This window comes from Enterobacter sp. EC_50 (assembly GCF_019584525.1).
Taxonomy (GTDB): Bacteria; Pseudomonadota; Gammaproteobacteria; order Enterobacterales; family Enterobacteriaceae; genus Enterobacter; species Enterobacter roggenkampii.
The window spans coordinates 1-55,617 of record NZ_VDAF01000030.1 but is presented as its reverse complement, the minus strand read 5'-3'; the positions used below and the strand labels follow the sequence as shown (position 1 = coordinate 55,617).

At 56.5% G+C, this 55,617-nt stretch carries 47 protein-coding genes and 1 riboswitch; of the genes, 22 read left to right on the top strand and 25 right to left on the bottom strand.

Features of this window, described 5'->3' with window-relative positions; all coding sequences use genetic code 11:
* Window positions 1-319: 319 nt before the first annotated feature.
* Together murI and btuB are read right to left on the bottom strand one after the other, a co-directional pair.
* The gene (gene murI, locus FHC48_RS20395; RefSeq protein ID WP_023293583.1) at window positions 320-1,171 is read right to left on the bottom strand and encodes a glutamate racemase; all 852 of its coding nucleotides are present in this window, start codon (window positions 1,169-1,171) and stop codon (window positions 320-322) included.
* Window positions 1,116-2,963, bottom strand: a complete 1,848-nt coding sequence (btuB, locus tag FHC48_RS20390) for a TonB-dependent vitamin B12 receptor BtuB (RefSeq protein WP_059364498.1) — start codon at window positions 2,961-2,963, stop codon at window positions 1,116-1,118. The genes murI and btuB overlap by 56 nt, the downstream gene beginning before the upstream one ends.
* A gap of 65 nt (window positions 2,964-3,028) precedes the next feature.
* Window positions 3,029-3,205, bottom strand: a riboswitch (cobalamin riboswitch).
* 104 nt (window positions 3,206-3,309) lie between these two features.
* On the opposite strand from btuB, the gene trmA reads away from it, so the two are divergent.
* A complete protein-coding gene (trmA, locus tag FHC48_RS20385) occupies window positions 3,310-4,410 on the top strand; it encodes a tRNA (uridine(54)-C5)-methyltransferase TrmA (RefSeq protein ID WP_059364500.1) in 1,101 nt (366 codons plus the stop codon).
* 86 nt (window positions 4,411-4,496) lie between these two features.
* Here the strand turns inward: trmA and FHC48_RS20380 are convergent, their stop codons facing one another.
* On the bottom strand, window positions 4,497-4,856 hold the full coding sequence (locus FHC48_RS20380) for a YijD family membrane protein (RefSeq protein ID WP_220420577.1): 360 nt from the start codon (window positions 4,854-4,856) through the stop codon (window positions 4,497-4,499).
* 9 nt (window positions 4,857-4,865) lie between these two features.
* Entirely contained in the window at window positions 4,866-5,504 is a 639-nt protein-coding gene (gene fabR / locus FHC48_RS20375; RefSeq protein WP_008501784.1) for an HTH-type transcriptional repressor FabR, read from the bottom strand.
* Between the two features lie 196 nt (window positions 5,505-5,700).
* On the opposite strand from fabR, the gene sthA reads away from it, so the two are divergent.
* Window positions 5,701-7,101, top strand: coding sequence for a Si-specific NAD(P)(+) transhydrogenase (gene sthA / locus FHC48_RS20370; protein WP_008501785.1), 1,401 nt, complete (start codon window positions 5,701-5,703; stop codon window positions 7,099-7,101).
* Here the strand turns inward: sthA and oxyR are convergent.
* The 4 genes from oxyR to argC all read right to left on the bottom strand — a co-directional run bounded on the left by oxyR (window position 7,075) and on the right by argC (window position 11,563).
* Window positions 7,075-8,001 (bottom strand): DNA-binding transcriptional regulator OxyR, encoded by a 927-nt coding sequence (gene oxyR / locus FHC48_RS20365; protein WP_044597477.1) that lies wholly within the window; start codon window positions 7,999-8,001, stop codon window positions 7,075-7,077. The two genes, sthA and oxyR, sit on opposite strands and share 27 nt — an antisense overlap.
* Window positions 8,002-8,296: 295 nt before the next feature.
* Window positions 8,297-9,670 carry an argininosuccinate lyase gene (gene argH / locus FHC48_RS20360; RefSeq protein WP_032664787.1) on the bottom strand — a complete coding sequence of 458 codons (1,374 nt, stop codon included), beginning with the start codon at window positions 9,668-9,670 and terminating at the stop codon, window positions 8,297-8,299.
* A gap of 105 nt (window positions 9,671-9,775) precedes the next feature.
* Entirely contained in the window at window positions 9,776-10,552 is a 777-nt protein-coding gene (gene argB, locus FHC48_RS20355) for an acetylglutamate kinase (protein ID WP_086374972.1), read from the bottom strand.
* Between the two features lie 6 nt (window positions 10,553-10,558).
* On the bottom strand, window positions 10,559-11,563 hold the full coding sequence (argC, locus tag FHC48_RS20350) for an N-acetyl-gamma-glutamyl-phosphate reductase (protein ID WP_023293589.1): 1,005 nt from the start codon (window positions 11,561-11,563) through the stop codon (window positions 10,559-10,561).
* Window positions 11,564-11,651: 88 nt separating this feature from the next.
* Between argC and argE the strand changes: the two genes are divergently transcribed.
* From argE to FHC48_RS20335, 3 genes are all read left to right on the top strand, one after another.
* The gene (gene argE / locus FHC48_RS20345) at window positions 11,652-12,803 is read left to right on the top strand and encodes an acetylornithine deacetylase (RefSeq protein WP_008501790.1); all 1,152 of its coding nucleotides are present in this window, start codon (window positions 11,652-11,654) and stop codon (window positions 12,801-12,803) included.
* Window positions 12,804-13,049: 246 nt separating this feature from the next.
* Window positions 13,050-15,701, top strand: coding sequence for a phosphoenolpyruvate carboxylase (ppc, locus tag FHC48_RS20340; protein WP_023345106.1), 2,652 nt, complete (start codon window positions 13,050-13,052; stop codon window positions 15,699-15,701).
* A 95-nt stretch (window positions 15,702-15,796) separates the two neighbouring features.
* Window positions 15,797-16,645 (top strand): AraC family transcriptional regulator, encoded by an 849-nt coding sequence (locus FHC48_RS20335; RefSeq protein WP_059364501.1) that lies wholly within the window; start codon window positions 15,797-15,799, stop codon window positions 16,643-16,645.
* Here the strand turns inward: FHC48_RS20335 and FHC48_RS20330 are convergent.
* From FHC48_RS20330 to FHC48_RS20310, 5 genes are read right to left on the bottom strand one after another with little or no spacing between them, the layout of a single operon-like run.
* Window positions 16,632-16,988 carry a PTS fructose-like transporter subunit IIB gene (locus FHC48_RS20330; protein WP_023326308.1) on the bottom strand — a complete coding sequence of 119 codons (357 nt, stop codon included), beginning with the start codon at window positions 16,986-16,988 and terminating at the stop codon, window positions 16,632-16,634. The two genes, FHC48_RS20335 and FHC48_RS20330, sit on opposite strands and share 14 nt — an antisense overlap.
* Before the next feature lie 2 nt (window positions 16,989-16,990).
* The gene (locus tag FHC48_RS20325; RefSeq protein WP_032654083.1) at window positions 16,991-17,866 is read right to left on the bottom strand and encodes a [formate-C-acetyltransferase]-activating enzyme; all 876 of its coding nucleotides are present in this window, start codon (window positions 17,864-17,866) and stop codon (window positions 16,991-16,993) included.
* Window positions 17,832-20,129: a formate C-acetyltransferase gene (locus tag FHC48_RS20320; RefSeq protein ID WP_059364503.1), complete on the bottom strand. Its 2,298-nt coding sequence runs from the start codon at window positions 20,127-20,129 to the stop codon at window positions 17,832-17,834. The genes FHC48_RS20325 and FHC48_RS20320 overlap by 35 nt, the downstream gene beginning before the upstream one ends.
* A gap of 51 nt (window positions 20,130-20,180) precedes the next feature.
* Window positions 20,181-20,501 (bottom strand): PTS fructose-like transporter subunit IIB, encoded by a 321-nt coding sequence (locus FHC48_RS20315; protein ID WP_023326311.1) that lies wholly within the window; start codon window positions 20,499-20,501, stop codon window positions 20,181-20,183.
* A 14-nt stretch (window positions 20,502-20,515) separates the two neighbouring features.
* Window positions 20,516-21,595, bottom strand: a complete 1,080-nt coding sequence (locus FHC48_RS20310) for a PTS fructose transporter subunit EIIC (RefSeq protein ID WP_023326312.1) — start codon at window positions 21,593-21,595, stop codon at window positions 20,516-20,518.
* A 305-nt stretch (window positions 21,596-21,900) separates the two neighbouring features.
* Between FHC48_RS20310 and ptsP the strand changes: the two genes are divergently transcribed.
* The 3 genes from ptsP to FHC48_RS20295 are packed head-to-tail and all read left to right on the top strand — an operon-like array spanning window position 21,901 to window position 26,195.
* The gene (ptsP, locus tag FHC48_RS20305) at window positions 21,901-24,402 is read left to right on the top strand and encodes a phosphoenolpyruvate--protein phosphotransferase (RefSeq protein ID WP_059364506.1); all 2,502 of its coding nucleotides are present in this window, start codon (window positions 21,901-21,903) and stop codon (window positions 24,400-24,402) included.
* Between the two features lie 14 nt (window positions 24,403-24,416).
* Window positions 24,417-25,079, top strand: coding sequence for a fructose-6-phosphate aldolase (gene fsa, locus FHC48_RS20300; RefSeq protein WP_047073656.1), 663 nt, complete (start codon window positions 24,417-24,419; stop codon window positions 25,077-25,079).
* A 12-nt stretch (window positions 25,080-25,091) separates the two neighbouring features.
* Window positions 25,092-26,195, top strand: coding sequence for a glycerol dehydrogenase (locus tag FHC48_RS20295; protein ID WP_045352989.1), 1,104 nt, complete (start codon window positions 25,092-25,094; stop codon window positions 26,193-26,195).
* Window positions 26,196-26,286: 91 nt separating this feature from the next.
* Here the strand turns inward: FHC48_RS20295 and katG are convergent, their stop codons facing one another.
* The 4 genes from katG to metB all read right to left on the bottom strand — a co-directional run bounded on the left by katG (window position 26,287) and on the right by metB (window position 33,324).
* Window positions 26,287-28,467: a catalase/peroxidase HPI gene (gene katG / locus FHC48_RS20290; RefSeq protein ID WP_023293593.1), complete on the bottom strand. Its 2,181-nt coding sequence runs from the start codon at window positions 28,465-28,467 to the stop codon at window positions 26,287-26,289.
* A 147-nt stretch (window positions 28,468-28,614) separates the two neighbouring features.
* Window positions 28,615-29,502 carry a methylenetetrahydrofolate reductase gene (gene metF / locus FHC48_RS20285; protein ID WP_008501796.1) on the bottom strand — a complete coding sequence of 296 codons (888 nt, stop codon included), beginning with the start codon at window positions 29,500-29,502 and terminating at the stop codon, window positions 28,615-28,617.
* 226 nt (window positions 29,503-29,728) lie between these two features.
* Window positions 29,729-32,161, bottom strand: coding sequence for a bifunctional aspartate kinase/homoserine dehydrogenase II (locus FHC48_RS20280; RefSeq protein WP_023293594.1), 2,433 nt, complete (start codon window positions 32,159-32,161; stop codon window positions 29,729-29,731).
* Between the two features lie 2 nt (window positions 32,162-32,163).
* Window positions 32,164-33,324: a cystathionine gamma-synthase gene (gene metB / locus FHC48_RS20275; protein WP_021242813.1), complete on the bottom strand. Its 1,161-nt coding sequence runs from the start codon at window positions 33,322-33,324 to the stop codon at window positions 32,164-32,166.
* A gap of 276 nt (window positions 33,325-33,600) precedes the next feature.
* Between metB and metJ the strand changes: the two genes are divergently transcribed.
* Window positions 33,601-33,918: a met regulon transcriptional regulator MetJ gene (gene metJ / locus FHC48_RS20270; RefSeq protein WP_003862042.1), complete on the top strand. Its 318-nt coding sequence runs from the start codon at window positions 33,601-33,603 to the stop codon at window positions 33,916-33,918.
* A 48-nt stretch (window positions 33,919-33,966) separates the two neighbouring features.
* Here the strand turns inward: metJ and rpmE are convergent, their stop codons facing one another.
* On the bottom strand, window positions 33,967-34,179 hold the full coding sequence (gene rpmE / locus FHC48_RS20265) for a 50S ribosomal protein L31 (RefSeq protein WP_003862040.1): 213 nt from the start codon (window positions 34,177-34,179) through the stop codon (window positions 33,967-33,969).
* A 200-nt stretch (window positions 34,180-34,379) separates the two neighbouring features.
* Between rpmE and priA the strand changes: the two genes are divergently transcribed.
* The 7 genes from priA (at window position 34,380) to rraA (ending at window position 42,339) form a co-directional block, all read left to right on the top strand.
* Window positions 34,380-36,575 carry a primosomal protein N' gene (gene priA / locus FHC48_RS20260; protein WP_059365132.1) on the top strand — a complete coding sequence of 732 codons (2,196 nt, stop codon included), beginning with the start codon at window positions 34,380-34,382 and terminating at the stop codon, window positions 36,573-36,575.
* Window positions 36,576-36,694: 119 nt separating this feature from the next.
* Window positions 36,695-37,720, top strand: coding sequence for a DNA-binding transcriptional regulator CytR (gene cytR / locus FHC48_RS20255; RefSeq protein ID WP_021242811.1), 1,026 nt, complete (start codon window positions 36,695-36,697; stop codon window positions 37,718-37,720).
* Window positions 37,721-37,813: 93 nt separating this feature from the next.
* On the top strand, window positions 37,814-38,803 hold the full coding sequence (gene ftsN, locus FHC48_RS20250) for a cell division protein FtsN (RefSeq protein WP_032635441.1): 990 nt from the start codon (window positions 37,814-37,816) through the stop codon (window positions 38,801-38,803).
* Window positions 38,804-38,897: 94 nt separating this feature from the next.
* On the top strand, window positions 38,898-39,428 hold the full coding sequence (gene hslV, locus FHC48_RS20245; protein WP_008501802.1) for an ATP-dependent protease subunit HslV: 531 nt from the start codon (window positions 38,898-38,900) through the stop codon (window positions 39,426-39,428).
* Window positions 39,429-39,437: 9 nt separating this feature from the next.
* Complete coding sequence (gene hslU / locus FHC48_RS20240) at window positions 39,438-40,772, top strand: HslU--HslV peptidase ATPase subunit (RefSeq protein WP_220420576.1); 1,335 nt, start codon at window positions 39,438-39,440, stop codon at window positions 40,770-40,772.
* A gap of 68 nt (window positions 40,773-40,840) precedes the next feature.
* Window positions 40,841-41,761 (top strand): 1,4-dihydroxy-2-naphthoate polyprenyltransferase, encoded by a 921-nt coding sequence (gene menA / locus FHC48_RS20235; protein WP_008501804.1) that lies wholly within the window; start codon window positions 40,841-40,843, stop codon window positions 41,759-41,761.
* A 92-nt stretch (window positions 41,762-41,853) separates the two neighbouring features.
* Window positions 41,854-42,339: a ribonuclease E activity regulator RraA gene (gene rraA, locus FHC48_RS20230; RefSeq protein ID WP_008501805.1), complete on the top strand. Its 486-nt coding sequence runs from the start codon at window positions 41,854-41,856 to the stop codon at window positions 42,337-42,339.
* Between the two features lie 585 nt (window positions 42,340-42,924).
* Here rraA and zapB read toward each other — a convergent pair.
* A complete protein-coding gene (gene zapB / locus FHC48_RS20225; RefSeq protein ID WP_008501806.1) occupies window positions 42,925-43,164 on the bottom strand; it encodes a septal ring assembly protein ZapB in 240 nt (79 codons plus the stop codon).
* A 410-nt stretch (window positions 43,165-43,574) separates the two neighbouring features.
* Between zapB and FHC48_RS20220 the strand changes: the two genes are divergently transcribed.
* The 4 genes from FHC48_RS20220 to fpr all read left to right on the top strand — a co-directional run bounded on the left by FHC48_RS20220 (window position 43,575) and on the right by fpr (window position 47,922).
* On the top strand, window positions 43,575-44,420 hold the full coding sequence (locus FHC48_RS20220; RefSeq protein WP_014885705.1) for an MIP/aquaporin family protein: 846 nt from the start codon (window positions 43,575-43,577) through the stop codon (window positions 44,418-44,420).
* Window positions 44,421-44,441: 21 nt separating this feature from the next.
* A complete protein-coding gene (glpK, locus tag FHC48_RS20215) occupies window positions 44,442-45,950 on the top strand; it encodes a glycerol kinase GlpK (RefSeq protein WP_008501808.1) in 1,509 nt (502 codons plus the stop codon).
* A gap of 118 nt (window positions 45,951-46,068) precedes the next feature.
* On the top strand, window positions 46,069-47,079 hold the full coding sequence (gene glpX / locus FHC48_RS20210) for a class II fructose-bisphosphatase (protein ID WP_059363245.1): 1,011 nt from the start codon (window positions 46,069-46,071) through the stop codon (window positions 47,077-47,079).
* 96 nt (window positions 47,080-47,175) lie between these two features.
* Entirely contained in the window at window positions 47,176-47,922 is a 747-nt protein-coding gene (fpr, locus tag FHC48_RS20205) for a ferredoxin--NADP(+) reductase (RefSeq protein ID WP_008501810.1), read from the top strand.
* On the opposite strand, the gene FHC48_RS20200 is transcribed toward fpr, so the two are convergent.
* Window positions 47,923-48,342, bottom strand: a complete 420-nt coding sequence (locus FHC48_RS20200; protein ID WP_023293600.1) for a DUF805 domain-containing protein — start codon at window positions 48,340-48,342, stop codon at window positions 47,923-47,925.
* A 112-nt stretch (window positions 48,343-48,454) separates the two neighbouring features.
* Here FHC48_RS20200 and FHC48_RS20195 point away from each other — a divergent pair, with 112 nt between their 5' ends.
* Window positions 48,455-49,051, top strand: coding sequence for a DUF1454 family protein (locus FHC48_RS20195; RefSeq protein ID WP_008501812.1), 597 nt, complete (start codon window positions 48,455-48,457; stop codon window positions 49,049-49,051).
* Window positions 49,052-49,162: 111 nt separating this feature from the next.
* Entirely contained in the window at window positions 49,163-49,930 is a 768-nt protein-coding gene (tpiA, locus tag FHC48_RS20190; protein WP_003862019.1) for a triose-phosphate isomerase, read from the top strand.
* Window positions 49,931-50,011: 81 nt separating this feature from the next.
* On the opposite strand, the gene FHC48_RS20185 is transcribed toward tpiA, so the two are convergent.
* From FHC48_RS20185 to fieF, 5 genes are all read right to left on the bottom strand, one after another.
* Complete coding sequence (locus FHC48_RS20185) at window positions 50,012-51,316, bottom strand: SLC13 family permease (protein WP_059363242.1); 1,305 nt, start codon at window positions 51,314-51,316, stop codon at window positions 50,012-50,014.
* Between the two features lie 73 nt (window positions 51,317-51,389).
* Window positions 51,390-52,133, bottom strand: a complete 744-nt coding sequence (locus FHC48_RS20180; RefSeq protein ID WP_025912303.1) for a CDP-diacylglycerol diphosphatase — start codon at window positions 52,131-52,133, stop codon at window positions 51,390-51,392.
* 107 nt (window positions 52,134-52,240) lie between these two features.
* Window positions 52,241-53,230: a sulfate ABC transporter substrate-binding protein gene (locus FHC48_RS20175; protein ID WP_021242803.1), complete on the bottom strand. Its 990-nt coding sequence runs from the start codon at window positions 53,228-53,230 to the stop codon at window positions 52,241-52,243.
* Window positions 53,231-53,448: 218 nt separating this feature from the next.
* The gene (gene pfkA / locus FHC48_RS20170; RefSeq protein WP_008501816.1) at window positions 53,449-54,411 is read right to left on the bottom strand and encodes a 6-phosphofructokinase; all 963 of its coding nucleotides are present in this window, start codon (window positions 54,409-54,411) and stop codon (window positions 53,449-53,451) included.
* Window positions 54,412-54,585: 174 nt separating this feature from the next.
* Window positions 54,586-55,479, bottom strand: a complete 894-nt coding sequence (gene fieF / locus FHC48_RS20165; RefSeq protein WP_059363292.1) for a CDF family cation-efflux transporter FieF — start codon at window positions 55,477-55,479, stop codon at window positions 54,586-54,588.
* Window positions 55,480-55,617 lie beyond the last annotated feature (138 nt).

Genomic DNA, 55,617 nt, shown 5'->3' with positions numbered 1-55,617 from the left:
ATTCATTTTTCGTCCGAGGACGTTAAGAATCCATGTCACTTTGAGTGCCCACACAGATTGTCTGATAAATTGTTAAAGAGCAGTGCAACGCGGCTTTCGCTCACCGTTGCGAGGTCCCGTATATTACGTTTTCCTCATTCAGAGTCAAGTGATTATTTTCGCTTTTCTCTGTTGGCGTTCATCTCTGAACCCCGCTAACCCGGCGGCCTGTAAGCCGTTGTTCCGTGTCAGTGGAGGCGCATTATAGGGAGTTCTCAGACGTTGACAACCCCTCTTTTAAAAAAAACTTTCAACCGTCTCTTTTTTGCTCAAAACCGTGCTACAGCGCCAGTTTTTCGAGCGTTTCAAAGCCATAACGGCGTAAAACGGGTAAAAGTTGTTCAGTTTCTTTTGTTAACGCCATACAAAACGCGATATTCGCATCCGTAGATTTCGCATCCGGGGCCTCATGCTCCAGCAACCAGGCCGTACGACGGGCGATAGCCGCACCGGAATCCACCAGGCGTGTCCCCTCCGGCAGCACCTCTAATAGCTCTTCCTGGAGTAGCGGGAAGTGGGTACAGCCCAACACAACGGTATCCGGGGGTTCAGGCATCCGCAGCCACGGACGAAGAATACGACGCAGCTCGTCGAGTGATACCGCCTTGCCATGCAGCTTCGCTTCCGCCATCTCTACCAGCTCAGCCGAACCGAGCATCGCAATCTGGCATTCGTTGGCGAAACGGTCGATCAGCTCGCGGGTATAAGGACGCTTTACCGTACCTCGCGTGGCCAGCAGGCCCACAATGCCGTTCGCCGTCAGACGCGCGGCAGGCTTGATTGCCGGGACGACGCCCACAACCGGGAACTGGAATTTTTCACGCAGGGCGGGAAGAGAAACGGTGCTCGCCGTATTACACGCGATAACGGCCAGCGCAAGGGGATAACGCTGTTGTACCGCAGTGACGATTTCCACCACGCGCTCGACAATAAAATCTTCGCTCTTTTCCCCATACGGGAAAGCGACGTTATCGAAGGCGTAGATGTAATGGAGATCCGGCAGGAGATGCCGAATCTCATCATAGACCGAAAGCCCACCGACGCCGGAATCAAACACCAGCACGGTAGGGCGCGGATTAGAAGGTGTAGCTGCCAGACAAGGTGTATTCCCGTCCTGCAGTTTGGTAGCCATAAACTGTCTCGTAATCTTTATCGAACAGGTTGGCTATTTTACCACGAACTGTAAGGTGTGAGGTGACAGGATACGAAACTGCGACATCCCACAGGCTTACACCGCCCATTTTTACTTTCTCAGACGGGTAAGTACCAAAGTCAGTGTCGTAACGCGTACCGAGATAGTGATAAGTCAGGCTCCAGTCGAAATCATAGATCTGCGTGTCGAGCTGATATTTCACCTGCTGCTTAGCACGACGATCCAGAAGTTCGTTGGTTGCGGCATTTCGGGCATCCACGTAGTCATAGCCAACAGTATGCGTCAACGGACCCGTATCAAACGATGCTGTCGCTTCCACACCTTTAATGCGCGCTTTACCGACGTTGTAATATTGCTGAAGGTTATTATCGAAGTCGATGAGATTATCAACGTCATTACGGTAGCCGGATACGCGCCAGCTCACGCCCGCCGTCAGGCCTTCAAACGCACCTTCCCACTGCTTGCTCTCTTCTGGATCAAGATGGTCATTGCCATAGAAACCGTAGAGTTGACCCAGATTCGGTGCCTTATAGGCCGTACCATAAGAAGCAACGAAACGGTAACCCTCCACGAACTCCCAGGCCGCACTGCTTTGCCAGGTGCCATGACGACCGAACTGAGAGTTGTCATCGCTGCGAACCGCCCCTTCCAGGGTGAAGTCACCAAACTGCTGCAGCCCGGTCAGGTAGACGCCGGTGTTACGCAGGTCGTAGCCGTTGGTCACGTAGTTTGTACCCGGCTCGGTGCTCTGCTTCTGCCAGTCAACGCCCGCGCCAATGTTCCCATGGCCAACATCAACGGAGTTAAGCCACTGGACGTTGTACTGTTTGATTTCATCCAGCGTGGCTGTCGAATCGTAGCGGCCTAAATTTGGGTCGTAGTTATAGTCCTTGCTGTGGCTATAGCTGGTGAGCAGCTGCGAATGGAAGATGTCATCGTTGAAGCGCAATCCTGCATCCCAGGTCTGGCTATAGAGCTGGCGGGTATCGACCAGTACGTCAGGGGTAAAGGAGCTGTAGTAGCCGTCGTAGGCCGTACGGTTGCTGTAGCCAAAGCCGCGAACAAAACCGCTCCACTGGTCTGAGAATGCGTGATCCAGTGCGCCGTAGAGCGTTTTATTCATAAAACCGTCGCGATCGGTCTGGGCAAGGCCACCATTGTTGCCGTCCGCAACCACATCAAACCCTTTGGTATAGGTGTAATCACCCGCAAGCGTGACGCGCGTGCTGTTGCCCAGTGTTTGCTGAGTACTGCCGCCATAATTCTGGTAGCCGTGCGAGCCTACGCCAGCATTCAGCGTGGTACCGTCCTTCGCACGAGTAGTAATAATGTTTACGACACCACCAATCGCGTCTGAGCCGTATACCGCCGAACGCGGTCCACGAACATATTCGATTCGCTGTACCAGGGAGATTGGGAACTGGCTGAGATCGGACGACCCCGTGACGCCCGCCTGGTTAAGACGGATCCCATCAACAAGGATCAGGACGTGGCTGGAGTTGGTGCCACGGATAAAGAGAGAGGAGAGTTGCCCCATCCCACCACTTTGCGCCGTATCCACGCCGGGCAGGCGACGCATAACGTCCAGCACCGAGGTCGACTGCCAACGGTCAATATCGGCACGCGTCACAACCGAGGTTGCAGCCAGAATAGTTTTTTCAGGTTGTTCGAAACGATTTGCCGTCACCACCAACGAGTCTGCGCTATCCTGCGCCCAGCCCGAAAATGCCGTGACGGACAACGCCGTCAGCAGCGATACTTTTTTAATCATTGTTAAAGCATCCACAATATAAGAAGGATGCCGCAGGCCTCATCGATAGCACGCGATGATGAAACCAAATGCGACGTGATCCCGGCAGGTCTTCGGGCTAGGTGGCTATATAAGGATGAAGACTTCCCATTTTCACAGTGTCTACAACGCTCATCCCGCCAGTCTTTACCGCTGCGCGTCAGCTCCAGATTTACACTGGATTCCCTTTTCACTCTCAGGAGACCGGAAACAGAATGCTACAATTAGACACGTATGGATGTCCAGACAGCTATTGGCCATTAACTCTGGACATCCCCTGAACAATGCCTACAATCGCCGCGTAATTCTTTATCACTCAGGACGCATCATGACCCCAGAACACCTCCCGACAGAACAGTACGACGCGCAGCTGGCAGAGAAAGTCGTCCGCCTGCAAAGTATGATGACGCCTTTCAACGCGCCCGTTCCCGAGGTGTTCCGCTCTCCTGTCAGCCACTACCGCATGCGTGCAGAGTTCCGCATCTGGCACGACGGTGACGACCTGTACCACATCATTTTCGATCAGCAGACGAAATCCCGCATTCGCGTGGACAGCTTCCCGGCAGCGAGCGAGCTTATCAATCAGCTGATGACGCTGATCGTTGAAGGCGTGCGTAACAACCCGGTGCTGCGCCACAAGCTGTTCCAGATTGACTACCTGACCACGCAAAGCAATCAGGCCATTGTCTCACTGCTGTACCACAAAGCCCTGAACGACGAGTGGCGCGAGCAGGCCGAAGCCCTGCGTGATGCGCTGCGTGCGCAGAACATCAACGTTCACCTGATTGGCCGTGCGACAAAAACCAAAATCATGCTGGATCAGGACTACGTCGACGAGCGCCTGCCGGTGGCGGGTAAAGAGATGGTCTATCGTCAGGTGGAGAACAGTTTTACCCAGCCGAACGCCGCGATGAACGTGCAGATGCTGGAGTGGGCGCTGAAGGCGACGGAAGGGTCTAAGGGCGATCTGCTTGAACTCTACTGCGGTAACGGCAACTTCTCGCTGGCACTGGCGCGTAACTTCGATCGCGTTCTGGCAACCGAAATCGCCAAACCGTCGGTGGCCGCCGCGCAGTACAACATTGCCGCCAACCATATCGACAACGTGCAGATCGTTCGTATGGCCGCAGAAGAGTTCACGCAGGCCATGAACGGCGTACGCCAGTTTAACCGTCTGGAAGGAATCGATCTGAAGAGCTACCAGTGTGAGACGATTTTTGTCGACCCGCCGCGTAGTGGCCTGGACAGCGAAACCGAGAAGATGGTGCAGGCGTACCCGCGTATTTTGTACATCTCCTGTAACCCGGAGACGCTGTGCAAAAACCTGGAAACGTTAAGCCAGACGCACAAGGTTGAACGTCTGGCGCTGTTCGATCAATTCCCGTATACGCACCATATGGAGTGCGGCGTTTTACTCACGGCGAAGTAATGAAGACCTTGTAGGGCAGGTAAGCGAAGCGCCACCTGCCAAAAAGCCGGATGGCGCTTCGCTTATCCGGCCTACAAAACCCTTATCTACTCCGGTAACTGGCTCTTACGGCTACGCATGCGCGAGCCAATCCAGAACACCAGCGCAACAGACAGTACCGCAGGGAAGAAGTTAGAGCCGATATCCGGATACTCCGCGCGCACCACCGTGCTGTACAGCAATACGCCCAGAATAAAGCAGGCGGCGGCCAGCCTCGGTAACCCCACCGGCATGGTGCGGTTCAGGTAGCGTTGATGCAGGCAGTACACCGTCAGCACCAGCGCAATCAGCGGGAAAATCGAAAACGGCACGATGGAGCTAAAAATAGCGGCGAACGTACCATTAATGGATAAGCCAGCGATCAATGCCAGCAACAGCGTCCCTTTATCCTGACCTGACTGTTTCATTACTCACCTTCACTCTTCGGTTTGATGTGCCAGTTTCTCTTGTTCACGGCGATACCAGTAGTACGCGCCTTTGGAGATCATCCTGAGCTGCAATACCAGTCGCTCTTCAAGCTGCTTGCGTTGTTCAATGCTGACGTCCAGCGCTTCGGCACCTGCGCTGAAAACAATCGTCACCATCGCCTCGGCCTGTGCTTCGGTAAACGCACGCGGCATATGGTTTTCGAGTTCAAGATAGTCGGCAAGTTCCGCGATGAAGTGCTGAATTTCACGCGCGACGGCGGCACGAAACGCCGCCGACGTGCCCGAACGCTCGCGCAGAAGCAAACGAAACGCGTTGGGGTTGTTGCCGATAAATTCCATAAAGGTCGATACGGAGGTACGGATCACGCTGCCACCTTTGGCGATACGCTGACGCGCCTGGCGCATCAGCTGGCGCAGCATCAAACCGCTCTCGTCGACCATGGTCAGGCCCAGTTCATCCACATCACGGAAGTGACGATAGAAGGACGTTGGCGCAATCCCGGCCTCGCGTGCGACTTCGCGCAGGCTCAAACTGGCAAAACTTCGCTCAGCACTCAGTTGACTGAATGCGGCTTCCACCAGCGAACGCCGGGTTTTCTCTTTTTGTTGTGCTCTTACGCCCATCACGATAGTTGAATCCTTCCAAAGGCCTGATGGCACTATACCAGAGAATAAAATTAATCTGTTTACCTGGCTTTGTGAATGATTGTTTACGTGCGGTTTGTGCTCCACTGCCGGAAAAAAGCACAACGATAATTGGGTTACTCTGGCAATGATGTTATGATTCTGTTGCTTTTATGTATAAGAACAGGTAAGCCTTACCATGCCACATTCCTACGATTACGACGCAATAGTTATTGGTTCCGGCCCCGGCGGCGAAGGCGCTGCTATGGGTCTGGTGAAACAGGGAGCCAGAGTAGCGGTCATTGAGCGCTACCATAATGTCGGCGGCGGTTGCACCCACTGGGGCACCATCCCTTCGAAAGCCCTCCGCCACGCCGTTAGCCGCATTATCGAATTTAACCAGAATCCTCTTTACAGCGACCACTCCCGACTTCTTCGTTCCTCTTTTGCCGACATCCTGAATCACGCGGATACCGTCATTAACCAGCAGACGCGCATGCGTCAGGGGTTTTATGAGCGTAACCACTGTGAAATTTTGCAGGGCAACGCGCATTTTGTGGATGAACACACCCTGGCACTCGAATGCCACGACGGGTCGGTTGAAACCATCACCGCTGAAAAATTTGTGATTGCCTGCGGTTCACGCCCGTACCATCCGGCCGACGTGGACTTCTCGCACCCGCGCGTCTACGACAGCGACTCGATTCTGAGCCTGCACCATGAACCCCGCCACGTCATTATTTATGGCGCAGGGGTCATTGGTTGCGAATATGCGTCGATCTTCCGCGGAATGGACGTCAAAGTTGACCTGATCAATACTCGCGACCGCCTGCTGGCCTTCCTCGATCAGGAGATGTCGGACTCCCTCTCCTACCACTTCTGGAACAGCGGCGTGGTGATTCGCCACAACGAAGAGTACGAGAAGATCGAAGGCTGCGACGACGGGGTGATCATGCACCTCAAGTCAGGCAAGAAGCTGAAAGCGGACTGCCTCCTGTACGCCAACGGCCGTACCGGCAACACCGATTCCCTGCAGCTGGAAAATATCGGGCTTGAAACCGACAGCCGCGGTCAGCTGAAGGTCAACAGCATGTATCAGACCGCCCTGCCGCACGTTTACGCGGTCGGCGACGTGATTGGCTACCCAAGCCTGGCCTCCGCCGCTTACGACCAGGGACGCATTGCGGCTCAGGCGCTGGTGAAAGGCGAAGCGACGGCGCATCTGATCGAAGATATCCCGACGGGTATCTACACCATCCCGGAAATCAGCTCAGTCGGCAAAACCGAGCAGCAGCTGACGTCAATGAAGGTGCCTTACGAGGTGGGTCGTGCGCAGTTTAAACATCTGGCGCGGGCGCAAATCGTGGGGATGAGCGTGGGAACGCTGAAGATCCTGTTCCATCGCGAAACGAAAGAGATCCTCGGGATTCACTGCTTTGGTGAACGCGCCGCGGAAATCATTCATATCGGCCAGGCGATCATGGAGCAGAAAGGTGGTGGTAACACCATTGAGTACTTCGTCAACACCACCTTTAACTACCCGACCATGGCGGAAGCCTACCGGGTAGCGGCACTAAACGGCCTGAACCGCCTGTTTTAACGCGCTGTCGAAATGGCCATCCATCGCACCGCGGATGGCCTCTGCCAGCTGCTCATAGCGGCTGCGCAGCGGTGAACCCGGGCGATAAACCAGGCCAATCGTACGACGCGGCTCTGGCTTAATGCACGGCAAGTAGACCACGCCATCACGTTTACGCTCGTGCGGCACCGCCAGCGCAGGCAGCAGCGTAATACCGCTTCCCGCCGCAACCATATTTCGCAGGGTTTCCAGGCTGGTTGCGCGGAAGTGGGTATCTTCATCAGCACCCGCTTCGAAACAGAAGCCCATCGCCTGGTCGCGCAGGCAGTGGCCATCTTCCAGCATCAGCAGCTTTTCACCCGCCAGATCGGCCATCGGCACGCGATCGCGGTTCGCCCACGGGTGATCTTCATAGATCGCCAGCATCATCGGCTCATCGAACAGCGGCACTTCAATAAAGGCTTCACTCTCTTTTACCAGTGCCAGAATGGCGCAGTCGAGCTTGCCGCTGTCCAGCTGCGCCAGCAGCTGATGCGTCTGCGCTTCATGCAGGTACATTTCGAGTTTCGGGAACGTCTGGTGCAGCATCGGAATGATGTGCGGTAACAGGTACGGGCCAACGGTTGGGATCAGGCCAATATGCAGCGGGCCGGACATGGCCTCCCCCTGCTGGCTTGCCATTTCCTTGAGCACTTTGACCTCGCGCAGCACGGTACGCGCCTGATCCACCAGCAGAAGACCTGCCTGTGTGAACAGAACCTTACGACTGGTGCGCTCCAGCAGCATCACGCCCAGCTCGTCTTCAAGCTTGCGGATCTGGCCGCTCAGCGTGGGCTGGCTGACGTGGCAGGAATCTGCCGCGCGGCGAAAGTGACGATGCTCGGCTAACGCAACCAGGTATTCAAGATCACGAATATTCATTATTCATCCTCCGTCGCCACGATAGTTCATGGCGATAGATAGCATAGCAACGAACGATTATCCCTATCAAGCATTCTGTTGAATAATACACCACATAGACGAGGCGGCACGTGTTTGACCCTTGACGTCCCCACACCGTCAGCGAGTTTCTCTCAAAACTCGAACAACTAAAGCCAACGTGAACTTTTGCGGACCCCGTGGTCCGCTTTTTTTTTGCGTAAAAAAGCCCAACTCAGGGTTGGGCTGGGGTTTTGTAGATCGGGTAAGGCGAAGCCGCCACCCGACGTTTCAGGCATCAAATCAGGCGGTTTTTCGCCTCCGCAATTGCCTGCGCCACCTGCTTAGGCGACACGCCGCCTTTCGCCGCACGCTTGTCGAGGCAGGACTGCAGCGCCAGTATCGGATAGACGTCATCCCCGATAACCGCACTGAATTTTTGCAGGTCGGCCAGCGCCAGATCTTCCAGCGGTTTACCCTGACGAATGGCTTCCACTACCGCTTCACCGACAATATGGTGCGCTTCACGGAACGGTACGCCCTTCGCCACCAGATAATCCGCCAGCTCGGTAGAGTTCGCATAGCCCTGCTGCGCCGCTTCCTGACAGCGCGGACGCTTCACCTGAATGCCGTCCAGCACCAGCGCGCCCATATGCAGACAGTCGAGCCAGGTGTCGAGCGCGTCGAACAGCCCTTCTTTGTCTTCCTGCATATCTTTGTTGTACGCCAGCGGCAGCCCTTTCAGGGTCATCATCATGCCGGTCAGCGCGCCCTGCACGCGGCCACATTTCCCGCGGATCAGCTCCAGCGCGTCCGGGTTTTTCTTCTGCGGCATCAGGGATGAGCCTGACGTCACGCGGTCGGACAGCTCAACGAAGCCCGCTTCACCGGAGTTAAAGAAGATCAGATCTTCGGCAAAGCGCGACAGGTGCACCATGCCGATAGAGGCATTGGAGAGCAGCTCCAGCACGTGATCGCGGTCAGAGACGCTGTCCAGGCTGTTACGGGTGGCGGAGGCAAAGCCCAGCCAGCCTGCCAGCTGTTCACGGTCGATTTCGTAAGCGGTACCCGCCAGCGCGCCGCTGCCCAGCGGGCTGACGTCCAGACGCTTCAGGGTATCCTGCAGACGGCTTTCGTCACGCGCCAGCATCTCAACGTAGGCCAGACACCAGTGCGCAAAAGTCACCGGCTGCGCGCGCTGCAGGTGGGTATAACCCGGCATCACCGCGTCCTGATTGTTCTGTGCGGTCTCCACCAGCGCGGTCTGCAGCTGACGGTTAGCCGCCAGCAGCTCCGCGACGGTATCTTTACACCACAGCTTCAGGTCGGTGGCGACCTGGTCGTTACGGCTACGCCCGGTGTGGAGCTTTTTACCCAACTGACCGACCTTGTCGATCAGCTTGCCTTCCACCCAGCTGTGAATGTCTTCGGCATCGCTCTGCAGAATTTGCTGCGGATCCAGACGCACTTCTTCCAGCAGATTGTTCAGCGCCTCTTCCAGCTGCTGCTGTTCGTCTGCGGTCAGTACGCCAACGGTCACCAGCGCTTTGGACCAGGCCACAGAGCCGACAATATCCTGTTCGGCCAGGCGGTAGTCGAAGCGCAAAGAGTCGTTGAACTGTTTGAACCGCTGATCCGCTGCCTGTGTAAAACGCCCACCCCAAAGTGCCATAACGAATTTCCTTAATGATGATATTTTTGCCCGGTGGCGCTGCGCTTACCGGGCCTACACAATTCACGTAGGCCGGATAAGCGAAGCGCCATCCGGCACAGAATCTTAAGCCAGAATACGCGTGCCAATCGGCGTGCCGTTAAACAGCGCCGGCAATTGCTCCGCGTGACGCCAGGAGGCGATATCAACCGGGCGGCCCAGCGTGCGCGCCGCATCCAGCGCGGCGTTCACTTTGACGATCATGCCGTCGGTAATAATGCCCTGAGCAATCAGCTGCTCGGCTTTCTCAGCCGTCATTTCCGCAATGCGCTGGCCTTTACCGTCCAGAATGCCGCTCACGTCGGAAAGCAGAATCAGGTCCGCGCCCAGCGTTGCCGCCAGTGCAGTTGCCGCCTGGTCAGCGTTAACGTTCATCAGCTCGCCCTCTTCGGTCACGCCGATAGAGCTCACCACCGGCAGGAAACCGCCTTCCAGCAACGTGTTAATCAGCTTAGGCGAACCCGGCTGCGCCAGTCCAACGTGACCGAGCGCTTCGTCGAGCTGGGTCACTTTTACGCTGTCGCCATCGCCCAGATAGAGGCCAACGGAGGCAATGTGGTGTTTCTTCGCCCAGGACAGCAGGGTTTTGTTCGCCGTACCCGCCAGCGCACCGGTGATAATGTCAATCTGATCCGCAGGCGTCACGCGCAGGCCGTTTTTCTTGATCACCGGCAGGTTGAGCCCTTTCATCAGCTCATCCACCACGCAGCCGCCGCCGTGCACAATCACCAGCGGACGTTGGTGTGATTCGCGATAGTTCACCAGCGCGGTAAACAGACGCTCCAGCGCTTCTTCGCTGTCCAGCAGTACACCACCGAGTTTGATAATTAATGGGTTCATCATCACACCTTAAATAAGAGCCTGCGTTTCCGGGAAACCGAAACGAATATTTGCACACTGCATTGCCTGAGCGGCAGCGCCTTTCAGTAAGTTATCTTCTGCGGCCACCACGATGAGATGCTCACCCTGCACGGCAAAGCCGATGTCGCAGAACGGCAGGCCGACCACATTTTTCAGCGCCGGCACGCCTTTGTCGTACAGGCGCACCAGCGGTTTGTCCGCATACGCCTGCGTGAAGACCTCATTCACCTGCTCTTTGGTCACGCCCGGCTTCAGGCGGCAGGTAATGGTTTCGAGGATCCCACGCGGGAAGCTGCCCAGATGCGGCGTGAAAATCACGTCCGCGCCCAGATGGGTGGTGATTTCAGGATGATGGCGATGATTAAACACGCCATACGGCTGAAGGCTCACTTCGCAGAAGCTGTTGGAGATGGCGGCCTTGCGCCCTGCTCCGCTCACGCCGCTGGTGGCGTTGATCACCGGCCACTGGTTCAGATCCAGCAGCCCGGCGTCGATCAGCGGTTTCAGCGAAAGCTGTGCCGCCGTCGGGTAGCAGCCCGGGACAGCAATCAGATCCGCTTCTTTCAGTTTGTCAGCGCTCCACTCCGCCAGGCCGTACACCGCTTTTTCAAGCAGCTCCGGATGCTGATGGGTGAAACCGTAATATTTTTCGTAGAACGCGCCATCGTTAACGCGGAACGCGCCGGAGAGGTCGAAGACCACGCAGCCAGCCGCCAGGAACTGCGGCGCCAGGTCGTGGCTGACCTCGTGCGCGGTGGCTAAAAACACCACGTCGACGCCGTCGGTAAACTCGCTGATGTCAGACATGGGCTGCAAAGGCAGATCGACCAGCCCCTTAAGCTGCGGATGCAAATCGGAAATTAACTTTCCTGCATCATTGCTTTGCGCTGACACGGTCAAAGCGGTTATGGTCATATGTGGATGGCGATTCACGTAGCTTACAAGCTCTGCGCCCGCATAACCGCTAGCGCCTACAATCAGCGTATTCAACATCGGGTTCCTTTATGCTCAACGTTAATGTATTTTTATTCACATTTATTGCATGAATATTGATACTATCATGACCTAAGGTGTGTCAACAATGAAAATGAACTTACCGCCATTTATCGAGATCTACCGCGCCCTGATTGCCACACCGTCCATCAGCGCAACGGAAGAAGCGCTGGATCAGAGCAATGAGTCTTTAATCAATCTGCTGGCGGGTTGGTTTAGCGATCTTGGGTTTAACGTTGAGGTTCAGCCCGTCCCCGGCACTCGCCACAAATTTAACCTGCTCGCCAGTACCGGAACCGGTGCGGGCGGCCTGCTGCTGGCCGGTCACACCGACACCGTGCCGTTTGACGATGGCCGCTGGACGCGCGATCCGTTCACCCTGACCGAGCACGACAACAAGCTCTACGGTCTGGGCACCGCAGACATGAAAGGCTTCTTCGCCTTTATCCTCGACGCGCTGCGTGACGTGGACGTGACGAAGCTGAAAAAACCGCTCTACATTCTGGCGACCGCTGATGAAGAGACCAGCATGGCGGGCGCGCGCTACTTCTCAGAAAACACGTCGATTCGTCCGGATTGCGCGATCATCGGCGAGCCGACGTCTCTGCAACCGATTCGCGCACATAAAGGCCATATCTCTACCGCCGTGCGCGTGCTCGGCCAGTCCGGCCACTCCAGCGATCCGGCGCGGGGCGTCAACGCCATTGAGCTGATGCATGACGCCATCGGCCGCATCATGACCCTGCGCGACGATCTGAAAGAGCGTTACCACTATGAGGCGTTCACCGTGCCGTATCCAACGCTCAATCTCGGCAGCCTGCACGGCGGTGATGCCTCGAACCGTATCTGCGCCTGCTGCGAGCTGCACATGGACATCCGACCGCTGCCGGGCATGACCCTGAGCGATCTGGATGGTTTACTGAACGAAGCGCTGGCCCCGGTGAGTGAGCGCTGGCCGGGCCGTCTGACGGTCTCGGAACTGCACCCGCCGATCCCAGGTTATGAATGCCCGCCGGACCATCAGCTGGTCGAAGTGGTGGAAAAGCTGCTCGGTGAAAAGACTGACGTGGTGAACTACTGCACCGAAGCGCCGTTTATTCAGACGCTGTGCCCGACGCTGGTTCTTGGCCCTGGCTCCATCAACCAGGCGCACCAGCCGGATGAATATCTTGAAACCCGCTTTATCAAGCCCACCCGCGAACTGATTACCCAGGTTGTACATCATTTCTGCTGGCATTAATGACCTTTCCCCTCTCGGAAGAGAGGGGAAAATCCCGCGATCTCCGTCACATTTCCATAAGCATCTCTTATCTGACGCAATGCGAATTAAATTTCGTAAATTGCCCACATTTATTCGTTTGCTGAACCGTTTTCGCAGCAATTGACGACGGGGGTTTTACGTGGCTTTATAAAGGGAGATGACAAAATAATGTCCAGAAGATTTTCGCCTGGGCATAAACAAAAATGATGGGGTGACTGGGTTTTTATGAACGAACAATATTCCGCGTTGCGTAGTAATGTCAGTATGCTCGGCAAAGTGCTTGGAGATACCATCAAAGATGCGTTGGGGGAGAACATCCTCGACCGCGTTGAAACCATCCGCAAGCTGTCTAAATCTTCCCGTGCCGGTAACGAGGCCAGTCGTCAGGAGCTGCTCACCACCTTGCAGAACCTCTCGAACGACGAGCTGCTGCCCGTTGCACGCGCATTCAGCCAGTTCCTGAACCTGGCAAATACCGCTGAGCAATACCACAGCATTTCGCCAAACGGCGAAGCGGCCAGCAACCCGGAAGTCATTGCCCGCACCCTTCGTAAACTGAAAGACCAGCCAGACCTCAACGAAGCCACCATCAAAAAAGCGGTGGAGTCACTTTCGCTGGAGCTGGTACTGACCGCTCACCCAACCGAGATCACCCGTCGCACCCTGATCCACAAAATGGTGGAAGTGAACAACTGCCTGAAGCAGCTGGATAACAAAGACATTGCCGACTATGAACGCAACCAGCTGATGCGCCGCCTGCGCCAGCTGATTGCTCAGTCCTGGCACACCGATGAAATTCGTAAGCATCGCCCAAGCCCGGTCGACGAAGCTAAATGGGGCTTTGCGGTGGTGGAAAACAGCCTGTGGGAAGGGGTACCGAACTACCTGCGCGAGCTGAACGAACAGCTGGAAGCGAACCTGGGCTACCGTCTGCCGGTCGACTTTGTGCCGGTCCGCTTTACCTCCTGGATGGGCGGCGACCGCGACGGCAACCCAAACGTCACCGCAGAAATCACCCGTCACGTCCTGCTGCTGAGCCGCTGGAAAGCGACCGATCTGTTCCTGAAAGACATTCAGGTACTGATCTCCGAGCTGTCGATGGTAGAAGCGACGCCGGAACTGCGCGCGCTGGCCGGTGAAGAAGGCGCCAGCGAGCCGTACCGTTTCCTGATGAAAAAACTGCGTGGTCAGCTGATGGCCACTCAGGCCTGGCTGGAAGCGCGCCTGAAAGGCCAGCGTCTGCCAAAACCAGAAGGGCTGCTGAGCCAGAACGAGCAGCTCTGGGAGCCGCTGTACGCCTGTTATAAATCGCTGCAGGCCTGCGGGATGGGCATTATCGCCAACGGTGAACTGCTCGACACCCTGCGTCGCGTGAAGTGTTTCGGCGTGCCGCTGGTACGTATCGACGTGCGTCAGGAAAGTACCCGTCATACCGAAGCGCTGGGCGAGCTGACCCGCTACCTCGGCATCGGCGACTATGAAAGCTGGTCCGAAGCCGACAAACAGGCGTTCCTGATCCGCGAGCTGAACTCCAAGCGCCCTCTGCTGCCGCGCAACTGGGAGCCAAGCAACGATACCCGCGAAGTGCTCAACACCTGTAAAGCGATCGTGGACGCACCGAAAGGATCGGTCGCCGCCTATGTGATCTCCATGGCGAAAACCCCATCCGACGTGCTGGGCGTTCACCTCCTGCTGAAAGAAGCGGGCATTGACTACGCCCTGCCGGTCGCCCCGCTGTTTGAAACCCTCGACGACCTGAACAACGCCAACGACGTGATGAGCCAGCTGCTGAACATCGACTGGTATCGCGGCTTTATTCAGGGCAAACAGATGGTGATGATCGGCTATTCCGACTCCGCAAAAGATGCGGGCGTAATGGCGGCATCCTGGGCGCAGTATCAGGCGCAGGACGCACTGATCAAAACCTGCGAGAAAGCCGGTATCGAGCTGACCCTGTTCCACGGACGCGGTGGCTCCATTGGCCGTGGCGGCGCGCCAGCACACGCGGCACTGCTGTCACAGCCGCCGGGAAGCCTGAAAGGCGGCCTGCGCGTGACCGAGCAGGGCGAGATGATCCGCTTCAAGTACGGCCTGCCGGAAGTGACCATCAGCAGCCTGTCGCTTTATACCAGCGCGATCCTCGAAGCCAACCTGCTGCCGCCGCCGGAGCCAAAAGAATCCTGGTGCCGCATCATGGACGAGCTGTCAGACATCTCCTGCGATCTGTACCGCGGCTATGTGCGTGAAAACAAAGATTTCGTGCCTTACTTCCGTTCAGCCACGCCTGAACAGGAGCTGGGTAAACTTCCGCTGGGCTCGCGTCCTGCCAAGCGTCGTCCGACCGGCGGCGTAGAATCTCTGCGCGCCATTCCGTGGATCTTCGCCTGGACGCAGAACCGCTTAATGCTGCCCGCCTGGCTGGGTGCCGGTGCCGCGCTGCAAAAAGTGGTGGAAGACGGTAAACAGAGCGAACTGGAAACCATGTGCCGCGACTGGCCGTTCTTCTCTACCCGTCTGGGAATGCTGGAGATGGTCTTCTCGAAAGCCGACCTGTGGCTGGCGGAATACTACGATCAGCGCCTGGTGAAGCCCGAGCTGTGGGCGCTGGGCAAAGAGCTGCGCGAACTGCTGGAAGGCGACATCAAAGTGGTGCTGGACATCGCTAACGACTCACACCTGATGGCGGACCTGCCGTGGATTGCCGAGTCTATCCAGCTGCGTAACATCTACACCGACCCGCTGAACGTCCTGCAGGCAGAGCTGCTGCACCGTTCGCGTCTGGCAGAAGAAGAAGGGAAAGAGCCGGATCCACGCGTTGAACAGGCGCTGATGGTGACGATTGCGGGCGTTGCGGCGGGTATGCGTAACACCGGCTAATGCTTTACGCCCGGCGGCGCTGCGCTTGCACGGGCCTACGATAAGTAGGCCGGGTAAGCGTTAGCGCCACCCGGCAATACCCTGGTATCCACACCATGCACCACGACATTACCCAGATCCTGACTAACCTGATCAACGGCACAACGCCGCTGCGTCAGGTGCATTTTGCAAACTCCGCGACCTCCGCCCCCGAACTTGCCTTGCAGGTCGATTTTCCACGTCTGGAGATCGCGATCGAAGGTTCGATGCAAGACCAGGCTGGCTGCGTTTTACAGCAGGGTGATGTTTTATACGTACCGGCTGGCGGCTGGAATAATCCACAATGGCAAGCACCTGCAACAACGCTGAGCATCCTGTTTGGCAAACAGCAGCTTGGGTTTAGCCTTTTGCACTGGAATGGTATAGACGTTCGAAACCTGACAAAGCAGCACGTTGCCCGCCGCGGTCCCCGTATTGGATCGCTACTCTTACAGACGCTTCATGAAATGCAGATGCAACCGCATGAGCAACAAACCGCGCGGCTGATTATTGCCAGCCTGCTTAGCCACTGCGTCGACCTGCTGGGTAGTCAGATCCAAACCGCCTCCCGCAGCCAGGCTTTGTTTGAAGCGATTCGGGTCTATATTGACGAACACTACGCCACTCCCCTTACCCGGGAATCCGTCGCGCAGGCGTTTTATATCTCCCCAAACTACCTGTCGCATCTGTTCCAGAAAACGGGCGCAGTGGGTTTCAATGAGTACCTGACGCACACCCGACTGGAACACGCGCGCCAGTTGCTGAAAGGATATGATTTGAAAGTGAAAGAGGTGGCGCATGCCTGCGGATTTGTTGACAGCAACTATTTCTGCCGGTTGTTTCGTAAGAACACCGAACGTTCGCCGTCAGAATACCGTCGCCAGTATCACAGCCAGCTCACCGGGAAGGCGATTAGTCCAGAATGACCTGAGTATGCTGCGGAGCGGCTAACATTTTACGCACCGCCCCCATCACCTTTTGTGGGTCGCGTAAAAAGGCGCTAATACCGCACTTCACGTAGCGCGCATGCTCGAAACGTTCACTGCCCGCCAGTTCGATATCGGTAATGAGCAATACGACATCGGCACGCCGGATGTCGTCTTCCGTAAGCTCGCTCTCAACGCCCAGCGCTCCCTGCGTCTCAATGTTAACGCTCCACTTCTCCTGCTGGCAGAGCTTTTCCAGCCGTTCGGCAGCCATATAGGTATGTGCAACGCCACTGACGCACGCGGTCACCGCCACCAGATGACGTCCCGTTATCACTGTCATGTTCAGCCTCCCACGGTAACATTGAAACCTTCGCGCTCTGCCAGTTGACGCATCGCTGACACCTCATCTTCTGTCGGAGGGATCGCTTGCCGCATTCCCCACTCCTGTCCCAGCAGACGGTATTTTGGCTCTCCATACTGATGGAAGGGCAATAAATGCAGTTGCCGTATTCCTGAAGGTAGCAGGAAAGCCAGCACGCGCGCCATGTTCGTTTCGTTAAGCGTATAGCCAGGAATAAGCGGCACACGAGGAATCACGTTTATCCCGTCAGCCACCAGCTGGCGGAAATTATCCAGCACTCTGGGAAGATTCATTGCCACAATCGATTGGGCCAGATCCGCGTCCATGATCTTCAAATCAAACAACACTTCATCACACTGGCGAGCCAGCGGCATGAGTCGGGACAAAGGGGCATCGCCTGCCGTTTCAATGGCCGTATGCACGCCGAAACGGCGTAATCGCTGTAGAAATTGTGTCGCGAAAGGCGCCTGCAGCAACACTTCGCCACCCGAGAGCGTCACCCCGCCTCCCGAGGAACGAAAGAAGACATCGTCTTTCATGACCTCGTTTACCAGCTCCTCCAGCGTAACATCCCGCCCGATAGGCTCAAATGCGCCGGAGGGGCACTCATCGACGTCCCATAAACAGGGGGTGCAGTGAAGACATTTACTTTCTCTGCGCACCGTCTCGATTTTCGGTGAAATCGACTCCGGATTCGCACACCACGGACAACGGTGAGGACAACCTTTAAAAAAGACCACCGTACGGATGCCGCGACCGTCATTCAATGAGTAGCGCTGGATATTGAAAATACGCGCCACCTCGGCGCGCGTTTCAACCACGTCACAGCTGATGCGCTGTGCGGCGGATAATGTCATCCTGGATCTCCTTCGATAACTCAACAAAGAAGGCGCTGTAGCCGGCAACGCGCACCACCAGTCCGGCAAAATCCTGCGGACGCTGTTGCGCTTCACGCAATGTTTCCGCGTTCACCACGTTGAACTGGATATGCTGCAACTTAAGCTGGGTGAAAGCGCGAAGGAAATCCGCCAGCTTTTGCAGCCCGGCATCGCCTTCCAGCGTCGCAGGGGTGAATTTAACGTTTAACAGCGTACCGTTAGATAACAGATAGTTATCCAGCTTGCTTACCGATTTAAGTACCGCCGTTGGGCCCTGCATATCTTGCCCAAGCATCGGCGAGAGCCCACCGTCAGCCAGTTGCTCTCCGGCAAAGCGGCCATCCGGTGTCGCTCCCACCACCGCCCCCAGCGGCACGTGTGCCGATACGGTATAAGAGCCTGGCGTGAACTGTCCGCCGCGTGGGTTCCGGTATTTTTCGACCTCTTTACAGTAATGGCGCAGCAGTTCAGCGCTGATATTGTCGACATCATCGATATCATTGCCGTATTTTTCGAAGCGGTTGATCAACCTTGCACGCACCTTTTCGCCCTCTGGGGTAGCAAAGTTCGCTTTCAACACGGCTAAGAGCTCATCAAAACTTAAGCGCTGCTGTTCAAAGACCAGCCCTTTCAGGGCGTGCAGTGAATCACTCAGGTTGGCTATCCCGATCCCCTGAACGCCAGAAAAGTTATACCGCGCCCCGCCGTCGGTAATATCTTTCCCTGATTCAAGACAATCGCTGATAAATGAAGAGAGTAACGGTACCGGTGCCCAGTCTCGATGGCCGATATCGCAGATGTTGCTCCCCTCAACCATCAGCGCAATGTAGTGATTAATTTTGGCGCGAATATGGTCCAGCAAGCCTTCATAACTCAGCGCAGCATTACCTTCGTTCTCCTGCATCGCGATTTCCATTACTTTCAGCAGGTTAAACATCGCGATATCATGCAGACCGTAGGTTTTACCCGGAATAGACAGTTCTACACAGCCAACCACCGCGTAGTCGCGCGCATCTTCCAGCGACACCCCCCGATTCAGGAAAGCGGGCACCACCACTTCGTCATTGAAAATCTGCGGGATACCGGTGCCCAGGCGGATCGTCTCCGCCGTTTTAAGCAGAAAAGGACGGTCGATAAGTTCGTTAACCCGCACGCCAAGGTTCGGTTGAGGAAGCTGAACGCTCTGGTAAGCATCCAGGCACAGGAAGGAAAGCACATTCACTGCGCTACGACCGCTCTCCGTTAAACCACCCAACAACGCGGTATAACCCGTCGGGAAACCAGCAAAATAACGTGCGCTACTCGTCGAACGTAAAAGCACCACGTCATTGCATTTCACCCACAGCGATTCCAGTAGCTCTTTCAGAAATGCGGGATCGTCCCCCTGCGAAAGCGAAGCCTGATAAAAGGGCAGCATATACTGGTCGAAGCGCCCGATAGAAAGCGAGCTGGCGTTAGATTCGTATTGCAAAATGACGTTCATATACCAGAACAGCTGACACGCCTGCCAGAACGTTTGCGGCTTATGCTGCGCGTTGTGACGCGAGATTTCGGCAATCTTTCGTAGCTCTTCACGCCGTGAAGCGTCATCACAGCCGATCGCAAGCGTTTCAGCCAGCGCAGCATAGCGCAGAATATGACGCTGGGAGGCTTCAAGCAGAATCAGCGCGGCGGCATAGAACGTGTTCTGCGCATCGCGGGCACAATATTCTCGCATTTGCTCCACCAGCGCACCCAGCCCGTTATTCAGCAGGCGCGGATAATCAATAATGATATGCCCCTGCCCTTTGTCCGTCTGGTTGACGCTGAAAATTTGCGTCCCTACAGCGGCTTTCACCTCATCCGTCATCTGGCTGTTGATGAAATCCTTCATGGACCGTTTTTCCCAGTAGGGGTACAGCACGTCGCGGTAGGTCTGCTTGTCCTCATCGCTGATGTCAAAGCGGTCCTGCGGACGTGTGGAAAACTGGTCCAGCTCCTTAAGCAGCCAGTACGGATCCATCTCAGGGGACATAATGCCCGCGCGCGGTTTAACGGTCCGGTTTCCGGCAATCAGTTCCTCATCACGAATCGCGATGTTCACATGGTCAAGAATGTACGCCGTGGCTTTTGCACGCCTGAGGATAACCGGCTCACCTTCCGTCTGCTGATGGCTGGCGGTATAGAGCAAAGCACGCTCAAGCGAGATTTCACGTGGGCTGGCAAAAAGTGCGTCTTTCAAACTCTGGGTACGATTCGTCATGAGGGAACTCCTGTAAAGGAAAACGAGCCCGCCCCGAAGGGCGGGAGAGCGTCAGGCGGTTTGCGCCAGGTGGGCATCAATTTTGTTCATGATGGCGTCGGCGCGTTTTACCGCGTCGCTGATATTGACGCGTACAATGGTTTTCCCGGCAAAGCGCTCTTCGAATTTAATGCCGATATCTTTGGTCAGGATCACCATATCTGCGGCGGCAACGTCTTCTGCCGTCAGTTCGTTCTCGAGGCCAATCGACCCTTGCGTTTCAACCTTCACTTCCCAACCTTTAGCTTTGGCGGCACTTTCCAGCGCTTCGGCCGCCATGTAGGTATGGGCAACGCCTGACGGACATGCTGTTACTGCGATAATTCGGGCCATGTTCTTTTCCTCACTCAGTTAATTTCGAAATCCAGATCCAGGTCGTCCTCTTTTTCCTCGACCTGTTTTGCATTCTTGCGGGCAAAACTCTTGAGCACGTTAACGCTAATGGCCGTCACCACAGCCCCCACGGCAACCGCCACGATGTAGCCCAGCTTGCCCTCCACCACAGGGAGAACGATGAGCCCGCCCCAACCGGCATAACATTGTGCGCCCATCACGGCGGCCGTCACTGCGCCACATGCGGATCCCAGCATGATGGAGGGAATGACACGCAGAGGATCGGCAGCGGCGAACGGAATAGCCCCTTCGGTGACCCCCACGCAGCCCATCACTAATGCAGCCTTACCCGCTTCACGCTCTTCACCGGTAAAATTCTTGCGATTAATCAGCGTTGCCAGCCCTAATCCCAGCGGTGGAATGCAAATAGCCACGGCGGCAATCGCAACGACGGTATAGACACCCTGCGCAACGCAAATCAGCATGAAGGCATACGCCACTTTGTTAACCGGGCCGCCCATATCGAACGCCAGCATGAGACCGAGAATGATGGCGAGTACCACGATGCTGCCCTGCTGCATACCTTGCAGCCATTGGGTGAGGCCGGTGGTCAGCGCGCCTACAGGCTCGCCCAGCCCCCACATCATGATGCCTGCTGTGATAAACGTGCCGATAATCGGGATGATGAAAATTGGCATAACGGAACGCAGCACTTTCGGGACCGGCAGTTTTTTCAGGTACCAAACGACAATCCCACCGAAAATCCCGGCGATAATCGCGCCAAAGAACCCGGCACCGAAGCTGTTGCCCACCCAGGCGGCAATTGCACAGGGAGCCAGCGCGGCACGTTCTGCAATGGAGTAGCCGATATAGGCGGCGAGGAATGGCACCATCAGCGTTAACCCCGCCACGCCGATATCAAAGAGCTTTTTCAGGTTGGGATCGGTTGCGGCATCGGGCACCGCGCCTTTGCCATACAACATGACCGAAACCGCCAGCAGAATGCCGCCCGAGACCACAAACGGGATCATGTGCGACACCCCGGTCATCAGATGCTGCCGCGTGTTCTTGAGAATATGCACCAACTCTTTCATATGTCGCTCCTGGCCTAAAACCATAAAGATGTTGTGGCAAACAATAGGCAATCAGGAAGACGGCGGACAGGAGACAAAAAGGCCATTTACTGGATTTTTGTAATGTCGAAATAAAAATGCGATCCGCCTCGACATTTCTGATAGACGTTACGCATTAGACAAAGAACCACAACCTGTGAGTCAAATCTCACTTTTTACGTGATATTACATTTATCCAGCTTTTGGCAGATTTGTCACATGGCGCGCGTCATCAACACACTCGTATGCTGTTGCCCAATGAATGAGGATTGATTTCAGGAGTGTGTATGGCTCTCGTAGTGGAATTTACCTGTGAATTACCCAACGGTGTTCACGCGCGTCCGGCAAGTCATGTGGAAACGCTGTGCAATACGTTTATCTCGCAAATCGAATGGCACAACCTGCGCACAGACCGTAAAGGGAATGCCAAGAGCGCACTGGCAGTCATTGGCACCGATACGCTGGCAGGCGACGCCTGTCGTCTGGTGATCCAAGGTGAAGATGAGCAGAACGCCCATCAGCAACTGGAACAATGGCTCCGGGAAGCGTTTCCACACTGTGATGCGCCTCTCGCAGAAGCCATCAATATTGAGCGCGATCCGCTGCCAGAATCTCTCGCGCGCCTTAATCCAACGCTTTTCCGCGCCCTGCCCGTCTGCAGCGGTAGCGCCCAGGGCGTGTTGACCTTGCTGACCTCGCTGGATCTCAACGCACTGACAGATTTACCCGAAGCGAAAGACGAAGAAGATGAGCAGTTAGCACTGGATAATGGTCTCACCCTGCTGGTGAAAAACATTGAGCTGCGCGCGCTGGACAACGACAGCACCGCCGGCGCCATTCTTGAAGCCCATCGTTCGCTGGCTACGGATACCTCGCTGCGCCAGCACCTCCTGTCAGGGATCAACCGGGGCTTAAGCTGCGCACAGGCCATCATCGCCACGGCGAATCATTTCTGCGATACGTTCTCTCGTTCCAGCAGCACGTATTTGCAGGAGCGTGTGCTGGACGTGCGCGACGTCTGCTATCAGCTTTTACAGCATATCTACGGTGAAGCGCGTTTCCCGTCTCCGGGGCAGCTGATGCAGCCGAGCGTCTGCCTTGCTGACGACCTCACGCCCGGCCAGTTCCTGGAACTGGATAAAACCTTGCTAAAAGGGCTGCTGTTAAAAAGCGGTGGAACAACCTCGCATACCGTTATCCTTGCACGTTCCTTTAATATTCCGACGCTGGTGGGCGTCGACAGTGAAAGCCTGCTGCAGTGGCGCAATCAATCCGTATTTATCGATGGCAATGCTGGTGCCGTCGTGGTCGATGCCAGCGATGCGGTGGCGCGCTACTACCGACAGGAAGCACGGGTACAACAGGCACTACGCGAGCAGCAGGGCATCTGGCTGGACCGGGAAGCCAGAACCGCCGACGGCCTGCGGGTTGAGATTGCCGCGAACATTGCCCATGCGGTGGAAGCGCAGGCAGCCTTTGGGAACGGCGCCGAAGGCGTTGGCCTGTTTCGCACCGAAATGCTTTATATGGACCGCAGCAGCGCGCCCGGTGAAAACGAGCTCTACAACATTTTCTGTCAGGCACTGGAAAGTGCAAACGGGCGCAGCATCATCGTGCGGACCATGGATATCGGCGGCGATAAGCCGGTGGAGTACCTTAAGATCCCGGCCGAAAATAACCCGTTCCTCGGCTACCGCGCCGTACGTATTTACGAAGAGTATGCAGTGCTTTTCACCACCCAGCTTCGGGCGATCCTGCGCGCCTCTGCTCACGGTAGTCTGAAGATCATGATCCCAATGATCTCTTCCATGGAAGAGATCCTGTGGGTGAAAGAGAAACTTGCCGAAGCGAAACAACAGCTCCGCGCTGAGCATATTCCGTTTGATGAGAAAATCCCGCTTGGCATCATGCTGGAAGTCCCTTCGGTGATGTTTATCATCGACCAGTGTTGCGAAGAGATTGATTTCTTTAGCATCGGTAGCAATGACCTGACGCAGTATCTGCTGGCTGTTGATCGCGATAACGCCAAAGTCACACGCCATTACAACAGCCTGAACCCGGCCTTCCTGCGGGCGCTGGATTACGCGGTACAAGCCGTCCATCGCCAGGGGAAATGGATTGGCCTGTGCGGCGAACTGGGTGCAAAAGGCTCGGTGTTGCCATTGCTGGTGGGTCTGGGTTTGGACGAGCTGAGCATGGGGTCGCCCGCTATTCCGGCAACCAAAGCGCGTCTGGCTCAGCTTGATAGCCGCGCCTGCCGCCAGTTGCTGAATCAGGCCATGGCGTGTCGCACCTCACTTGAAGTTGAGCACCTGCTGGCGCAGTTCCGCATGAATCAGCAGGACACACCTCTGGTTACACCTCGCTGCATTTCACTGGACAATGACTGGAACAGCAAAGAAGAGGTCATGAAAGGAATGACCGATAACCTGCTGCTCGCAGGACGTTGCCGATACCCCCGTAAACTGGAGTCCGATCTGTGGGCGCGCGAAGCGGTCTTCTCCACCGGGCTCGGCTTTAGCTTTGCTATTCCGCACAGCAAATCAGAGCACATTGAGCAATCCACCATCAGCGTTGCACGCCTGAAAGCCCCCATCATGTGGGGAGATGAAGAAGCACAATTCATCATCATGCTAACGCTGAACAAACACGCCGCGGGCGATCAGCATATGCGTATTTTCTCCCGCCTGGCACGCCGCATCATGCATGAGGATTTCCGCAATGCGCTGGTTAACGCCAGCTCAGGGGAGGCGATTGCTTCCCTGCTACAACACGAATTAGAACTGTAAAACGAGGAAGAGTGATGGAACTGTACCTGGATACCGCCAACGTGGCGGAAGTTGAACGCCTGGCGCGCATTTTTCCCATTGCGGGCGTCACCACCAACCCGAGCATCATTGCCGCCAGCCGTGAATCCATCTGGGACGTGCTGCCGCGCCTGCAACAAGCCATCGGGCCGGAAGGCACGCTGTTTGCTCAAACCATGAGCCGCGATGCCGAAGGCATGGTGGCAGAAGCCAAACGTCTGAGTAACGCCATTCCGGGCATTGTTGTGAAAATCCCGGTGACGGCTCAGGGACTTATCGCAATTAAGACCTTGAAAAAAGAGGGGATAACCACGCTGGGCACCGCCGTTTACAGCGCGGCGCAGGGCTTGCTCGCCGCACTCGCAGGGGCGAAATATGTCGCGCCGTACGTCAACCGCGTCGACGCGCAGGGCGGTGACGGCATTCGCATGGTTCAGGAACTGCAGTCCCTGCTGGAGCTGCACGCGCCGGACAGTAAAGTGCTGGCCGCCAGCTTCAAAACGCCGCGTCAGGCGCTCGACTGCCTGTTGGCAGGATGTGAAGCAATCACGCTTCCCTTAGACGTAGCGCAACACATGCTCGGTACGCCGGCGGTAGAGTCAGCCATAGAGAAGTTCGAGCAGGACTGGAAAAACGCGTTTGGTAACCTCAACCTCTAAGGGAGAACTGTTATGGACCGTATCATTCAATCGCCGGGGAAATATATCCAGGGCGCGGATGTGCTGACCCGTCTCGGCGACTATCTGAAACCCCTGGCAAACCGCTGGCTGGTCGTCGGCGATAAGTTTGTGCTGGGTTTTGCCGAAGAGACCCTGCGTCAGAGTTTTAAAAAAGCCGAACTGCATGCCGAAATCGCGCCGTTTGGCGGCGAATGTTCGCAAAATGAAATCGATCGCCTGAAAAAGCTGGCCGACAGCGCCGACTGCCTGGCGGTGCTGGGTATTGGTGGCGGTAAAACGCTGGATACCGCGAAAGCGCTGGCTCACTTTATGGACGTGCCGGTCGCCATTGCGCCGACTATCGCGTCCACCGACGCGCCGTGCAGCGCCCTTTCCGTTATTTACACCGACAGCGGCGAGTTCGATCGCTACCTGATGCTGCCGCACAACCCGAACATGGTCATTGTGGATACGAAAGTGGTAGCAGGTGCGCCTGCACGTCTGCTGGCCGCCGGGATTGGCGACGCGCTGGCGACCTGGTTTGAAGCACGCGCCTGCTCGCGCAGCGGCGCGACCACTATGGCCGGGGGTAAATGCACACAGGCGGCATTAGCGCTCGCCGAGCTGTGCTACAACACGCTGGTTGAAGAGGGTGAAAAAGCGATGCTGGCGGCGGAACAGCATGTGGTGACGCCTGCGCTGGAACGCATTATCGAAGCCAACACCTATCTCAGCGGCGTCGGCTTTGAAAGTGGCGGGCTGGCGGCGGCACACGCTATTCATAACGGCATGACGGCGGTGCCGGACGCGCATCACTTCTATCATGGGGAGAAAGTGGCGTTTGGTACGCTGACGCAGCTGGTGCTGGAAAACGCGCCGGTAGAAGAAATTGAGACCGTCGCGGCGCTTTGCCACGGCGTAGGGCTGCCGATCACCCTGGCACAGCTGAACATCAAAGAGGATATTCCGGCCAAAATGCGTCTGATCGCCGAAGCCTCATGTGCGGAAGGAGAAACGATCCACAACATGCCGGGGGGCGTCACGCCGGATCAGGTGTATGCGGCGCTGCTGGTGGCAGACCAGTATGGACAGCGATTCCTGCAGGAGTGGGAATAATAAAAAAGCCGGGTGGCGCTGCGCTTACCCGGCCTACATGGCACTTTAATTTGTAGGCCGGGTAAGGCGTAGCCGCCACCCGGCACACTGGCTACTTCACGTCAAACCGATCCAGATCCATGACCTTCGCCCAGGCGGCAACGAAGTCGCGGACAAACTTCTCATGCGCATCATCGCTGGCGTAAACCTCGGCCAGCGCGCGCAGGACGGCGTTAGAGCCGAAGACCAGATCGGCGCGTGTGGCGGTATATTTCACTTCACCGCTGGTGCGATCGCTCCCGGCAAACAGCTCATTGGACTCATCGGTCGCCTTCCACTGCGTGTTCATATCCAGCAGGTTCACGAAGAAATCAGTGCTCAGCACGCCCTCACGGTTGGTGAACACGCCGTTCTTGCTGCCATCAAAGTTGGCACCCAGTACGCGCAGGCCGCCGATCAGCACCGTCAGTTCTGGCGCAGTCAGCGTCAGCTGTTGGGCTTTATCAATCAGCAGAGACTCCGTTGTGGACACATCCACCTGCGCACGGTAGTTGCGGAAACCATCGGCAATCGGTTCGAGCAGGTTAAACATCTCAATATCCGTCTGATCCTGACGCGCATCTACGCGGCCCGGGGTGAACGGAACGGTGACATACACACCCGCCGCTTTTGCGGCCTGCTCAACGCCTACCACGCCCGCCAGCACGATGATATCGGCCAGGGAGGCTTTGTTGGTGGTGCGCTGGATAGCTTCCAGGGCTGGCAGCGCGCGAACCGCCGCAGCGTTCACGTCCCAGTCACGCTGAGGCGCCAGCGCCAGACGCGCGCCGTTGGCACCGCCACGCTTATCGCCACCGCGGAAGGTCGAGGCTGACGCCCAGGCAACGGAAACCAGTTCGCTCACGGAGAGACCAGAGGCAGCAATTTCCGCCTTCAGGCTTTCAATGTCTTCTTTCGTCGGATTGAACACCGCCTGCGGCAGCGGGTCCTGCCAAATCAGATCTTCTTTCGGCACTTCCGGGCCAAGGTAACGCGATTTTGGCCCCATATCACGGTGGGTCAGCTTGAACCAGGCACGCGCGAAGGCTTCGTTGAAGGCCTGCGGATCGTTCAGGAAGCGGCGGGAAATCTTTTCGAATTCCGGGTCGAAGCGCAGCGTCAGGTCGGTGACCAGCATGGTAGGCTTGCGTTTTTTCGACGGGTCGAACGGATCGGGCATGATTTCCGGCGCATCCACGGCTTCAAACTGAATCGCCCCTGCCGGGCTGCGGGTCTGTACCCATTCGTATTTGAACAGGTTCTCGAAGAAGTAGTTGCTCCACTGGGTCGGGGTTTGTGACCAGATGACTTCCAGACCGGAGGTAATGGCATCAGCGCCAACCCCCGTGCCGTGCGTGCTGGCCCAGCCCAGGCCCTGTGCTTCAATCGGTGAGGCTTCGGGGTCGGTACCCACGTGGGTGGCTTCACCCGCGCCGTGAGTCTTCCCGAGGGTGTGGCCGCCTGCAATCAGCGCGACGGTCTCTTCGTCGTTCATGCCCATGTTGCCGAAGGTTGCGCGAATCGCTGCCGCCGCTGACAGCGGTTCACCGCTGGCGTTCGGCCCTTCCGGGTTCACGTAGATCAGGCCCATTTCGGTGGCTGCCAGAGGACGCTTAGCCAGCGCTTCCGGGTCACGGTGGGTCAGCCAGGCTTTTTCATCACCCCAGTTCACGTCCAGATCCGGTTCCCAGACGTCTTCACGCCCGGCACCAAAACCAAAGGTACGGAAGCCGGAGTTCTCCAGCGCCACGTTACCCGCGAGGATAAACAGGTCGGCCCAGGAGATTTTTTGTCCGTATTTTTTCTTGATAGGCCACAGCAGACGGCGCGCTTTATCCAGGCTTACGTTATCCGGCCAGGAGTTCAGTGGCGCAAAGCGCTGTTGACCGCGTCCTGCCCCACCGCGCCCGTCCACGGAGCGATAGGTACCCGCACCGTGCCACGCCATACGGATAAACAGGCCCGCATAGCTGCCCCAGTCGGCAGGCCACCACGGTTGAGAGTCGGTTAAAAGTGCTTTGAGGTCGCCTTTAAGGGCAGAGTAATCAAGCTTGCTGAATTCTTTGCGGTAGTCGAAGTCTTCACCCAGCGGGTTCGAACGATTGGAATGTTGGTTAAGAAGATCGATGCGGAGTTGTTTTGGCCACCAGTCGCGGCTGCCTGTACCTGCGCCCGCGCTGTGATCGACGCCGCCCTGATGGAACGGGCATTTGCCGACTGATGCCGCTTTATTGGTCTCGTCTGACGTGCTCATCGCTATGCTCCCTTTTACGTTGTTACCGTTACGATATACACCACTAGCAATAAGTTATAGTTGAATTAATCCACAGATTCGATAGCTGATACCTTTTAACTTTTTACCCTGTTAAAAAGCCCTCTATTTAAGAGGGCTTTTGGTGTTTTACGCGGGGCGGACGCCCAGAGTATGGCAGATGGCATAGCTCATCTCCGCGCGGTTTAGCGTATAGAAGTGGAAGTCTTTCACCCCTTCACGGCTTAAGATTTTCACCATGTCCATGGCGATATTGGCCCCCACCAGCTTGCGGGTTTCCGGGTCATCATCCAGACCTTCGTACATTTTGGACATCCACAGCGGAATGCGCACGTTGGTCATATCGGCGAATTTCTTCGCCTGTTTGAAGTTAGAGACCGGCAGAATGCCCGGGATAATTTCAACGTCGATGCCCGCGGAGACGCAGCGGTCACGGAAGCGCAGGTAGCTTTCGACATCAAAGAAGAACTGGGTAATGGCGCGGTTGGCACCGGCCTCCACTTTACGCTTGAGGTTAAGCAGATCCGCCTGGGCGCTTTTCGCTTCCGGGTGAACCTCAGGGTAAGCAGCCACGGAGATATCGAAATCTGCCACCTCTTTCAGCAGCCCGACCAGGTCGGCCGCATACATCTCTGGCTTACCGCTGCCGGGCGGGAGGTCGCCGCGCAGTGCGACAATATGACGGATGCCGTTATTCCAGTAGTCCTGGGCGATGGCACGCAGCTCGTCGCGGGTAGCGTCGATACAGGTGAGGTGCGGCGCCGCTTCCAGACCGGTACGATCTTTGATGCCTTTAATGATGCTGTGTGTACGGTCACGCTCGCCAGAGTTCGCACCGTAGGTCACGGAGACAAACTTTGGTTTCAGGCTGCTGAGACGATCGATAGAGCTCCACAGGGTTTGCTCCATTTCACTGGTGCGCGGCGGGAAAAATTCAAAAGAGACGTTAATCTGACCGTTTACTTCGGCCAGGCTCTGGTTCAGTGCTTCCCGCTGGTTGGCGTGAAAAAAGCTCATACCCTACCCCTATCAATCGCGTGTCATTGTCTGTTGTGTTGTGAACTTCTATACGTTTAGACGTCCAGATGTAAAAATGACGGAAAAGCGGAGGGACGTCAATAGAAATAATCAACAATAACGGTGAGGTTTGCTCAGGGAAGATGAGGGAAATTCATGATGGGGGTGAGCGCGGTCCGATGCCCTCACCCTAACCCTCTCCCACAGGGAGAGGGAAATTGAGTTTTTACAGCAGCTTAGCCAGACGGTTAATGTCGGACTGGATCGCCCCGGCGGTGACGTCGCGCCCGGCGCCCGGGCCGCGGATCACCAGCGGGTTATCGCGGTACCAGCGGCTTTCGATGGCGAAGACGTTATCGCACGGCAACAGCGCCGCCAGCGGATGTTCAGGACGCACCGCCTCGACACCGACGCGCGCTTTTCCGTTGGCCTCAAAACGTGCCACGTAGCGCAGCACCAGCCCCATCTCGTTCGCCGCTTCCAGACGCTGCACCATCTGCTCGTTAAGCTCTTCACCATTTTCAAAGAAATGATCCACAGAACCCTCTTCACAGCCGGCAGGCACCAGCGACTCGACGCGGACGGAATCCGGCTCGATGTCATAACCGGCTTCGCGCGCCAGGATCACCAGCTTACGCATCACGTCTTTACCGGAGAGGTCAACGCGCGGATCGGGTTCCGTTAAGCCCTGCTGCCACGCCTGATCCACCAGGTCAGTGAACGGCACGGTGCCGTCAAACTGCAGGAACAGCCAGGAGAGCGTACCGGAGAAGATACCGCTCAGCGCCAGAATGCTGTCACCGCTTTCAATCAGGTCGCGCACGGTGTGGTTTACCGGCAGGCCCGCGCCCACGGTGGCGTTATACAGCCAGTGACGGCCGGTTTTTTCAAACGCGTCGTGGATCTGGCGGTATTTATCGGTGCTGCTTGCCCCCGCCAGTTTGTTCGCACTGATGACGTGGAAACCGTGGCTGGCGAAATCAAGATACTGATCGGCAAGCTGTTCGCTGGCGGTCACGTCCAGCACTACCAGATCGTCGTACGGGTGAGCGCGCATCCACAGGAACAGCGACTCTTCATCCTGCTCGACGGCTTCATCATTAAAGAAGGCAAGCGCGCGGCTGGCATCCAGCCCTTCGTAGTTCAGCAGGCTGCGGCGGCTGTCCACCACGCCTGCGAGAATGAATTCGAACCCCGTACGCGCCGAGAGCGTGACCTGCTCGCGGGCGAACAGCTCCAGCCAGCGGGAACCGATGTTGCCTTTACCAAACAGCACCAGGCCGATGCGTTTTTCCGCGCGGAACAGAGAGGTATGCAGACCCTGAATCAGGCTTTCGGTTGGCCCTTTGCGCAGAACGGCAACCAGGCTGATGCCCTCTTCCGACTGCCAGGTGAACTCCACCGGCTGGCCTTTCAGCTGCTGCCAGAAGCGGTGGCAGTGCAGCGGGTTACGGGTGACGCCCGCGCCCACCATCGCCACCAGAGCCAGCCCCTGACGCAGGCGAAGCTCGCCCGGCAGGCCCGCTTCATCCAGAATTTTCAGCGCGCTGTCCGCCACTTCTGCGGTATAGCAGAACTGCAGCAGCTGGCGGTCATTATGCACACCCACGGCCAGCGGACGCACCTGGGCGCGTTTCAGGATCGTGTCGATCTCTTTATATGCCAGCCTGAAGTCCTGGCCCGCAGGAACCTGGAACTCAATCAGGCAGATGTCGTCGTGGCTGGTAACAATACGCGCCCCGGTACCGGAGGCCAGCACGCGCTCAATGCGCGTGGAGCCTTGATCGGGGGTATAGCTGCAGCGCAGCTGCAGGTCAATATCGCTACCGGAAACCGGCTGCAGCGTACGGGCGTGCAGCACCGGTGCCGCCAGACGCGCCAGCTCGCTGGCTTCATCCAGGCGCAGCAGCGGCAGCAGGCAGGCATCTTTTACTTTGCGCGGGTCCGCGCTATAAACACCGGCCACGTCGCTCCAGATGGTGACGCGGGACACGCCCGCCAGAGCACCGATTTGCGTCGCCGAGTAGTCGGAGCCGTTACGGCCCAGCAGCACGGTTTCACCCGCGTTGCTGCGGCTGATAAAGCCGGTAACCACAATGCGTTTGCCCGGGTGCTGCACCAGCAGCTGCTGCAGCAGCGGGTAGGATAACCCTTCATCCACCTGCGGCTGCGCGGCGCGTTCGGCACGCAGGAAATCACGCGCGTCGAGCCAGGCGGCGTCCACGCCCAGGTGTTGCAGAACCGCAGCCATCAGGCGCGCGGACCATACTTCACCGTGGCCCACCACTTCGGCATACACCGCATCGGTAATGCCGCTGTCCAGCAGGGCGGCCAGACGCTCAAGATCGTGCGTGAAGGCGCTGATCAGCCCGTCCGCCACGTCCGCAGGCAGCAGGCCGGCAATCAATTCGCTCTGATAGCGACGTAATGACTGTTGCACCTGATGCGCAGAAAGGCGATCGGTCTGGCTCAGTTTCAGCCAGCTAATCAACTGGTTGGTGGTGCTGCCCGCCGCCGAGACAACCATCATGTCACCCGGCTGTGAATATTCCGTCATGATCCCTGCGACGCGCAGGTAACATTTCACATCAGCAAGACTACTACCACCAAACTTGTGCAGCTGACGACCCTTCGCCCCTGCCTGCGCTATCACACTCATGATTACCCCTTGGCTGCGACCCGGAAGCCATTTTCCAGATCGGCAATTAAATCTTCAGAATCTTCGATACCGGTTGAGATCCGCAGCAGCGTCTCAGAAATTCCGGCGGCGGCACGTGCTTCGGGTGCCATTCCTGCGTGCGTCATGGTCGCGGCGTGGGAGATCAAGCTTTCAACCCCACCTAAGGATTCCGCCAGCGTAAACAATGACAGCCCGCTCAGGAAGCGACGCAGCGTTTGCTCGTCACCGTCCAGTTCAAAACTTAACATCGCGCCAAACCCTTTCTGCTGGCGCGCGGCAATCTCGTGCCCCTGGTTTTCCGGCAGCGACGGGTGGTACAGCTTCTTCACCAGCGGCTGGGTTTTCAGGAAGTCGACAATCGCCTGAGCATTGCGCTGCGCCACGTCCATGCGCGGCGACAGCGTACGGATGCCGCGCAACAGCAGGTAGCTGTCGAAGGCGCCTGCGGTGACGCCAATATTATTGGCCCACCATGCCAGTTCGGTGACAACGTCAGGATCTTTGGCAATCACCACACCTGCCACCACGTCAGAATGGCCGTTCAGATATTTAGTGCATGAATGCAACACCAGATCGGCACCCAGTGCGAGTGGGTTCTGAAGGGCCGGACTGAGGAACGTATTATCCACTACACTTATCGCTCCCGCATCCCTTGCGAGCTGACAAATTTTCGCAATATCGACAACGCGCAACAATGGATTGCTTGGACTTTCCACCAGAACCAGCTTCGGTTTCTCTGCCAGCGCCTGTTTCAGCGCCTGTTCGTCGTTTTGATCGACAAACAGCACGCGATAGCAGCCGCGCTTTGCCAGGCTGTCAAACAGACGATAGCTGCCGCCGTAACAGTCGTGCGGCGCAACCAGCAGGTCGCCAGGCTTCAGGAACACCGTGGTCACCAGATGAATGGCAGACATGCCGGTATTGGTTAATACTGCCCCTGCGCCACCTTCCAGTTCGGCCAGCGCACGCTGGGTCACGTCACGCGTAGGGTTGCCACGACGCGAGTAATCATGCGCACGGGGTTCATTAAATCCGGTGAAGTTGTAGGTACTGGAAAGATGAATGGGCGGGACAACGCAGCCGTACTGCTCGTCATCATTTAATCCGCTACGCACTGCGATAGTGGCCTGTTTACGCGTCATGGTGAGGGCTTCCTGGCGAATGAGGTGAAAAGTCAGGCACCAGAGTAAACATTGAAAGTATGGACGTCAATACATCTGGACATCTAAACTTCTTTGCGTATAGATTGAGCAATGCGCAAATAGCCGTTAAAATTATATGCTTTAGTGCACGCTGCAGCGGCAATATCCGTGCCACGGTATCGTCTCTACGGTAAACTAGGCAAGATTGCGGTTCAAAACGGGTGGTTACCGGTTTTGCACCTTTAGATAAATGACTGAGAGGATTAAAGGTATCTCATGGCTGAATGGAGCGGCGAATATATCAGCCCATACGCTGAGCACGGTAAGAAGAGTGAGCAAGTAAAGAAAATTACGGTTTCCATTCCTCTGAAGGTGTTGAAGATCCTCACCGATGAACGTACGCGTCGTCAGGTGAACAACCTGCGCCACGCAACCAACAGCGAACTGCTGTGCGAAGCGTTTCTGCATGCGTTTACCGGTCAACCGTTGCCGAACGATGACGATCTGCGCAAAGAGCGTAGTGATGAAATCCCGGAAGAGGCGAAGGTGATCATGCGTGAACTGGGTATTGACCCGGAGACGTGGGAATACTGAGAAGCGGATACAAAAAAGGCACCTTGCGGTGCCTTTTTTTCGGGAAACTTATTTAGCGCCCGGGATGCTGAAACGCTTGTTGAAGCGGTCAACACGGCCACCGGTTGCAACATCACGCTGCTTACCAGTGTAGAACGGGTGGCATTTGCCGCACACGTCCAGGTTCAGATCGTGACCCACGGTAGAGCGGATCTGGATAGAGTTACCGCAAGAACAGTTTGCAGTAATCATTTCGTATTTCGGGTGAATATCTTTTTTCATGGGAGAACCTCAGTTAAGGCCGCGTCGCTCTTCCAGCCCTAACGCCAGACACCACGCGATGTTGATTGTAAGTTCTTTGGCGTAAAGTACACCAAAGGCGGCGAATCATACAGAATTTGACCAACGTATGCAAACTGATCCGCACGCCGCTTTTACTAATGTGTATACTAACGCGCCACTTTTCAAGTCAGGAAGATTCGATGCCCGTCGCTCACGTTGCCCTGCCCGTTCCGCTTCCCCGCACCTTTGACTATCTGCTGCCCGACAGCATGAGCGCCAAAGCGGGCTGTCGCGTGACCGTGCCGTTTGGCAAACAGCAGCGCGTGGGGATCGTCGTCTCCGTCAGCGATAAGAGCGAACTGCCGCTTAATGAACTGAAATCGGTCGTTGAGGTGCTGGACAGCGAGCCCGTCTACTCCACCAGCACCTGGCGACTGCTGCTGTGGGCGGCGGATTATTATCATCACCCCATCGGCGACGTCCTGTTCCACGCCCTGCCAATTATGCTGCGTCAGGGCAAGAGCGCCAGCCATGCGCCAATGTGGTACTGGTTTGCCACGGAGGAAGGCCAGGCCGTCGACATCAACAGCCTGAAGCGCTCGCAGAAACAGCAGCAGGCGCTGGCGGCGCTGCGTCAGGGGAAAATCTGGCGGCATCAGGTCGACGAGCTTGAGGTCAGCGAAACGGCGCTACAGGCATTAAGAAAGAAAGGGCTGAGCGACCTGGCAAGCGAGGCGCCTGCCCTTAACGACTGGCGGGAGAGTTTCTCCGTTTCAGGGGATCGCCTGCGTCTGAATACCGAGCAGGCCACCGCGGTAGGCGCAATTCATAGCGCCTCCGATCGTTTCTCTGCCTGGCTGCTGGCGGGGGTCACCGGTTCCGGCAAGACCGAAGTTTACCTGAGCGTGCTGGAAAACGTGCTCGCGCAGGGCAAACAGGCGCTGGTGATGGTGCCGGAAATTGGCCTGACGCCGCAAACCATCGCCCGATTCCGCGAACGCTTTAACGCGCCGGTTGAGGTGCTGCACTCAGGCCTGAATGACAGCGAGCGACTCAGCGCCTGGCTGAAAGCGAAAAACGGCGAAGCGGCGATTGTGATCGGCACCCGCTCGTCGCTGTTCACGCCGTTTAAAAATCTTGGCGTTATCGTGATCGACGAAGAGCACGACAGCTCCTATAAACAGCAGGAAGGCTGGCGCTATCACGCCCGCGATCTGGCCGTCTACCGCGCGCACAGCGAGCAAATTCCCATTGTTCTGGGATCCGCCACGCCTGCGCTCGAAACGCTGCACAACGTGCGCCAGCGTAAATACCACATGCTGCGCCTGACGCGTCGCGCGGGGAATGCCCGTCCGGCCATTCAGCACGTGCTGGATTTGAAAGGTCAGCAGGTCCAGGCGGGGCTAGCGCCCGCGCTGATTACCCGCATGCGCCAGCATTTGCAGGCGGGGAATCAGGTCATTCTGTTCCTCAACCGTCGCGGATTTGCACCCGCCCTGCTGTGCCACGACTGCGGCTGGATTGCCGAATGCCCGCGCTGCGATCACTACTACACCTTCCATCAGGCCCAGCGTCATTTGCGCTGCCACCACTGCGACAGCCAGCGTCCGGTGCCGCGCCAGTGCCCGTCGTGTGGCTCAACGCATATTGTGCCGGTCGGTCTGGGGACGGAACAGCTGGAGCAGGCGCTTGGGCCCTTTTTCCCGGACGTGCCGATTTCGCGTATCGACCGGGACACCACCAGCCGCAAAGGCGCACTCGAACAGCAGCTGGCGGAAGTGCATCTCGGTGGCGCGCGCATCCTGATTGGCACCCAGATGCTGGCCAAAGGCCACCACTTCCCGGACGTGACGCTGGTCGCCCTGCTGGACGTGGACGGCGCGCTGTTCTCGGCAGATTTCCGCTCCGCCGAGCGCTTCGCCCAGCTTTACACCCAGGTTGCAGGGCGTGCAGGACGCGCCGGTAAACAGGGCGAAGTGGTGCTGCAAACGCACCACCCGGAGCACCCGCTGCTGCAAACCCTGCTGCACAAAGGCTATGACGCCTTTGCCGAGCAGGCGCTGGCCGAACGCCAGACCATGCAGCTACCGCCGTGGACCAGCCACGTCATCATCCGCGCGGAAGATCATAACAATCAGCAGGCGCCACTTTTCCTGCAGCAGCTGAGAAACCTCCTGCAGGCCAGCCCGCTGGTGGATAGTCAGTTGTGGATTTTGGGCCCGGTGCCTGCCCTCGCGCCAAAACGCGGCGGCCGTTTCCGCTGGCAGATCTTGCTCCAGCACCCCTCGCGCATTCGTCTTCAGCATATTGTTAGCGGCGCGCTGGTGCTGATTAACACCCTGCCCGAAGCGCGAAAAGTGAAGTGGGTCCTGGACGTCGACCCTATCGAAGGCTGAAGCTGGATCGAAAAATTTAACGCTCCTCACACTTTTTATGAAAATTCTGTAACCGATTCCATTAACTATCTGTAAAAATGGTGATGTCAGAAGTTCGGTGTTCAGGCGAGGAGAAGACGTTGAAGTCCAGGAAAGAGGTTGCGACTGCGACCATGAAAGACGTTGCCCAGAAAGCACAGGTCTCTACGGCAACAGTATCCCGCGCATTAATGAACCCGGATAAAGTCTCCCAGGCGACCCGTAACCGGGTGGAGCAGGCTGCGCTTGAAGTGGGCTATTTTCCGCAGGCAATGGGACGTAACGTCAAACGCAACGAGTCGCGCACCATCCTGGTGATTGTGCCGGACATCTGTGACCCTTTCTTTAGCGAGATTATCCGCGGCATAGAAGTCACTGCGGCGGAGCAGGGGTACCTGGTGCTGATTGGCGACTGCGCCCATCAGAACCAGCAGGAAAAAACCTTCATCGACCTCATTATCACCAAGCAGATCGACGGCATGCTGCTGCTTGGCTCTCGCCTGCCGTTTGATGCCAGCATCGAAGAGCAGCGTAATTTACCGCCGATGGTGATGGCCAACGAGTTTGCGCCAGAGCTGGAGCTGCCGACGGTCCATATTGATAACCTTACCGCCGCGTTCAACGCCGTAAACTATCTCCAGGAGCTGGGGCATAAGCGTATTGGCTGCATCGCCGGACCGGAAGAGATGCCGCTGTGTCACTACCGTTTACAGGGTTACGTTCAGGCGCTGCGCCGTACCGGCGTGACCGTCGATCCGCACTACATTGCGCGCGGTGATTTTACCTTCGCAGCCGGTGGACAGGCGCTGGAGAAACTTCTGGACCTGCCTGAGCCGCCAACCGCCGTATTTTGCCACAGCGACGTGATGGCGCTGGGCGCATTATCGTATGCCAAACGCCGCGGTCTTCGCATACCGAAAGATTTATCCATCATCGGTTTCGATAATATTTCGCTTTCGGAGTTTTGCGATCCACCGCTCTCAACGGTCGCTCAGCCGCGCTATCAAATCGGCCGCGAAGCGATGCTGCTTCTGCTGGATCAGCTTCACGGTCAAACAGTTAGCAGCGGCTCACGGTTGCTGGACTGCGAACTGATCGTCCGCGGCACGACCCAGGCATTGACTTAAAGTAAACGTCTTTCGGATACCCTTATCTGGTCAAAGCCCCGCCGCTTAAGTAACATGGCGGACTGACGAACGAATAAATACAGCGAAACGATAGTGGCACAACGAGATTATGTACGTCGCGGCCAGCCGGCACCTTCGCGACGCAAAAAGAGTAGCTCAAGAAAAAAGCAACGTAACCTGCCTGCTGTCTCGCCAGCAATGGTCGCTATTGCTGCGGCTGTAGTCGTCGCCTTTATTGGTGGCCTGTACTTTATCACGCACCATAAAAAAGAAGAGTCTGAGGCGCTTCAGGCCAGTAAAGTCGCCGGAAATGGCCTCCCTCCGAAGCCTGAAGAGCGCTGGCGCTATATCAAAGAGCTGGAAAGCCGTCAGCCTGGGGTACGTGCGCCAACGGAACCTTCTGCGGGTGGTGAAGTACAGAATGCGAATCAGCTGACGGATGAACAGCGTCAGCTGCTGGCACAAATGCAGGCCGATATGCGCCAGCAGCCTACGCAGCTGAACGAAGTGCCGTGGAATGAGCAGACGCCGGAACAGCGTCAGCAAACGCTGCAGCGTCGCCAGGCACAACAGCAGATTCAGCAGCAACAGCAGTGGGCGCAAACCCAGCCGGTACAGCAGCCTAAGGCACAGCCGCGGGTAACGGAACAGCCGTATCAGCAGCCGACGCGTACGGTGCAGTCTCAGCCTGTCCAGCAGCAGCCTAAAACACAGCCGCAGAAGCAGGCGGCTCAGCCGTATCAGGATCTGCTCCAGACGCCAGCGCACACCACCGCCCAGCAGCCGAAAACGCAGCAGGCCGCGCCGGTCACGAAAGAGACCGAAGCGCCGAAGCAGACGGCGGAGAAAAAAGACGAACGTCGCTGGATGGTACAGTGCGGTTCGTTTAAAGGTGCGGAGCAGGCGGAAACGGTGCGCGCGCAGCTGGCCTTTGAAGGGTTTGATTCGCGTATTACCACCAATAACGGCTGGAATCGCGTGGTGATTGGTCCGGTCAAAGGCAAAGAAAATGCCGATGGCACCCTTTCTCGTTTGAAAATCGCCGGTCACACAAACTGCATTCGACTCGCCTCCGGGGGTTGAAACCCCCAAAATCCCCCCCATCTATCATTTAATTCAGCCCTGGGCACAGGCTCAGGGCTTCTGTTTCCCGATTCTGTAACCAGGGGGTCTGCTCGTGACAACAATAGTAAGTGTACGCCGTAACGGCCATGTGGTAATCGCCGGTGATGGCCAGGCCACGCTGGGTAATACCGTCATGAAAGGCAACGTGAAGAAAGTGCGTCGTCTCTACAACGACAAAGTGATCGCCGGCTTTGCAGGCGGCACGGCAGATGCCTTCACGCTGTTTGAACTGTTTGAACGTAAACTGGAAATGCACCAGGGTCATCTGGTGAAAGCCGCCGTTGAGCTGGCGAAAGACTGGCGTACCGACCGCATGCTGCGCAAGCTCGAAGCGCTGCTGGCGGTCGCCGATGAGACCGCATCGCTTATCATCACCGGTAACGGTGACGTGATTCAGCCGGAAAATGACCTGATTGCTATCGGCTCTGGCGGCCCTTATGCCCAGGCTGCTGCCCGCGCACTGTTGGAAAATACCGACATGAACGCGCGTGATATCGCGGTGAAGGCGTTGGATATTGCAGGTGATATCTGCATCTATACCAACCACAACCACACCATCGAAGAATTGACCTCCAAAGCGTAAGGATCTCCCATGTCTGAAATGACCCCACGCGAAATTGTCAGCGAACTGAACAAACACATTATCGGCCAGGATAACGCCAAGCGTTCCGTGGCTATCGCCCTGCGTAACCGCTGGCGTCGTATGCAGCTTGACGAAGAGCTGCGCCACGAAGTGACGCCGAAAAACATTCTGATGATCGGCCCGACCGGCGTCGGTAAAACCGAAATCGCCCGTCGTCTGGCGAAGCTGGCTAACGCACCGTTCATCAAAGTTGAAGCCACCAAGTTCACCGAAGTGGGCTATGTGGGTAAAGAAGTGGACTCCATCATCCGCGATCTGACCGACTCGGCGATCAAAATGGTGCGCGTCCAGGCCATTGAGAAAAACCGCTATCGCGCGGAAGAGATGGCCGAAGAGCGCATTCTCGACGTGCTGATCCCACCGGCAAAAAACAACTGGGGTCAGGCTGAACAGCAGGCGGAACCGTCTGCTGCGCGTCAGGCGTTCCGCAAAAAACTGCGTGAAGGCCAGCTGGATGATAAAGAGATTGAGATCGATCTCGCTGCCGCGCCAATGGGTGTGGAAATCATGGCACCTCCGGGCATGGAAGAGATGACCAGCCAGCTGCAGTCCATGTTCCAGAACCTGGGCGGTCAGAAGCAAAAAACGCGTAAGCTGAAAATCAAAGACGCGATGAAGCTGCTGCTTGAAGAAGAAGCGGCGAAGCTGGTGAATCCGGAAGAGCTGAAGCAGGACGCTATCGACGCGGTTGAGCAGCACGGTATCGTGTTTATCGACGAAATCGACAAAATTTGTAAGCGCGGCGGCAACAGCTCCGGCCCGGACGTGTCCCGCGAAGGCGTTCAGCGCGACCTGCTGCCGCTGGTAGAAGGCTGCACCGTCTCCACCAAGCACGGCATGGTGAAAACGGACCACATCCTGTTTATCGCATCAGGTGCCTTCCAGGTTGCCAGCCCGTCGGATCTGATCCCGGAACTGCAGGGCCGTCTGCCTATCCGCGTTGAGCTGCAGGCGCTGACGACCGAAGACTTCGAACGTATCCTGACCGAGCCAAACGCCTCTGCAACCGTTCAGTACAAAGCGCTGATGGCAACCGAAGGCGTGAACCTTGAGTTCACTGAAGACGGTATCAAACGTATTGCCCAGGCTGCATGGCAGGTGAACGAAACCACCGAAAACATCGGTGCGCGTCGTCTGCATACCGTGCTGGAACGCCTGGTGGAAGATATCTCTTACGACGCGAGCGATCTGAACGGTCAAACCGTTACCATTGACGCAGAATATGTGAGTAAACATCTGGATGCGTTAGTGGCAGATGAAGATCTGAGCCGTTTTATCCTATAATCGCGGTTACTGGATTCTCATCACGTTTAATGGGGGCTAATGCCCCCATTTTTATTGGCTAAATACTTATGACTGACATCAGCCGTACTCAGGCGTGGCTCGAAAGTCTGCGCCCTAAAACACTCCCTCTGGCCTTTGCCGCGATTATCGTCGGTACGGCGCTTGCCTGGTGGCAGGGTTATTTCGATCCGCTGGTTGCCGCGCTGGCATTGATTACCGCCGGCCTGCTGCAAATTCTCTCCAACCTCGCCAACGACTATGGCGACGCGGTGAAAGGCAGCGACAAACCTGACCGTATCGGGCCGCTGCGTGGGATGCAAAAAGGGGTGATTACCCAGGCGCAGATGAAGCGCGCGCTGATTATCACCGTGGTGCTGATCTGTTTATCGGGTCTGGCGCTGGTGACAGTGGCGTCTAAGACCCCCAGCGATTTTATTGGCTTCCTGGTGCTGGGTTTATTGGCCATTATCGCAGCCATCACCTACACCGTCGGCACGCGTCCTTACGGCTACATTGGGCTCGGGGATATCTCCGTACTGGTGTTCTTCGGCTGGCTGAGCGTGATGGGAAGCTGGTACTTACAGGCGCATACGGTGATCCCTGCGCTGTTCCTGCCTGCGACCGCCTGCGGTCTGCTGGCGACCGCGGTGCTCAACATCAACAACCTGCGCGACATCGACAGCGACCGGGAGAACGGCAAAAACACCCTGGCGGTCCGTCTGGGGCCGGTGAATGCGCGTCGCTACCATGCCTGCCTGCTGATGGGTGCCCTGGTCTGCCTGGCGCTGTTTAACCTGATTTCCCTGCACAGTCTGTGGGGCTGGCTGTTTGTGCTTGCCGCGCCGCTGCTGATTAAGCAGGCCCGTTTTGTAATGCGCGAACGCAGCCCGGCCGCCATGCCGCCGATGCTGGAACGCACGGTAAAAGGCGCGCTGCTGACTAACCTGTTGTTCGTCATCGGGATTGTCTTAAGCCAGACGCTCAGTTAGCTGACAAATATCAATTAACAATTGATGATTTTGCCAACAACGCATTTCGCACGATATACTGAACACATTCGCAGCAACTGAGCGTTAAACCTATGAAATACGATACCTCCGAGCTTTGTGACATCTACCAGGAAGATGTCAACGTCGTTGAACCGCTGTTCTCCAACTTTGGTGGGCGGTCGTCGTTTGGCGGACAGATCGTCACGGTGAAATGTTTCGAGGATAACGGGTTGTTGTACGATCTGCTCGAACAGAACGGCCGTGGCCGCGTACTGGTGGTCGATGGCGGTGGTTCCGTACGCCGCGCATTGATTGATGCTGAGCTGGCCGGTATTGCCGCACAAAACGAGTGGGAAGGCATTGTGGTGTACGGTTCCGTGCGTCAGGTGGACGATCTGGAAGACCTGGATATCGGGATTCAGGCCATCGCGGCCATACCGGTAGGGGCGGCAGGTGACGGCATCGGCGAAAGCGACGTGCGCGTTAACTTCGGCGGCGTGACCTTCTTCTCAGGCGACCATCTCTACGCCGATAATACCGGCATTATCCTTTCCGAAGATCCGCTGGATATTGAGTAATAAAAACCGTAAGCGTGGACCATAAAAAAACCGCCAACAGTAATGTGGCGGTTTTTTTGTCCCTCGGGATTCGCGGTCCGTTGGGAAGTTTTGCAACCTTTAACCAGGATTTTTATCTTACCCTGGTTCAAATCTCAGGTAACCCCATCGACCCTTTATAAATTCCTAATTAACTATTAAAACCTTAACTACGCTGCTGCTGCTCATTATGATGCATCGTCCCTTTCCGCCATCTCGCACATGGGCATCGGTCCAGGGAAAGGTGTATTCACAACCGTAAAGCAACCTTTAACCGGGCTTGTGTCCACCGACTTATCACCGGTGGTGAACGGTGGAGCGGTTAGCAGCAGGGACCGCATAATGAAACGCTATTTATGTATCGCGTTCATTGTCGCCAGCGTACTCGTTGTAAAGAGTGATGAACCGAATGTGTTCGTTGCTTTTGCTATGACAGCGCAGGACAAGTAGCGTTAAGGCCGCCTTTGGCGGCCTTTTTTATGGTTGGGTGTCAGTCAGCGAGAACCATAAAAAAAGCCGGGTAGCGGCATCGCCTTACCCGGCCTGTTCAGTTCATCCCAGTGGGAATCAGACTTCTTCCATACGTCCCAGCAGCGCCTGCAGGCGATCCTGCCAGCCGTTCTGCTGTTCGCGCAGCTGGTTGTTTTCGCGCTCCAGTTCTTCGCGGCTGTGCTGCGCGTTCTGTACTTCCTGCGCCAGGCTGTTGTTCTTCTCTTTCAGCTCTTCAATTTCCATCTGCAGCAGGGTGATGGTGTCAATCGCCTGCTGTACTTTCGATTCCAGTTTCTCAAACACTTCTAAAGACATGATGCTACCTCTCCTGAATTGCAAGGCGACGCTTTAACATAAACGCGCACGACATATACCGTCGATTGTATGGAGCGCGGCGCTCTGTGTCCAGCGACACACCGCGCAGATCGCGGTTTGCAACACTTTTAGGTCTGGTCCTGGTGCGTTCGCATCATATACCCCTAAATTGTTAACTGATTCGTTAATGAAATGATTCAGCTCACATTCCTGTACTGATCCTGTACTGCTGCAAAAATGTGCTTTATGGCGCGAAAACGCTCATTTTATTGACGCAGACCACACATTTCGATTTCGATATTTCTCGTTTTTGCTCGTTAACGATAAATTAACACTATGTCTACAGGGCATCGTGGCTGTCACGGGCGGCCATGCTAACAATAAACATCAATTTCTTCAGGATTCCGATTATGAGTCAGACATCAACCTTAAAAGGCCAGTGCATTGCCGAGTTCCTTGGTACCGGGTTGTTGATATTCTTCGGAGTGGGCTGTGTCGCTGCACTGAAAGTGGCGGGTGCCAGTTTTGGTCAGTGGGAAATCAGTATCATCTGGGGTCTGGGCGTGGCGATGGCCATCTACCTGACTGCAGGGGTGTCTGGTGCACATCTTAACCCGGCGGTGACTATCGCACTGTGGCTGTTCGCGTGCTTCGACGGACGCAAAGTAGTTCCTTTCATTCTTTCTCAGTTTGCCGGCGCGTTTTGCGCAGCGGCGTTAGTTTACGGGCTTTATTACAATCTTTTCATCGACTTCGAACAGACGCATCATATGGTGCGCGGCAGCGTCGAAAGTCTGGATCTGGCAGGCATCTTCTCAACCTATCCAAACCCGCATATCAATTTTGTGCAGGCGTTCGCAGTTGAAATGGTGATTACCGCTATTCTGATGGGCGTTATCCTGGCGCTGACCGACGACGGAAACGGCATTCCGCGCGGCCCGCTGGCCCCACTGCTGATTGGCCTGCTGATTGCGGTGATTGGTGCCTCCATGGGCCCGCTGACCGGCTTCGCGATGAACCCGGCGCGTGATATCGGACCTAAAGCGTTCGCCTTTATCGCAGGCTGGGGCGACGTCGCCTTCACCGGTGGCAAAGACATTCCTTACTTCCTGGTACCGCTGTTTGCGCCAGTTGTCGGGGCTGCGCTGGGTGCGTTCAGCTACCGCAAATTAATTGGTCGCCATTTACCGTGCGACACCTGTGTGGAAGAGGAGAAGGAAACGACTTCTACCGCACAACAAAAAGCTTCGCTGTAATCTGACTACGGGACACATACCATGACCGAAAAAAAATATATCGTTGCGCTCGACCAGGGCACTACCAGCTCCCGCGCTGTCGTAATGGATCATGACGCGAACATCGTCAGCGTGTCACAGCGCGAATTTGAGCAAATTTATCCTCGTCCAGGCTGGGTCGAACACGACCCAATGGAGATCTGGGCGTCACAAAGCTCCACGCTGGTCGAAGTGCTGGCAAAAGCCGATATCAGTTCCGACGAGATTGCCGCGATTGGTATCACTAACCAGCGTGAAACGACGATTGTCTGGGAACGTGAAACCGGTAAGCCTATTTACAACGCCATCGTCTGGCAGTGCCGCCGTACCTCTGAGATCTGCGAGCAGCTGAAGCGCGACGGCATGGAAGAGTACGTGCGCAGCGCCACCGGTCTGGTGGTTGACCCGTATTTCTCCGGCACAAAAGTGAAGTGGATCCTCGACCACGTGGAAGGTTCACGCGAGCGTGCAAAACGCGGCGAGCTACTGTTCGGCACCGTCGACACCTGGCTTATCTGGAAGATGACCCAGGGACGCGTCCACGTCACCGACTACACCAACGCCTCGCGTACCATGCTGTTCAACATCAACACCCTGGAGTGGGATGACAAGATGCTGGACGCGCTGGATATCCCACGCGCGATGCTGCCTGACGTGCGCAAGTCTTCTGAGGTTTACGGCCAGACCAACATCGGCGGTAAAGGCGGCACCCGTATTCCTATCGCCGGTATTGCCGGTGACCAGCAGGCGGCGCTGTTCGGCCAGCTGTGCGTCAAAGAAGGGATGGCGAAGAACACCTACGGCACCGGCTGCTTTATGCTGATGAACACCGGCGAGAAAGCGGTGAAATCAGAAAACGGCCTGCTGACCACCATCGCCTGTGGACCACGCGGCGAAGTGAACTATGCCCTGGAAGGCGCGGTGTTCATGGCCGGTGCGTCTATCCAGTGGCTGCGCGACGAGATGAAGCTGATCAGCGATGCGTTCGACTCCGAGTACTTCGCGACCAAAGTGAAAGACACCAACGGCGTGTACGTGGTGCCTGCATTCACCGGTCTGGGCGCGCCGTACTGGGATCCGTATGCACGCGGCGCAATTTTTGGCCTGACGCGTGGTGTTAACTCTAACCACATTATTCGCGCCACCCTGGAATCCATCGCCTACCAGACGCGCGACGTGCTGGAAGCGATGCAGGCGGACTCCGGCATTCGTCTGCACGCCCTGCGCGTGGACGGCGGTGCGGTAGCGAATAACTTCCTGATGCAGTTCCAGTCCGACATTCTGGGCACCCGCGTTGAGCGTCCTGAAGTGCGTGAAGTCACGGCGCTGGGCGCGGCGTACCTTGCCGGTCTGGCGGTAGGCTTCTGGCAGAACCTGGACGAGCTGCAGGAAAAAGCGGTGATCGAACGCGAATTCCGCCCGGGCATCGAAACCACCGAGCGTAACTTCCGCTACAGCGGCTGGAAGAAAGCGGTGAAACGCGCACTGGCGTGGGAAGAGCACGAAGAGTAATCATATATTCCCTCTCCCCTGGGGAGAGGGTCAGGGCGAGGGGACCGCGCCGGTCCCCTCGCCCCTCCCCACTCTGTGATAAACTTCGTGCAATTCCTTTTGATTGTACGAGTACCTCATGAAACGTGAACTTGCTATCGAGTTTTCCCGCGTCACCGAAGCGGCTGCCCTTGCAGGCTATAAGTGGCTGGGTCGTGGTGACAAAAATACCGCAGACGGCGCAGCCGTCCATGCCATGCGCATTGTGCTTAACCAGGTCAACATCGACGGCACCATCGTGATCGGCGAAGGCGAGATCGACGAAGCGCCAATGCTCTACATCGGTGAAAAAGTCGGTACCGGTAAAGGCGATGCCGTGGATATCGCCGTCGACCCGATAGAAGGCACGCGCATGACCGCAATGGGCCAGGCCAACGCCCTGGCGGTGCTGGCCGTGGGCGATAAAGGCTGCTTCCTTAACGCGCCGGATATGTACATGGAAAAGCTGATTGTCGGTCCTGGTGCGAAAGGCTCAATCGACCTCAGCCTGCCGCTGGAAGAGAACCTGCGTAACGTCGCCAGCGCGCTGAACAAACCGCTGAGCGAACTCACCGTCACTATTCTGGCCAAACCGCGCCACGACGCCACCATCGCGCAGATGCAAAAGCTCGGCGTGCGCGTGTTTGCCATTCCGGATGGTGACGTTGCCGCCTCGATCCTGACCTGCATGCCGGACAGCGAAGTAGACGTGCTGTACGGCATCGGCGGCGCGCCGGAAGGCGTAGTCTCTGCGGCAGTGATCCGCGCGCTGGACGGCGATATGCAGGCTCGTCTGCTGCCCCGCCACGAGGTGAAAGGCGACAGCGAAGAGAACCGCCGTATCGGGGAAAACGAGCTGGCACGCTGCGAAGCGATGGGCATCGAGGCCAACAAAGTGCTGGCGCTGCATGATATGGCGCGCAGCGATAACGTGGTCTTCTCGGCGACAGGTATCACCAAAGGCGATCTGCTGGACGGCATCAGCCGCAAGGGCAATATGGCCACCACTGAAACGCTGCTGATCCGCGGAAAATCACGCACCATTCGCCGCATCCAGTCTATCCACTATCTCGACCGCAAAGACCCGGACGTACAGACGCACATTCTGTAAAACCGTTTGATCGATAGAGCTTTCCGGCCCAAATGGGCTGGAAATCTCCCCGTTAAGTACGGAAGATAGAACAGAGAAACAGCACAGGAGAAGATCATGGCGGACTGGGTAACAGGTAAAGTCACAAAGATACAGTTCTGGACCGATGCGCTATTTAGTCTCACCCTGCATGCTCCCGTCCACCCGTTTAAAGCCGGGCAATTTGCGAAGCTGGGGCTGGATGTCGACGGCGAGCGCGTGCAGCGCGCCTACTCTTACGTTAACGCGCCTGATAACCCGGATCTCGAGTTCTATCTGGTCACCGTACCTGACGGTAAACTCAGCCCGCGCCTTGCCGCCCTCAAGCCCGGCGACGAGGTGCAAATCGTGAGTGAAGCAGCAGGCTTCTTTGTGCTCGAAGAGATCCCGGATTGTGACACGCTCTGGATGCTGGCAACCGGTACGGCCATCGGCCCTTATCTCTCTATTTTGCAGTACGGCAAAGACCTGGAGCGTTTTAAAAACATCGTGCTGGTTCACGCTGCGCGCTACGCCGCAGACCTGAGCTACCTGCCGCAGATGCAGGCGCTGGAACAGCAGTACGGCGGAAAGTTAAAGATTCAGACGGTGGTCAGCCGCGAAACTGTAGCTGGAACGCTGACCGGTCGCGTGCCGGCGTTAATTGAGAATGGTGCCCTGGAAGAGGCGGTGGGTTTACCGATGACGGCTGAAACCAGCCACGTCATGCTGTGTGGCAACCCGCAGATGGTACGCGACACGCAGCAGCTTCTGAAGGATACCCGGCAGATGACGAAACATCTTCGCCGCCGACCGGGCCATATGACCGCCGAACACTACTGGTGATCAGCGGTATTTCACCTCAACGGTGTCTTTACCGTATTTGTTTTCGCTCTGGGTGCCAATAAACGCGCCCAGATCGACAATCATCATCACGAAGATGACCGACGGCAGCAGCCTGCCCACCACCCACGGCAGGATGGACGGAAGCATCGCCCAGTTTCCCGCCACCAGCATCCACGCCAGAATAATCAGAAATGCCCACGCGCCGGAACGACCGCGATCGTGCAGGCGTTTCACCACGACAGCCGCCGTTGGCCAGAGCAGGCAGACCAGCGCGAAGGCCGCCGTTTGCGTGCTCAGCCACGCGTTATAGGCGACGAAAAACAGAAGCAGCATGGCGACAACCCACGTCACCATCCAGATCCAGAAATCACGGCGTCCAATACGCCCTTTGAATGAAAACAGCCACTGCTGTATGGTCATGTAAGGTTCCTTATTATCGTTTAGCCCGCATTTTACCCTGGAGTTGTGACCTTTTGACAAGCCGACCAGATATCGTTTTAATCATGAGCACTTACGGCCAGGGGCAATGTTGATGAAAAGTTCGGCACATTCTCTATTCCTGTGTTTAGCGCTGCTCAGCGCGGGTTTTACCCTGCACGCCGCCGAAACCACAGCCCCGACCACAGCACCGTACCTGCTGGCGGGCGCACCGTCGTTCGATCAGTCCATTAGCCAGTTTCGTGAAGCCTTCAATCAGGCCAATCCCACGCTGCAACTGGATGAGTTTCGTGCCATTGATGGCCCCCGCGACACGCCTACCCTGACCCGTGCGGCAAGCAAGATTAACGAGAATTTGTATGCCTCCACGGCGCTGGAGCGCGGGACGTTAAAAATCAAAAGCATGCAAATCACCTGGCTGCCAATACAGGGCCCAGAGCAGAAAGCCGCGAAGGCGAAAGCGCTGGAGTACATGAGCGCGGTATTGCAGGCGTTTACCCCTGCGCTGACGAAAAAGCAAAGCCAGCAAAAGCTGCAAAAACTCCTCACCGCCGGTAAAAATAAGCGTTACTACGCCGATACCGAAGGCGCGATCCGCTATGTTGTGGCGGACAACGGCGAAAAAGGACTGACCTTCGCTGTTGAACCGATTAAGCTGGCACTATCTGACACCCTCGGCGGGGCGAATTAATGACAAAAAGCAAAGCCTTTCGAGGGAAAATCTCTATACTGATTCACAGACCATGCTGCCCGACAGGGTGGCCATATTCCTTAATTCGCTTATTGAGCGTGGAGAATTGAAATGCGACATCCTTTAGTGATGGGTAACTGGAAACTGAACGGCAGCCGCCACATGGTAAACGAACTGGTTGCGAACCTGCGTAAAGAGCTGGCTGGCGTGACCGGCTGCGCGGTTGCTATCGCTCCGCCGGATATGTACCTGGATCTGGCTAAACGTGCCGCTGACGGCAGCCACATCATTCTGGGCGCGCAGAACGTTGACGTTAACCTGTCTGGCGCGTTCACCGGTGAAACGTCCGCTGAAATGCTGAAAGATATCGGCGCGAAATACATCATCATCGGCCACTCCGAGCGTCGCACCTATCACAAAGAATCCGACGAGTTCATCGCGAAGAAATTCGCCGTGCTGAAAGAGCAGGGTCTGATCCCGGTTCTGTGCATCGGTGAAACCGAAGCAGAAAACGAAGCGGGCAAAACTGAAGAAGTGTGCGCACGTCAGATCGACGCAGTGCTGAAAACGCAGGGCGCAGCAGCGTTCGAAGGCGCGGTTATCGCTTACGAGCCAGTCTGGGCGATCGGTACCGGCAAATCAGCCACCCCTGCGCAGGCTCAGGCGGTTCACAAATTCATCCGTGACCACATTGCGAAAGCTGACGCCAAAGTGGCTGAGCAAGTGATCATCCAGTACGGTGGTTCCGTTAACGCGTCTAACGCTGCTGAGCTGTTCACCCAGCCAGACATCGATGGCGCGCTGGTTGGCGGTGCATCCCTGAAAGCGGACGCTTTCGCGGTGATCGTTAAAGCGGCAGAAGCGGCTAAACAGGCGTAATTGCCTTTGTGGCGGGTGGCGCTTCGCTAACCCGCCCTACGGTTCTGTAGGCCCGGTAAGCGTCAGCGCCACCGGGCTTTTTTACAGCCGTCCCAGCAGGCTAAACCACAGATAATCCAGCGGCAGCAGCACCAGATACGTTGCCACCGCCAGCGCCAGACAGAGCACCATCCCCGCCCTGGCAGGCACTTTTCCTAACCCCATCGCCACCACGATCGGCGACGCCTGATACGGCAGCAGCGGCGTGGAATAGCCCAGCACCTGAATCATGATCACCGACAGCAGCGGGAAGCCGGTCGCATCCGAGAAGCTCTGCGCCAGGGTGGTATACAGCGCCGGAACGCCGTTGGCGGTCATGATGAAGTTGAGTGCGGTGGTAATACCGGTCAGCGCAAGGAAGCTGGTGAACGGTCGGTCTGCATCGAGCGGCATAATACGGAGCAACGCCTCGCCCACCGCCGTGCCGATCCCGGTTTGCGTCACGACGATCGCCAGCCCCAGAATACCGGCAACGTAGATGCAGGTGCGCATATTCACCCCCGCAGAAAACTCCTCCCCGGTGATAAAACCGATGCGCGGCAGCATAACGATGACCGACGCCGCCAGCCCGGTCCAGGCGGGCCCCACGCCGTGCCAGCTCTCCGTCACCCACATCCCCAGCACTATCGCCAGCAGCCAGGCAAGACGCTTTTCATCCCGGCCCATGGGTTCAGACGGCACCTGTTTCTGAGGGGGTTTGGGATGACCCGGAAAAAGCCAGCAGATCAGGCCAATCAGGATCAGGCCTTTGAGAATGCCCAGCACCGGCGTGTGCAGCAGCAGATACGGGACATAGTTCAGGTGGATGCCGTACGAACCTTCTGCCGCACCGCTCATCACCAGATTAGGCACGTTAGCGGGCAGAATCGTCGCCGAAAGCTGGAACGTCCCGAACCCTACCGCCAGCGCCAGACCAAACCAGGCGCGGGAGCCGTCAGCGATACCGGCGCGTTTCGCCATTGCGGCGACAATCGGCATCAGCAGCGCAATACGTCCCATATTCGACGGCATCACAAACGCCAGCGCATAGCTCAGCAGCACCACGCTCGCTACCATTAATACCCAGGAGTCGGTGAGCTTTGCTGACAGCGCCCGGGCGGCCCGGTCCGCCAGCCCGGTTTTACGTATCGCCACGCCGAGCACGAATCCGCTGAAGACCAGCCAGAAAGCCGACGAGGCAAAACCGCCGAAAATCACCTCCGGCGGGGCGATCTTCGCAGTCATTGCCGCCGTGAAGAACAGCAGCGCGGTAATGAACTCCGGCAATAGCGACGTCGCCCATAGTACGATGGTGACGCCCACAATCAGTGAAGGCAGCAACAGAGGATACGTTGACCAGAGCGACATACCTGTCTCCTGTAGAATTTTTCAGCAAGTCTACGGCGACAGGCAGGGCGAGTAAACGCTATTTATGGTGGGGTCAATTCAGGATAGCGCATTGATGATCCTGCAGTTCCTCAGCCGACGCGCGGTTAAGCATCAGCAGGTTGCGCTCGGTGGCCAGCAACACAAACGAACCATCTGACTGCTGCGCCATTGCCAGCGCGAAGCGCCCCATATGGTCGCGCGCTTCCGGCAGCTCTTCAGCCAGCATCATGAACGGGCTGCGCTGCACCAGCTCATTCTCCGTCACCCGACGAGCAAGATACTCATGCCCTTCCAGGCCGCCAGGAAGGGGCAGCCACTGGGTGCTGATGTCTCCCTGTGCCGCGTTCAGCTTCTCGCGCACGTCCGGGCGCAGGCAGGAGATATGAATGTGAAAATGGTTTTGCGTGCGCCCTGTCGGCGAGTTAATCGTCAGTGAAATGGCGCTGTCGGGCACCTCGCTTCCACGCTTCAGGGTCATAAAGCTTCGCGACTGCCAGGCCAGCCAGAAAAAGTTCGGCGTATGCGCTTCGGTCAACAGCGGGCTTTCGGTGCCGTTGATGCGATATGTCGGCATCAGCAGGTATTGCAGCGGCCCGTTGCGGTCTTTAAAGACTACATAGCCTGCGTCAGGCTTCACCTGCGCACACGGTGCCGGGTTACGGTGTTGCAGTTGATTCGGCAGGCACTGGTCGAGAACGATATGTCGCAACGCATTCGGATTACCCGCTTTCATCCAGTACCAGCCGCCAGCGGCAAGGGCGATGACAATGAGGATCAATAAGATAATTTTTTTCACAACGCGTTCCCTGTTTTCAATAGAGGCAAAAGAGTAACGCAAAATGATGACCAAATAAAAAACCCGGCGGATTTCTCACGCCGGGTCACCGTGTCGTTTATTTATGTTCAGCGCTGGCTAATCTGGTCAAAGGTGCCGCCGTTAGAGAAGTGCTCTTTCTGCGCTTTCGTCCAGCCACCGAAAACATCATCAATGGTGAAGAGCTTCAGTTTCGGGAATTCGCCGTCATATTTCTTCGCCACAGCCGCATCGCGTGGACGATAGAAGTTCTTCGCTGCAATCTCCTGACCTTCCGGCGAGTAGAGGTACTTCAGGTAGGCTTCCGCCACCGCTTTGGTGTCTTTCTTCTCCACCACTTTATCGACCACGGAAACGGTCGGCTCAGCCAGAATAGATTCGCTTGGGGTCACGATCTCAAACTTATCTTTACCCAGTTCATTGGTCGCCAGCAGGGCTTCGTTTTCCCACGCAATCAGCACGTCACCAATGCCGCGCTCCACGAAGGTGTTGGTTGCACCGCGCGCGCCGGAGTCCAGCACTTCGACGTTTTTGTACAGCGCTTTCACGAATTCCTGGGCTTTAGCCTGGTCACCGTTGTTGTGGTGCAATGCATAGCCCCAGGCGGCCAGATAGTTCCAGCGTGCGCCGCCGGAGCTTTTCGGGTTAGGGGTAATAACTGACACGCCCGGCTTAATCAGGTCATTCCAGTCATGGATCTGTTTCGGGTTGCCTTTACGTACCAGGAAAACGATGGTCGAGGTGTAGGGCGCGGAGTTATCCGGCAGGCGTTTGATCCAGTTTTTGTCGATACGGCCACGCTCGGCGATCGCGTCAACATCGTAGGCCAGCGCCAGGGTCACCACGTCGGCTTCAATACCGTTGATGACGGAGGTCGCCTGCTTGCCAGAACCACCGTGAGACTGGCGAACCACGACATTGTCGCCGGTTTCCTGCTTCCAGTGTGCCGCAAACGCTTTGTTGTATTGTTCATACAGTTCACGCGTCGGGTCGTATGACACGTTCAGTAACTGGATATCCTTAGCCAGAACGCTGGTCGATGCCAGCAATAATGTTAAACCCACGCCCCATTTATTCATCGCCCAGCTCTCTTGTGTAGTGTTTTGATGAATGCAGCGTGCCAGAAAGCGAATCGAGGATTAAAGAATAAAAAAAGATTGGCTATAACGTAGTGGAATAAAAAGGCAAATGGTGCGGACAAAAAAAGCCCGGTGGCGCTTCGCTTACCGGGCCTACAAACCGTGCTTTTGTAGGCCGGGTAAGGCGAAGCCGCCACCCGGCACAAACCAAACGCCAATCAGTACAGTTTTTTCGCGCAGTCCAGCCAGTCACCTTTGAACGGACGCTTCATGTTTTCAATCGCGTCGATGATGTCATGGTGAACCAGTTTCTCGTTCTGAATACCGACGCAGCGGCCGCCGTGGCCCTGCAGCAGCAGTTCGATTGCATACGCACCCATACGGGACGCCAGAATACGGTCATACGGGCCAGGGGAACCGCCACGCTGGATGTGCCCCAGTACGGTTGCACGGGTTTCACGCTTGGTTTCGGTTTCGATGTACTTCGCCAGCTCGTCTACGTCACAGATGTGCTCGGTGATAGCCACGATCGCATGTTTTTTGCCTTTCGCGATGCCCGCTTTGATTTCAGCTACCAGATCTTCACGGCTGAATTCCACTTCCGGAACCACGACAAACTCACAACCACCCGCAATTGCCGCAGCTAGGGTCAGGTCACCGCAGTAACGCCCCATCACTTCAACGATAGAGATACGCTGGTGGGAGGAAGAGGTGTCACGCAGGCGGTCAATCGCTTCCACAACGGTGCCCAGCGCGGTGAAGTAACCGATGGTGTAGTCGGTGCCTTTGATGTCGTTGTCGATGGTGCCCGGCAGGCCGATGCACGGGAAGCCCATTTCAGTCAGACGTTTTGCACCCATGTACGAGCCGTCACCGCCGATAACCACCAGGGCGTCCAGTCCACGTTTTTTCATGTTCTCGATAGCCACTTCACGAACGTGTTCATCACGGAATTCCGGGAAGCGCGCAGACCCAAGGAAGGTACCGCCACGGTTGATCATGTCAGACACGCTGTAACGGTCGAGCTGAACCATACGGTCTTCATACAGACCCAGGTAACCATCATAGATACCAAAAACTTCCAGACCTTCCGTCAGCGCCGCGCGGACAACCCCACGAATTGCCGCGTTCATGCCCGGCGCATCACCGCCGCTTGTCAACACACCGATTTTCTTAATCATGACTACCTCTGAACTTAGGAATGCAAAATTGAAATCTGTTGCCGGAAGAAACTTATCGACCAACGAATACTGCAAATAGTATATCAATCCCTTCCAGCTGAATTGATTCAGGTCAGACCAAATGGCGGTAATTTATACACAAAATGCTGGCCTGGCTCACTTTTTTACAACGAATTACGAAAGCCCAACATGTCCGGGTACAACCGAGCAGGGATCCTGGTGAATGATGACGTCTGAACCAGGAAAACGCTGCAAAATCGCCTGCTCGACCTGCTCAGCAATCACGTGAGCCTGAACCAGTGGCAGGTTGTCTTCCATTTCAATATGAATCTGAATAAAGCGGGTCGGCCCTGACTGCCGCGTTCGAAGATCGTGTGCACCGCTGACGCCGGGCCAGGCGGTCACGATAGAAAAAATTTCATTACGTTCTGAGTCCGGGAGGGCGCGGTCAAGCAGCGATTGCACTGCTTCATACCCCATCCGCAGGGCGCTATATAAAATATAGATACCAATCCCTAACGCAAACAACGCATCGGCCCGATGCCAGCCATACCAGGCCAGACCGAGCGCAATAAGAATAGCCCCATTCATCATAACATCAGATTGATAATGAAGCATATCCGCCCGTACGGCCTGACTTTGCGTTTTGCGTACCACCCAGCGCTGGAACGTTACCAGAACAAGTGTGCTAATAAGTGCAACGACCGTCACAACGACGCCGACGCCAGGATCGTTCATCGGCGTCGGCGAGACGAGATGCTGTATGCCGGTGAGAAACAGGAACAGCGCAGAACCGGATATAAACATGCTTTGCGCCAGTGCGGCCAGCGACTCCGCTTTGCCGTGCCCAAAGGTGTGCTCTTCATCCGCTGGCTGCAGCGAGTAACGCACGACCAGCAGGTTGGTCAATGAGGCGGCAATGTCCATCAGCGAATCCACCAGCGCCGCCAGAATACTGACCGAGCCGGTATACCACCAGGCAAAGATTTTAATCAGTAACAGGCTGGATGCCATGACGGTCGCCGCGATGGCGGCCCGGCTGACCAGTCTTCCATAGGATTGATTCATAAACGCTCCTGTCATGTCATGCCGCTAGGGAAGGTGCGAATAAGCAGGTCATTTCTTCCCAAGCTGACTCGCTGATTAAAATTTCGCGGATCTGGGCCGATTTTTTTCCCGCAAACACATCGAATCAGCCTATTTAGG

Excerpts from the sequence above, each read along its gene's own strand:
- rraA (WP_008501805.1), top strand. The coding sequence starts at position 41,854 with ATGAAATACGATACCTCCGAGCTTTGTGACATCTACCAGGAAGATGTC.
- FHC48_RS20310 (WP_023326312.1), bottom strand. The coding sequence starts at position 21,595 with ATGAAAGAGTTGGTGCATATTCTCAAGAACACGCGGCAGCATCTGATG.
- trmA (WP_059364500.1), top strand. The coding sequence starts at position 3,310 with ATGACCCCAGAACACCTCCCGACAGAACAGTACGACGCGCAGCTGGCA.
- metJ (WP_003862042.1), top strand. The coding sequence starts at position 33,601 with ATGGCTGAATGGAGCGGCGAATATATCAGCCCATACGCTGAGCACGGT.
- FHC48_RS20325 (WP_032654083.1), bottom strand. The coding sequence starts at position 17,866 with ATGACATTATCCGCCGCACAGCGCATCAGCTGTGACGTGGTTGAAACG.
- FHC48_RS20335 (WP_059364501.1), top strand. The coding sequence starts at position 15,797 with ATGCACCACGACATTACCCAGATCCTGACTAACCTGATCAACGGCACA.
- glpK (WP_008501808.1), top strand. The coding sequence starts at position 44,442 with ATGACCGAAAAAAAATATATCGTTGCGCTCGACCAGGGCACTACCAGC.
- sthA (WP_008501785.1), top strand. The coding sequence starts at position 5,701 with ATGCCACATTCCTACGATTACGACGCAATAGTTATTGGTTCCGGCCCC.
- FHC48_RS20280 (WP_023293594.1), bottom strand. The coding sequence starts at position 32,161 with ATGAGTGTGATAGCGCAGGCAGGGGCGAAGGGTCGTCAGCTGCACAAG.
- oxyR (WP_044597477.1), bottom strand. The coding sequence starts at position 8,001 with ATGAATATTCGTGATCTTGAATACCTGGTTGCGTTAGCCGAGCATCGT.
- menA (WP_008501804.1), top strand. The coding sequence starts at position 40,841 with ATGACTGACATCAGCCGTACTCAGGCGTGGCTCGAAAGTCTGCGCCCT.
- argE (WP_008501790.1), top strand. The coding sequence starts at position 11,652 with ATGAAAATGAACTTACCGCCATTTATCGAGATCTACCGCGCCCTGATT.
- FHC48_RS20380 (WP_220420577.1), bottom strand. The coding sequence starts at position 4,856 with ATGAAACAGTCAGGTCAGGATAAAGGGACGCTGTTGCTGGCATTGATC.
- argH (WP_032664787.1), bottom strand. The coding sequence starts at position 9,670 with ATGGCACTTTGGGGTGGGCGTTTTACACAGGCAGCGGATCAGCGGTTC.
- katG (WP_023293593.1), bottom strand. The coding sequence starts at position 28,467 with ATGAGCACGTCAGACGAGACCAATAAAGCGGCATCAGTCGGCAAATGC.
- murI (WP_023293583.1), bottom strand. The coding sequence starts at position 1,171 with ATGGCTACCAAACTGCAGGACGGGAATACACCTTGTCTGGCAGCTACA.
- FHC48_RS20320 (WP_059364503.1), bottom strand. The coding sequence starts at position 20,129 with ATGACGAATCGTACCCAGAGTTTGAAAGACGCACTTTTTGCCAGCCCA.
- fpr (WP_008501810.1), top strand. The coding sequence starts at position 47,176 with ATGGCGGACTGGGTAACAGGTAAAGTCACAAAGATACAGTTCTGGACC.
- argC (WP_023293589.1), bottom strand. The coding sequence starts at position 11,563 with ATGTTGAATACGCTGATTGTAGGCGCTAGCGGTTATGCGGGCGCAGAG.
- fsa (WP_047073656.1), top strand. The coding sequence starts at position 24,417 with ATGGAACTGTACCTGGATACCGCCAACGTGGCGGAAGTTGAACGCCTG.
- FHC48_RS20330 (WP_023326308.1), bottom strand. The coding sequence starts at position 16,988 with ATGACAGTGATAACGGGACGTCATCTGGTGGCGGTGACCGCGTGCGTC.
- FHC48_RS20295 (WP_045352989.1), top strand. The coding sequence starts at position 25,092 with ATGGACCGTATCATTCAATCGCCGGGGAAATATATCCAGGGCGCGGAT.
- priA (WP_059365132.1), top strand. The coding sequence starts at position 34,380 with ATGCCCGTCGCTCACGTTGCCCTGCCCGTTCCGCTTCCCCGCACCTTT.
- metB (WP_021242813.1), bottom strand. The coding sequence starts at position 33,324 with ATGACGCGTAAACAGGCCACTATCGCAGTGCGTAGCGGATTAAATGAT.
- FHC48_RS20185 (WP_059363242.1), bottom strand. The coding sequence starts at position 51,316 with ATGTCGCTCTGGTCAACGTATCCTCTGTTGCTGCCTTCACTGATTGTG.
- FHC48_RS20200 (WP_023293600.1), bottom strand. The coding sequence starts at position 48,342 with ATGACCATACAGCAGTGGCTGTTTTCATTCAAAGGGCGTATTGGACGC.
- FHC48_RS20175 (WP_021242803.1), bottom strand. The coding sequence starts at position 53,230 with ATGAATAAATGGGGCGTGGGTTTAACATTATTGCTGGCATCGACCAGC.
- tpiA (WP_003862019.1), top strand. The coding sequence starts at position 49,163 with ATGCGACATCCTTTAGTGATGGGTAACTGGAAACTGAACGGCAGCCGC.
- btuB (WP_059364498.1), bottom strand. The coding sequence starts at position 2,963 with ATGATTAAAAAAGTATCGCTGCTGACGGCGTTGTCCGTCACGGCATTT.
- rpmE (WP_003862040.1), bottom strand. The coding sequence starts at position 34,179 with ATGAAAAAAGATATTCACCCGAAATACGAAATGATTACTGCAAACTGT.
- ppc (WP_023345106.1), top strand. The coding sequence starts at position 13,050 with ATGAACGAACAATATTCCGCGTTGCGTAGTAATGTCAGTATGCTCGGC.
- pfkA (WP_008501816.1), bottom strand. The coding sequence starts at position 54,411 with ATGATTAAGAAAATCGGTGTGTTGACAAGCGGCGGTGATGCGCCGGGC.
- metF (WP_008501796.1), bottom strand. The coding sequence starts at position 29,502 with ATGAGCTTTTTTCACGCCAACCAGCGGGAAGCACTGAACCAGAGCCTG.
- hslU (WP_220420576.1), top strand. The coding sequence starts at position 39,438 with ATGTCTGAAATGACCCCACGCGAAATTGTCAGCGAACTGAACAAACAC.
- FHC48_RS20220 (WP_014885705.1), top strand. The coding sequence starts at position 43,575 with ATGAGTCAGACATCAACCTTAAAAGGCCAGTGCATTGCCGAGTTCCTT.
- fieF (WP_059363292.1), bottom strand. The coding sequence starts at position 55,479 with ATGAATCAATCCTATGGAAGACTGGTCAGCCGGGCCGCCATCGCGGCG.
- argB (WP_086374972.1), bottom strand. The coding sequence starts at position 10,552 with ATGATGAACCCATTAATTATCAAACTCGGTGGTGTACTGCTGGACAGC.
- FHC48_RS20315 (WP_023326311.1), bottom strand. The coding sequence starts at position 20,501 with ATGGCCCGAATTATCGCAGTAACAGCATGTCCGTCAGGCGTTGCCCAT.
- glpX (WP_059363245.1), top strand. The coding sequence starts at position 46,069 with ATGAAACGTGAACTTGCTATCGAGTTTTCCCGCGTCACCGAAGCGGCT.
- zapB (WP_008501806.1), bottom strand. The coding sequence starts at position 43,164 with ATGTCTTTAGAAGTGTTTGAGAAACTGGAATCGAAAGTACAGCAGGCG.
- FHC48_RS20195 (WP_008501812.1), top strand. The coding sequence starts at position 48,455 with ATGAAAAGTTCGGCACATTCTCTATTCCTGTGTTTAGCGCTGCTCAGC.
- ptsP (WP_059364506.1), top strand. The coding sequence starts at position 21,901 with ATGGCTCTCGTAGTGGAATTTACCTGTGAATTACCCAACGGTGTTCAC.